Here is a 57,671-nt window from a genome sequence, read left to right on the forward strand (position 1 = left end):
CCACGTACGTCAGTTTCGGATCGCCGAGCACCGCCCGCAGGACGTCCATGTCGCGGGCCGCCTCCACCGTGGAGACGTGCCGCAGCAGGCGCGGGGCGTGGGCGCCGCAGCCCTCGGCGAAGCTGCGGTAGGCGGCGGTGAGCGCGTCGATCTCCGCCGGGTCGTCGGGGGTGACGTCGGTCTGGGTGTACGTGTCCATGGCCCGGTCGTCGAGGCACTGCACGGGTTCGCTGCGGGCCACGCCGCGCGGGTCCAGGGCCACCAGGTCGTAGCGGGCGCGGATCTCGGCCGGGTAGCCGATGCCGGCGAAGTGCTGGAGGAAGTCGATGCCGGAGCCGCCCGGCCCGCCCGGGTTCACCAGCAGCGAGCCCAGCCGCTCGCCCGGCCCGGTGGCTCGTGTGCGGGCCACGGCCAGCCGGATCTCGCCCGCGCCGGGATCGGCGTAGTCGAGCGGTGCCTTCATGGTGGCGCACTGGAAGCCCGGGGCTCCGCAGTCGCGCCAGGTCAGCTTCTGCGTGTAGTACGGCAGCAGGGCCGGGGGTGTGGACCGGGGCAGCGCCGCGAGCACCGCCTGGGTGGCGGGTACCGCACGGTGACGGGACTGTGCGGCGGAGCAGGCCGCGAGAAGCAGAGCGCCTGCGGCGAGGAGCGCACCGGCGGTGCGGACCGCCTTGAGGGAGGCGGTACGACGCCCGGAACCGCCCGCGGGCGGGCGGCCGCCTGCCGGGGCGTCCCCGGGGATGTCGGATCGGGTGCGGGCGGGGCTGCTCGGACGGAGGACGCGCCTGAAGTACATCCCGAGAGCGTAACTCTCCGGAGTCGCCCGCGTACGTTTCGTCGTCTTCTTGCCTCGGACGAGTGACGGAGAGTTTCCGGATCGGACGGGACGAGGGGCGGGCGTCTCAGCCGGCTCTCAGGGCCATGGTCATCGCCTCCACCGCCAGCAGCGGGGCCACGTTGCGGTCGAGGGCGTCGCGGCAGGCGGCGATCGCCTCGATCCGGCGCAGCGTGGACTCGGGCGTGCCGGCGCGTGCGACCCGGTGCAGGGCGTCCTCCACGTCCGCGTTGGCGATCGCCGCCCGGGAGCCGAGCTGCAGGGCGAGGACGTCGCGGTAGAAGCCGGTGAGGTCGGTCAGGGCGAGGTCGAGGCTGTCGCGCTGGGTGCGGGTGCGCCGGCGCTTCTGTTTGTCCTCCAGCTCCTTCATCACGCCCGCGGTGCCCCGCGGCAGCCGGCCGCCCTGGGCCGCGCCCAGCGCCGCCTTCAGCTCCTCGGTCTCCTTGGCGTCCGTCTCCTCGGCGAGCGCCTTGGCGTCGGCCGCCGCGGCGTCGACCAGTTCCTGCGCCGCCTTCAGGCAGCCGCCGATGTCGTCCAGGCGCAGCGGCAGCCGCAGCACGGCGGCGCGGCGCTCGCGCGCGGCCGGGTCGGTGGCCAGCCGGCGGGCCCGGTCGACGTGGCCCTGGGTGGCGGCCGCGGCGGCCGCGGCCACCTCGGGGTCGACGCCCTCGCGGCGGACCAGCATGTCGGCGACGGCGGCGACCGACGGGGTGCGCAGGTTCACCTGGCGGCAGCGGGAGCGGATCGTGGGCAGGACGTCCTCGATGGACGGCGCGCACAGCAACCAGACCGTGCGGGGCGCGGGTTCCTCGACGGCCTTCAGGACGGCGTTGGCGGACTTCTCGTTGAGCCGCTCGGCGTCCTCGACGAGGATCACCTGCCAGCGGCCGCCCGCCGGGGAGGTGAACGACTTGCGGACGGTGTCCCGCATGTCCTCGGCGAGGATCTGCGTGCCGACCGCGGTGACCGTGGAGACGTCGGCATGGGTGCCGACGAGCGTGGTGTGGCAGCCCTCGCAGAAACCGCAGCCGGGGCCGGCCGACGCCCGGTCCGGGCTGACGCACTGCAGGGCGGCGGCGAAGGCCCGCGCTGCCTGGGTGACGCCCGCTCCGGGCGGACCGGTGAACAGCCAGGCGTGCGTCATCCTGGACGCCGCCGGGGGCGGGGTGTTCCCGGCCGCGGCCGTGACCAGGGCGTCGGCGTCCCGGGCAGCGGCGTCCAGCTGCTCGCTGACCTTCTCCTGCCCGACGAGGTCGTCCCACACGGTCATGGGTCACGCCGCCCTTTCGTCCTGGTACGCGGTGCGGGACCCATTGTGCCGGGGACCACTGACACCGCGGCCGGGCGCCGGCCCGACCGCGGCGCCGGGACCAGAACGGTCACCTGTGTCAGCCCCGCACCGTCCGCTGCGCACGGGGGTCCCGTCCGCTGCACACGGACGTCCCGCCCAACGGCGACGGTCCTCGCGCCTCCCCCAGATCGCGGGAGTCGCGAGGACCGTCGAACGCCGAGCTTCCGCCCGCTACGCGCGCGGGTCCCGCCCGCCGGCGCCGTACGCGCCGTGCTCGCGGCCGTCGCCGGACTCGCGCGGGCCGAGCAGTTCGTCCGTCAGCGACGGCAGGTCGTCCAGCGGGGTCTCCTCGGCCCACTCGGGACGCGGCCGGCGCCGGCCGCCGTGGGCGCCGCGCACCCAGGTGTCCGGGGCGACCTGCGGCAGCTCACGGGTGCGGTCCTCGGAACCGTCGGGACGGGCGGGGGCCGGACGCTCGTCGCGGAAGTAGCCCGGCGGGAGGCGGTCAGCGAGGTCCGCGCCCCGGGAGCTTGCCCGGTCCTTCACGCCGTCCGGCTCCTGGCCGCGCACCGGCGGCAGGACCGCGGTCTCGTCGGCCGGACCGGCGGCGGGCATCTGCGGCAGCACCGCCGTCTCGTCCGCCGCGCCCGGCGGGTCGGCGGGCGCGGGGGGCTGTGGCAGCTCCACGGTGACCTCGGAGGCCGACTCGTCGTCGGCCCGGGACGAAGAGTCCTCCGGGTCCTCCGCCTGCTGCGGCCGGTCCTCGCCGAGCCCCTGCAGCACGGTCGTCCGGTCGCCGGAGCCGGTCGGTGCGTCCTCGGGGGCGACCACCGGCGTCGGCACGGTCGCCTCGGTGTCCTGCGGCAGCTCGGCGGCGGCCGGAGGCGTGGCGCGCGGGCCGGCCTGCGCGGCGGCAGCGGCCTGCTCGGCCTCCCGCCGGGCCTCCTCGGCCCGCAGCAGCGCCTCCTCGGCCTTGCGCTGCTTCTCCCGGCGGCGCGCCTCGGCCTCGGCCCGCTGCCGGGCCTCCTCCTCCGCCTGCCGGCGCAGTCGCTCCTCCTCGGCCTTGCGCCGGGCCTCGGCCTCGGCCCTGGCCTTCTCCTCGGCCAGCAGCCGGGCGCGCTCCGCCTCGGCGCGGCGACGGGCCTCCTCCGCCCGCTGCCGGGCCTCCTCGGCCTGCCGCTCTGCCTCGCGCCGCTGCGCCTCCTCCAGCTCGCGCCGCTTGCGTTCCTCCTCCTCGGCACGCATCCGGGCGAGCTGCTCCTGGCGCTCCCGCTCCAGGCGCTCCTCCTCGGCCTTCCTGCGGGCCTCTTCCTCCGCCTTGCGGCGGGCCTCCTCCTCGGCCTTGCGGCGCGCCTCCTCCTGGGCCTTCTTCTCGGCCTCGGACAGCGGCAGCATCCGGTCGAGCCGGTGCCGGACGACCGTGGTCACCGCCTCGGGCTCCTGCCCGGCGTCCACCACCAGGTACCGCGCGGGGTCGGCGGCGGCCAACGCGAGGAAGCCGGCCCGCACCCGGGCGTGGAACTCGGCCGGCTCCGACTCCAGACGGTCGGGCGCCTCGGTGAACCGCTCGCGGGCGGTCGCGGGGTCGACGTCCAGCAGCACCGTCAGGTGCGGCACCAGTCCGCCCGTGGCCCAGCGGGAGATCCGCGCGATCTCGGTCGCGGACAGGTCGCGGCCGGCGCCCTGGTAGGCGACGGAGGAGTCGATGTACCGGTCGCTGATCACCACGGCGCCGCGCTCCAGGGCGGGCCGGACCACGGTGTCGACGTGCTCGGCGCGGTCGGCGGCGTACAGCAGGGCCTCGGTGCGGTGCGACAGGCCCTGCGAGGCGACGTCCAGCAGGATCGAGCGGAGCCGCTTGCCGACGGCGGTGGCGCCCGGCTCGCGGGTCAGGACGACCTCGTGGCCCTTGGACCGGATCCAGTCGGCCAGCGCCTCGGCCTGGGTGGACTTGCCGGCGCCGTCACCGCCCTCCACGGCGATGAAGAACCCGGTGGGCGAGGGCGCGGTCACCGGCTCGTCGCCGCCGCGCAGCGCGTCGACGAGGTCCTGCCGCAGCGGGACGCCGGAGCGGTCGTCGACCTTGGCGAGCACCAGCGCGGCCACCGGCAGCAGCAGCGCGCCGACCAGCATCAGCGTGAAGGCGGCGCCGCCGTGGGCGAAGACGAAGCGGCCGTCGGCCAGGCGGTGCGGGCCGATCCCGGCCGCGACCAGCGGGGCGAGCACGGCGCCGAGCGCGACGAGGACACGGACCACCGCGTGCAGGTGCTCGGTCAGACGCGGGCGGCGGAACTCCTCGGTCTCCTGGTCGAGCAGGGTGTGCCCGGTGTTGGCGGCGATGCCCGCGCCGGCGCCGGCCAGGGCCAGCAGCAGCAGCACGGTGGTGACGTCGGGGACCAGGCCGGCGGCGAGCAGGGCCACGCCGGTGACGGCGATGGCCAGGGCCAGCAGCCGGCGCCGGGACAGCGACGGCAGCGCCTTGGGCGCGGTGCGGATGCCGACGCCGACCCCGCCGGTCAGGGCGAGCACCGCCAGGCCGTACAGCACCGGGCCGCCGCCCAGGTCGCGGGTGTGCAGCGCGCTCACCGCGACCGCGGCCGCGACGGCCCCGGCGACGGCGGCGCAGGCGAGCACGAGCAGCGGGACGGCCCCGGTGCGGCCCTTGTCGGCGCCGGCGGCGGTCCTCGGGCGGCGCAGTCCCTCCAGCGGCGACCGCGGGCGGGGGGTCCGCGTGCCGGGCAGGTCCAGGGTCGTCAGCACGGACAGGGAGGCGGCGAACAGACCGGCCGCGACATAGGCGGCGAGGGCGGCCTGGTGCTGGTCGAACCAGTCGACGGCGGTGCCCAGCAGGTTGTTGAACAGGGAGGCCGCGATCAGCACGGCCGCGGCCAGCGGGACGGCCAGGAAGGTCGTGCGCAGCGACAGCCGGCGCAGGGCGTCCTGGTGGTCCGGCAGCGGGCGGACGCTGGCGCCCTCCGGCGGCGGGGCCGGCAGCAGCGCGGGGGCCGCGCTCTGACGGCACAGCGTCCACAGCCGCTCGGCGAGGCCGACGACGAAGACGGTGACCAGCAGGACGGTGGGCGCGTTCGCCGGGGTCCAGTCGATCCACAGCGGCGCCATGATCAGCAGCAGGCTCCGTACGCCGTCGGCGCCGACCATGGTCCAGCGGCGGTCGAGCGGTCCCTGCGGGGCGAGGAGTTTGGTGAGCGGGCCCAGCAGCACCGCTCCGGCCAGCAGCGTCGCGAGCACGCGCACCGCGAGGACGACCGCGACCGCACAGGCGGCACCCCGGTAGCCACCGCCGAAGGTGTGCTGGGCGGCGGTGGCCTGCAGAACGAGAACGACCAGGACCAGCAGCGCGAGGACGTCCGCGGCGCCGCCCACCAGATGGACGCCCCACAGTCGTCGCAGCTCGGGACGGCGGAGCAGCGCGCGCACGGCGCGCTCACGGGAGTCCGCTACCAGGGCGTCATCGGGGTCAGGGATGGGGGCCGTAGGCTGCTCGGCTCGCGTCATGCGTTCAGCCTATCGGGACGCGAGGACAGCTCGTGTCAACCGTCCGAACATGCGAACGCCCCGACACCCGATGCGGTGCCGGGGCGCAGCGACCCAGGCGATTCACCCTGGGTGCGGGGCTCAGTCCTCCGCGCGGGCGGCCGCCGCCGTCTTCTTCGCGGTGGTCTTCTTCGCGGTGGTCTTCTTCGCGGTGGTCTTCTTCGCCGTGGTCGTCTTCTTGGCCGCCGTCTTCTTGGCGGTCGTGGACGCGGTCTTCTTCGCCGTCGTCTTCTTCGCGGCGGCCTTCTTCGCGGTCTTCTTCGCCGGGCCCTTGGCGCGCTTCTCCGCGAGCAGCTCGAAGGCGCGCTCCGGGGTGATCGCCTCGACGCTGTCGCCGGAGCGCAGCGTCGCGTTGGTCTCGCCGTCGGTGACGTACGGACCGAAGCGCCCGTCCTTGACCACGACCGGCTTGCCGCTGACCGGGTCCTCGCCCAGCTCCTTCAGCGGCGGCTTGGCCGCGGCCCGGCCACGCTGCTTGGGCTGGGCGTAGATCGCCTGCGCCTCTTCCAGCGTGATCGTGAAGATCTGGTCCTCGGACTGCAGCGAGCGCGAGTCCGTCCCCTTCTTCAGGTACGGGCCGTAGCGGCCGTTCTGCGCGGTGATCTCCTGCCCGTCGGTGTCGGTGCCGACGACACGCGGCAGCGACATCAGCTTCAGGGCGTCGTCGAGGGTCACCGTGTCCAGGGACATCGACTTGAACAGCGAGGCCGTGCGCGGCTTGACCGCGTTCTTGCCGGTCTTCGGGGTGCCCTCGGGGAGCACCTCGGTGACGTACGGGCCGAAGCGGCCCTTCTTGGCGACGATCGTGTGGCCGGTGGCGGGGTCGGTGCCCAGCTCGCGGGCGCCGCTGGGCTCGGCCAGCAGCTTCTCCGCCAGCTCGACGGTCAGCTCGTCCGGGGCCAGGTCGGCGGGGATGTCGGCGCGCTGGTGCTCCTCGGAGTCCTTCTCGCCGCGCTCGATGTACGGCCCGAAGCGGCCGACGCGCAGCACGATGCCGTTGCCCACCGGGAACGACGACACCTCGCGGGCGTCGATCGCGCCCAGGTCGGTCACCAGCTCCTTCAGACCGCCCAGGTGGTCGCCGTCGCCGTTGCCGGCCTCGGCGGCGCCGCCGGTGGCCGCGCCCTCGCCGAAGTAGAAGCGCTTCAGCCACGGCACGGCCTCGGCCTCGCCGGCCGCGATGCGGTCGAGGTCGTCCTCCATCCGTGCGGTGAAGTCGTAGTCGACGAGCCGCCCGAAGTGCTTCTCCAGCAGGTTCACCACGGCGAAGGACAGGAAGGACGGCACCAGGGCCGTGCCCTTCTTGAACACATAGCCGCGGTCGAGGATCGTGCCGATGATCGACGCGTACGTCGACGGGCGGCCGATCTCGCGCTCCTCCAGCTCCTTGACCAGCGTGGCCTCGGTGTAGCGGGCCGGGGGCTTGGTCGCGTGGCCCTCGGGCGTGATCTCCTCGGCACCGAGCCGGTCGCCCTCGGCGACCTGCGGCAGCCGGCGCTCGCGGTCGTCCAGCTCGGCGTTCGGGTCGTCGGCGCCCTCCACATAGGCCTTCAGGAAGCCGTGGAAGGTGATCGTTTTACCGGAGGCGGTGAACTCCACGTCCCGGCCGTCGGCGGTGGTGCCGCCGATCTTCACGGTGACGCTGTTGCCGGTCGCGTCCTTCATCTGGGAGGCGACGGTCCGCTTCCAGATCAGCTCGTACAGCTTGAACTGGTCGCCGGTCAGGCCGGTCTCGGCGGGCGTGCGGAAGCGGTCGCCCGAGGGACGGATCGCCTCGTGCGCCTCCTGGGCGTTCTTGACCTTGGCGGCGTAGGTCCGGGGCTGCGGCGGCAGGTAGTCGGCGCCGTACAGCTGGGTGACCTGGGCGCGGGCGGCGGCGATCGCCGTGTCGCTCAGCGTCGTGGAGTCCGTCCGCATGTACGTGATGTAGCCGTTCTCGTACAGCTTCTGCGCGATCTGCATGGTCGCCTTCGCGCCGAAGCCGAGCTTGCGGCTGGCCTCCTGCTGCAGCGTCGTCGTACGGAACGGCGCGTACGGCGAGCGGCGGTAGGGCTTGGACTCCACGGAGCGGACGGTGAAGTCGGTGTGTTCCAGGGCCTCGGCGAGCGCCCGCGCGTTCGCCTCGTCCAGGTGCAGGGTGTTGTCGCTCTTGAGCCGGCCCTGGGCGTCGAAGTCGCGGCCCTGCGCCACCCGCCGGCCGTCGACCGACTGCAGGCGGGCGACCAGCGAGGACGGGTCGCTCGCGTCGCCGGTCCGGCCGGTGCCGAAGGTGCCCGTCAGGTCCCAGTACTCGGCGGAGCGGAAGGCCATGCGCTCCCGCTCCCGCTCGACGACCAGGCGGGTCGCCACGGACTGGACCCGGCCGGCCGACAGCCGCGGCATGACCTTCTTCCACAGCACCGGCGAGACCTCGTAGCCGAAGAGCCGGTCGAGAATGCGGCGGGTCTCCTGGGCGTCGACCAGCTTCTGGTCGAGCTGACGCGGGTTGGCGACGGCCGCGCGGATCGCGTCCCGGGTGATCTCGTGGAACACCATCCGCTTGACCGGGATCTTGGGCTTGAGCACCTCCTGCAGGTGCCAAGCGATGGCCTCGCCCTCGCGGTCCTCGTCGGTGGCGAGGAACAGCTCGTCGGACTCCTTCAGCAGGTCCTTGAGCTTCTTGACCTGGGCCTTCTTGTCGGCGTTGATCACATAGATCGGCTGGAAGTCGTGTTCGACGTCCACACCGAGGCGGCGGACCTCGCCGGTGTACTTCTCGGGAACCTCCGCGGCGCCGTTGGGAAGGTCACGGATGTGCCCGACGCTCGCTTCGACGACGTAGCCGGGGCCGAGGTAGCCCTTGATCGTCTTCGCCTTGGCAGGCGACTCGACGATGACGAGTCGGCGGCCGCCCTGTGCGGTCTCGCTGGTCGGGGACAACTTCGCTCTTCTCTCCGGTCGACGCTGATTCCGCTGGGATCCTCCCCCCAGGCCGTGGCTCCGGGGTCGGGTTCGTGCTGACGCTGCGGAGTGTGACGGTACATCCCGCCCCCGTGTCAAACGGGAAAAGCCCGCAACGGCCACTCGAACGGTAACCCGACTACAACCCTTCCTGCCGCCCGGACCGTGCACCCGGCACGTGCCACGGATACCGAGGGTCACCTTCCGGTCACTCCAGGTTGTCGGAGGCGAGGGATCCGGCCGCCGGGCCGGACGCCCGGTTCCGCGGGCCGGAAACACCGCCACGGTCTGCGCGGCGACGGCCGCCCAGGGGAGCCGGAGCGCCGTCGCCGCACCCGGCCGCCGGTGCCGGGCCGGGTCGCCGTCCGCGTCGGCGGAACCGCCGTGAGCAGCGGGGACGACGGTCTCGCGGGACCGCCGGGCCGCTCCCGGTACGCGCCCCGTACGGCGCCGGACGATCCGGCACCGATACGCGGCACCTCCGGGCGACGGGTGAGCCGACACCGCGGGAACACCACGGTGGCGCCTGTTCATTCCCGTCACCCACGGTGAAGCACGGCCGACGTAGACGGAGCACGTCGGATGACGGAATCGGCGGTGGCCGCGAGGACGATCCGGCCCCGCCGAAGGCGACGCCCCGCCGGGCGGGGCCGGCGCACCGAAGGCCGCCGGTGCCTGCCGCCACAGGGCTCAGCGGTGCCGGCCGGGCCGCGGTCGGAGCACACCCGGCCGGCACAGCGCGGGTGCCTCAGGGTGCGTCATGGGTGCCTCATGGGTGCGTCACGGGCGCGTCACGGGTGCCTCACCGTGCGGGGTCCGCCGGCTCCAGGAAGCCCTGCTCGACCAGCAGCCGGATCCGGTCGGGCGTACGCTCCCGCAGCTGTTCGGGGTCCTCGCCCATCAGCTCGGCGATGGCGTCCAGGATGCGGCCGGCGCTCAGCGAACCGTCGCACGCCCCGACGAACCCGGCACCGACGGTGTCCACCGCGGTGGCGCGGCGCATCCCGCGGTTCTGGCGCAGCACGACGTGCTCGGGGTCCTCCGCGCCGGGGAGCCCGACCTGTTCCTGCACGACCTGCGGGGCGAGCCGGAAGTGCGCCGCCAGCAGGGCCTCGTCGTCCAGGCCGCGCAGCTGGTCCAGGCGGTCGAAGTGGGCCCGGACGGTGTCGCCGAGCGGCTGCTCCACGGGGTGCGGCCACTCCTCCACGACGACCGAGGGCGTGGCGGACCCGGTCCTGCGCAGGGTGATCCAGCCGAAACCGACGGCCTTCACCTTGCGCGCCTCGAACTCCTCCAGCCAGGCGTCGTACCGCGCCTGGTACCGGGCCGGATCGCCGCGGTGGTCGCCGGCGTCCCGCAGCCACAGCTCGGCGTACTGGGTGACGTCCTGCACCTCGCGCTGCACGATCCACGCGTCGCAGCCGCGGGGCACCCACGACCTGAGCCGGTCCTGCCAGTCCTCGCCCTCGACGTGTTCCCAGTTGGCGAGGAACTGCGCGTACCCGCCCTCGTTCAGACGGTCACCCGTCTCCTGCACGAGCGTGCGGCACAGATCGTCCCCCGCCATGCCGCCGTCCCGGTAGGTCAGCCGGGCGCCCGGGGAGATCACGAACGGCGGGTTGGAGACGATCAGGTCGAACGTCTCGCCGTCCCGTACCGGTTCGTACAGCGAGCCCTGGCGCAGGTCGGCGGCCGGGGCGCCGGACAGGGCGAGCGTGAGCGCGGTGATGTGCAGCGCCCTCGGGTTGACGTCGGTGGCGGTCACCCGGGTGGCGTGCCGGCCGGCGTGCAGGGCCTGGATGCCGGAGCCGGTGCCGAGGTCGAGCGCGGTGCGGACCGGCGTACGGACCGTGATGCCGGCCAGCGTGGTGGACGCCCCGCCGACGCCGAGCACCACATCCTGTGCACGGCTGGCGATGCCTCCCGCACCGCCGACCGCGCAGCCCAGGTCGGAGACGACGAACCAGTCCTCTCCGTCCGGGCCGCCGTACGGGCGGACGTCCACCGTCGCGGCGAGCTGGTCCTCGCCGGCCGGCACCAGCCAGCCGGCCTGCAGGCAGTCCTCGACGGGCAGCACCCCGGCCGCGGCCGCCCGCGGCACCGGCTGCTGCAGCAGGAACAGCCGGACGAGCAGCTCCAGCGGTGTGTCCCCGCGGGTGGCGCGCAGCGCGGGCACGGTCTCGCTGCGGGCGAGCGCCGCGTACGCGGGCGCGCCGAGCAGGTCGAGCAGCCCGTCGGCGGTGAAGGAGGCGCCGAGCAGGGCCTGACGCAGCCGGGCGGCCACGTCGGGGCGGTCGGCCGCGGGGAGAACGGACGGTACGGACGCAGAGGAGTCACTCACGACCCCATTGTGTCGGCTCCCGCCGGCGTCGCACGCGAGCACGGTCCGCGCACGGTCGGTGCCGGCGGCGCGCTCACCGGCGAACGGGCCGACGGCGGTCAGCGGGCCGCCGGCGAGAAGGGAGCACGGTCAGCCGGCCGCCGGCGAGAAGGGAGCGCGCTCAGCCGGCCGCCGGCGAGAAGGGAGCACGGTCAGCCGGCCGCCCGCGAGGAGGGAGCGCGCTCAGTCGGCCGCCGGCGAGGAGGGAGCGGCGGACGCCGAGGCGGAGGCGGCGGCGGACCGGCAGCTGGGCTGCCGGGCCATGGCCCGGCCGACCTCGCCCTCCTCGAGGGCCTTCAGGGCGTCGTTGCCGGTCTTGCTCAGCTTCTTCAGCTCGGCGGCGATGCCGTTCAGGCCGTCGGCGAACTTCGCCTGGTCCTTGGTGTCGAGCTTGTCCACCTGCTGCTTGAGCGAGGCGTAGGACGTCCCCAGCGTGTCGAGTTCCTTGACCGCGTCCTGCTGCTTCTTCTGCCCCTCGTCCACCTTCGGCGCGCCCGCCTTGCTGACGGCGGCGCTGATGGCCGCATAGGCGTCGGCCATGTCCTGGAAGGCCTGGGAGTCGGTCTTCTGCACCTCGTCCGGAGAGCTGTTGTCGCTCGTCACCTTCTGGATCGCGGCGTTGGCGGCCGCGATCTTCTGCGTCTGCGGTCGCACGCCCTCGCAGACCTGCTTGACCCAGGCGTCCAGCGCCTCGTTCTTGTCGTCGGCGCCGGCGTCGGTGCACCCCGTCAGTGCCAGAACCAGTACCGCACCGCCGGACAGTGCGGCCGCGAGCTTCTTGTTCACCGGTTTGGTCCCTTCCATGGCTCTCGGCCCCGGAACATACACGGCCGGAAGACGACAACCCGGCGCGATCGCCCCGTGCATCCCGTCTTGCAGCCATTTGCACCAAGCGAGAGAAGGCTCACGGAACCGCCGCCCTCGGGTGTGCGCACGGCGGACGGGCCCGCGGACGGCGAACGACCAACGGTCGGGAGGACGGCGGGGGGACGGCGGGAGGACGGCGGGAGGACGGCGAACGGGCGGGTGGCGCGTCATGCGCACCGCCCGCCCGTTCGCCGGACTGTCGCACCGGGGCACGGCCGGCAGGACCTGCCGGCCGGACGGCTACGACACCACCGCCGGGTCGGCCGACTCCGACACCCGTTCGGCCCCGCCTTCCGCGCCCACGGAGACACCGCGCCGCTTGGACAGCCAGACCGTGCCGACGATGACGGCCAGCGCCACGATCGCGATGAGGATCCGCACGCCGAGGCTCTTGTCCTGGCCGTAGCTGAACTTGACGACCGCGGGCGCGATGAGCAGGGACACCAGGTTCATCACCTTCAGCAGCGGGTTGATGGCCGGGCCCGCGGTGTCCTTGAACGGGTCGCCCACGGTGTCGCCGATGACCGTGGCGGCGTGGGCCTCGCTGCCCTTGCCGCCGTGGTGACCGTCCTCGACGAGCTTCTTGGCGTTGTCCCAGGCGCCGCCGGAGTTGGCGAGGAACACCGCCATCAGGGTGCCCGCGCCGATCGCGCCCGCCAGGTAGGCGCCGAGCGCGCCGACACCGAGGGTGAACCCGATGAAGATCGGCGCCATCACGGCCAGCAGTCCCGGCGTGGCCAGTTCGCGCAGGGCGTCCTTGGTGCAGATGTCGACGACCTTGCCGTACTCCGGCTTCTGGCTGTAGTCCATGATCCCGGGCTTCTCCCGGAACTGCCGCCGCACCTCGAACACCACCGAGCCGGCCGACCGCGACACGGCGTTGATGGCCAGTCCGGAGAACAGGAAGACCACCGCTGCGCCCGCGACCAGGCCGACGAGGTTGCTGGGCTGCGAGATGTCCAGGGACAGGCTCAGCGGCGCGCCCGGCCCGGTGAGCGTCTCCCCGACCTCCCGGACGCTGGTGGTGATCACGTCGCGGTAGGAGCCGAACAGCGCCGAGGCCGCCAGGACCGCGGTGGCGATCGCGATGCCCTTGGTGATGGCCTTGGTGGTGTTGCCGACCGCGTCCAGGTTGGTCAGCACCTGCGCACCCGCCCCCTGGACGTCGCCGGACATCTCCGCGATGCCCTGGGCGTTGTCGGAGACCGGGCCGAAGGTGTCCATGGCGACGATCACCCCGACCGTGGTGAGCAGGCCGGTGCCGGCCAGGGCCACCGCGAACAGCGCCAGCATGATCGAGGTGCCGCCGAGCAGGAACGCCCCGTAGACGCCGAGCCCGATGAGCAGGGCGGTGTAGACGGCCGACTCCAGGCCGACGGAGATGCCGGCGAGAACGACCGTGGCCGGGCCGGTCAGCGAGGTCTTGCCGATGTCCCGCACCGGGCGCCGGTTGGTCTCGGTGAAGTAGCCGGTGAGCTGCTGGATCACCGCGGCGAGCAGGATGCCGATGGCCACCGAGACCAGGGCGAGGATGCGCGGGTCGCCGTCCTTGCCGCGGATCGCGGCGTCGGTGACGCCGGCGAGGTCGGCGTACGACGAGGGCAGGTAGGTGTAGACGGCCGCGGCGACCAGGGCGAGCGAGATCACCGCGGAGATGAAGAATCCGCGGTTGATCGCGGTCATGCCGCTGCGGTCGGCGCGGCGCGGGGCCACCACGAAGATGCCGATCATCGCGGTGAGCACGCCGATCGCGGGGACCAGCAGCGGGAAGGCGAGACCGTCGTTGCCGAACGCCGCCCGGCCGAGGATGAGCGCGGCGACGAGCGTGACGGCGTACGACTCGAACAGGTCGGCCGCCATGCCCGCGCAGTCGCCGACGTTGTCGCCCACGTTGTCGGCGATGGTCGCGGCATTGCGCGGATCGTCCTCCGGAATGCCCTGCTCGACCTTGCCGACCAGGTCGGCGCCGACGTCGGCGGCCTTGGTGAAGATGCCGCCGCCCACACGCATGAACATCGCGATCAGCGCGGCGCCGAGGCCGAAGCCCTCCAGCACCTTCGGCGCGTCGGCCGCGTACACCAGCACCACACAGGAGGCGCCCAGCAGGCCGAGCCCCACCGTGAACATGCCGACGACGCCGCCCGTACGGAAAGCGATCTTCATGGCTTTGTGCGAGACCGTGGTGAGATCCTTTTCCGGCTCACCCGCCGCCGGAGTCGCCTCCCGGGCGGCCGCGGCGACCCGCACATTGCTGCGCACGGCGAGCCACATGCCGATATAACCGGTGGCCGCCGAGAACGCCGCACCGATCAGGAAGAACACCGACCGTCCGATGCGCTGATTCCAGTCGTCCGCGGGAAGCAGCATGAGCAGGAAGAACACCACGACGGCGAATACGCCGACGGTGCGCAGCTGCCGGCCGAGATAGGCCTTCGCACCTTCCTGAACCGCTTCCGCGATCCGTTTCATGCTCTCGGTGCCCTCGCCCGCCGCGAGCACCTGGCGTACCAGGACACCCGCGACGACGAGCGCCAGCACTGCGACGGCCGCGATCACAGCCACGATGATCCGATTGTCGTGGGTCAGCACCGCGGCTGCGAAAGGCGTGAAGTGGCCCAACTGAAGAGGGGGAGTGGAAAGCCCCGCCATTCGTCCTCCTTGACGCTTGGGCTGAGCTCAAGATGTGGACGGATTGTAGGGAGCGAAACAGGAAGCAGACAGTGTGCGGTAAAGGAAATCGGCCGCCACACGCTTCTCAGCAAATGATCGACGAGCCGGTACGGAACCCGAAAGAAGTAATGGGTCAAATCCATTGACCCCTGAGCATCATCCGTTAATTGATCGTGAGTGTATTCACGACATCGGGCAGGACGACGGTCAGACCGTCACCGCAATGGCGTATGCCGCGACCGCGCCGCACGGCCGTCCGTGTGACCTGCGCATTCGGCCGTCTGCGTGATCGGTGACGGGTGGGTGCGTGAAGCACGCCGAGTTGCGGGCGCCGAGTACGCCGTGTGCGGGCGCTGATCGGCGGTGGGGCGGCCCGGCGGCGCGGTGCGGTCGGGCTGTGCGGCCGGAGCCGGGCGTGGGGCGCGGTGAGATGGGGTCGGTCCCGGGGCGTGGGGGCGCGGTGAGACAGGGGTCGGTCCCCGGGCGTGGGGCGCGCTGAGATGGAGTCGGTTGACGGGGACGTGCGGTCGCCCGTCCGTGTGCGGGCGGCCGGCACTACAGCCCGCGGACACAGATCGAGGGCCCCGCCGCGACCGACGGGGCCCTCGGACAGCTCTGCGACGACCGGACCGGCGGCTCAGGGCAGAATCGTGGGAGACGGGTTGGTGGGCCAGGTCATCCTGATCGAACCGCCGTTCTCCCCTGCCGTGACCTCCACGTCGTCGACGAGCCCGCTGATGACCGCGAGGCCCATCTCGTCCTCCTCGGCATCGGCCTCGTCCACCACGCCCGGGGCGCCCACGGCGTGCAGCGGCTGGTGCCGTGCCTCGTCGCCGACCTGGATGGAGAACTGTTTCTCCTCTTCGGTGAGCACCACGGTCACCGGCGCCGAGATACCGCCGCTCTGGTGCAGCCCGACCGCGCGGGAGCAGGCCTCGCCGACCGCGAGCCTGACTTCGTCGAGGACCGCCTCGTCCACCCCTGCCCGGCGCGCCACCGCTGCCGCCACCAGACGGGCGGTGCGGACGTGCTCAGGCAGCGCGCTGAAGCGGAGTTCGACGGTGGCCATGCATCCCCCTAGAGCTACGGGCGTGCTGTCGGGGGGCCGGGCCGCCGCGGCACCCGGTCCCCCGCCGGTAACGTCTGTCTTCCCGGGCGCCTGCCCGGCTTCGGCGGTCAGTCGGTGGCCGCCACGGCCTCGTCGACCGAGGAGTGGATCGGGAAGACCTTGGTCAGACCGGTGATGCGGAAGATCTTGAGGATCCGCTCCTGGTTGCAGACCAGGCGCAGCGAGCCCTCGTGGGCACGCACTCGCTTCAGGCCGCCCACGAGCACGCCGAGCCCGGTGGAGTCGAGGAAGTCCACGCCCTCCATGTCGACGACGAGGTGGAAATTCCCGTCGTTCACCAGCTCGACCAGCTGCTCGCGCAGCTTGGGCGCGGTATACACGTCGATTTCGCCACCGACCTCGACGACCGTGCGATCGCCGACGGTACGGGTCGACAGGGACAGGTCCACGGATCCTCCAGCACCTTGCTATCGAGCGGTCGCCCCTCGGGGCACCTCGGCTTGAGGCCCCCAGGACGGTTCGCCAGCCGCGATGGCATTCAATCACTTACCGGCAGGCGTGCACGACGCCTTGGCTCCATTGTCCGTCACGCCGGTGACACACTCGGTGCCAATGGCCAACAATCACCGATCCGATCGACCCGCGACGGACCCCGCCCCCCGTCTCCCGCCCGGCGTGCTCCTGGACCGGCTCGCGTCCGGACCGAACCGGGCTGCGCGCATCACTCATACGGAGCACCTGCCCCCGCGGGAGGGTCGTCATGCCGTCTGGCCCGATCGGATTCGCCCCGAGGTCGTCGCGGCCGTGCGCGCCGTCGGCATCGAGCGCCCGTGGGCCCACCAGGCACGCGTGGCCGAACTCGCGCTCGACGGCGAGTCGGTGGTGGTCGCCACGGGCACGGCGTCCGGCAAGTCGCTGGCGTATCTGGTGCCCGTCCTGTCCGCGCTTCTCGACGGCGCCGGGCCGGCGGCCGACGGAACCGGGCGGCCGGGACCGCCACGGGGCGGCGGGTCGCAGACCGGCGGCCGCGGCGCCACCGCCCTGTATCTGGCGCCCACCAAGGCGCTGGCAGCGGACCAGTTCCGCACGGTGCGGGAGCTGGTGCGCCCGCTGGGCACCGCCGTGCGCCCGGCGGTGTACGACGGCGACACGCCGTTCGAGGAACGGGAGTGGATCCGCCAGTACGGCACCTATGTGCTGACCAACCCCGACATGCTGCACCGCGGGATCCTGCCCTCCCATCCGCGCTGGGCCTCCTTTCTCCGGTCGCTGAGGTACGTCGTCGTCGACGAGTGCCACACCTACCGGGGCGTCTTCGGCTCCCATGTCGCCCAGGTCCTGCGCCGCCTGCGCCGGCTCTGTGCCCGCTACGGCTCCTCGCCGGCCTTCCTGCTGGCCTCGGCGACCGCGGCCGAGCCCGCGGTGGCGGCCACGCGCCTCACCGGCCTGCCGGTGGTCGAGGTGGCCGACGACGCCTCCCCCCGCGGTGAACTGGTGTTTGCACTATGGGAGCCGCCCCTGACCGAGCTGCAGGGCGAGAAGGGCGCCCCGGTCCGCCGCACCGCCACCGCCGAGACCGCCGACCTGCTCACCGACCTCACCCTGCAGGGCGTGCGCTCGGTCGCCTTCGTCCGCTCCCGGCGCGGCGCCGAGCTGATCTCGGTCATCGCCCAGGAACGGCTCAAGGAGATCGACCGGCCGCTGTCCCGGCGCATCGCGGCCTACCGGGGCGGCTACCTTCCCGAGGAACGCCGCGCCCTGGAACGCGCCCTGCACTCCGGCGAGCTGCTCGGCCTGTCGGCCACCACCGCCCTGGAACTCGGGATGGACGTCTCCGGTCTGGACGCGGTCCTCATCGCCGGCTATCCGGGCACCCGCGCCTCCCTGTGGCAGCAGGCCGGGCGGGCCGGCCGGGCAGGGCAGGGCGCGCTGGCGGTGCTGGTCGCCCGCGACGACCCGCTGGACACCTTCCTGGTCCACCATCCCGAGGCCCTGTTCGACCAGCCGGTGGAGTCCACCGTGCTGGACCCGGACAACCCGTACGTCCTCGCCCCGCACCTGTGCGCGGCCGCCGCCGAGCTGCCGCTCACCGAGGAGGACCTCGGCCTGTTCGGGCCCGCCGCGGCCGAACTGCTGCCGCAGCTGGAGGCGGCGCAACTGCTGCGCCGCCGCACGAAGGCCTGGCACTGGACGCGCCGGGAACGCGCCGCGGACCTCACCGACATCCGCGGCGAGGGCGGACGGCCGGTACAGATCGTCGAGGCGGGCACCGGGCGACTGCTCGGCACGGTCGACGAGGCCGCCGCGCACACGAGCGTGCACGAGGGCGCCGTCCATCTGCACCAGGGGCGTACCTATCTGGTGCGGTCCCTGGACCTGGACGACTCGGTCGCCCTGGTCGAGGAGGCGAACCCGCCCTACACGACGGTGGCCCGGGACACCACGGCCGTCTCCGTGCTGGAGACCGACGTCGCGATCCCCTGGGGCGACGGCCGTCTGTGCTTCGGCTCCGTCGAGGTCACCAACCAGGTGGTCTCCTTCCTGCGCCGCCGGGTCCTCACGGGCGAGGTGCTGGGCGAGACCAAGCTCGATCTGCCTCCGCGCACGCTGCGCACCCGGGCGGTGTGGTGGACGGTCACCGAGGACCAGCTGGACGAGGCCCGGATCGGCCCGGAGATCCTCGGCGGCGCCCTGCACGCCGCCGAGCACGCGTCGATCGGCATGCTCCCCTTGTTCGCCACCTGCGACCGCTGGGACATCGGCGGCGTCTCCGTCCCGTTGCATCCCGACACCCTTCTGCCCACGGTGTTCGTCTACGACGGCCATCCCGGCGGCGCGGGCTTCGCCGAGCGCGCCTTCCGCACCGCCCGCGCCTGGCTCACCGCGACGCGCGAGGCCATCGCCTCCTGCGAGTGCGACGCCGGTTGCCCGTCGTGCATCCAGTCCCCCAAGTGCGGCAACGGCAACGACCCGCTGCACAAGAGGGGCGCCGTGCGGCTGCTGACGGTGCTGCTGAAGGGCGCCCCGCCGGACGAACCGGAGACGGAGGACCGCCCGGCCTGAGGGCTGTGGCGGGGCGGCCCGTGCTCCCGCCGGGGCGGTATCCGTCGTCCCTGCGCGCCGACTGGGAGGCGAGGGCCGTGCCCTCTTCGCCACCTGTCGGGCCTTCCCCTACCTGGGGGCCTCCCCTACCTGGGGGGCCTCCCCTACCTGGGGGCGGGGTGCCTCTCAGCCGGGCCCAGCGCCCGCAGCAGAGGTGTGACCGGCGGCAGGGGCAGCGGGACCGGCGTCCACGGCGGCGGTGTCCGGGACGGCAGTGTCCACGGCAGCGGGGTCCGGAGGAGCGGGCGGTCCCGCCCGGGCCCTCGCCTGTGCGGACAGCGGCCCCTGCGCCCACGCCGCCGTGACGTCGGAGACGGTGCCCTCCAGCGTGCAGCGCACCAGCCGGGCACCCTGGGCGCGGGCGACCCGGTCGGCGTGGGCGCAGGCCTCCGCGCGGCCCTCCGCCCAGTGGCCCGCCGCGGCCAGGGCCGCCAGGTCGGCGGCGCCGGCGGCACGGTGCCGGACGACCACGGCCTGTCCCAGGGCGAGGCCCGCGCCGAAGACCGCGCAGAGCACGGCGATCGCCCCCACGCTCCACACGGTGGCGGATCCCCGGTCGCTCCGGACCGCGGTGCTGCCGCGGGCACCGTCACCCGAGCGCCGCCCCGCGTCCGCGCGGAGCCGGCCGCTCACGGGTCCGCTCCTTCCGTCGTCCTGGCTCCTTCCGTCGTCCTGGCTGCGTCCGTCATCCTGGCTGCGTCCGTCATCCTGGCTGCGTCCGTCATCCTGGCTGCGTCCGTCGTCCCGGCTTCTTCTGTAGCGCCAACTCCTTCAGTGGCCCCAGCTCCTTCCGCAGTCCCGGCGTCTGCCTTCGCCCCGGCTGCTTCCGTCGTCGCCGCCCCGACGGCCTCCTCGGCCTCGGCCACGGCCTCCTCCCTCAGGTCGAAGGGCAGCGGGCCCAGGCCGGGCGGATCGGCCGTCACGACCACGTGGACGTGCCGGCCGGTCCGGCTCACCGCGACCTTCGCTCCCGGTGGCGCCACCTCGCGGGCCGCCTGGACGACAGCACCGTCCGGGTCCTGGCGGGCGGCGGCACGGGCCCCCGCCCGTGCCGCGTCCACGCACTGGATCCGGGCGACCACCACGAGCAGCCCCCACACCAGCGTGGCCACCACGAGCACCAGCACGGGCAGGGTCATGGCCGCCTCCGCGGTCACGAACCCGGCGTCGCCCCCGCGCCCGCGGCGCCGCTCACGTCCGTGCACTGAGCGCTCGCTTCACGATGTTCTGCAGTTCGGTCTTGACCTGCCCGCTCGTCACCACCTCGTACAGCAGCACGGCGAACGCCACCGCCGCGATGATGCCCATCGCGTACTCGGACGTGACCATCCCCGTGTCCCGGCGCAGTCGGCCCGCCAGGCGGTGCACCCGGTCCGTCAGGTCGCGCACCCGGCCCTCGAGGCCGTGCATCCGTGCCCGCATCCGTCGCCATCGGTCCATCTGAACCCCCGTGAGGTCTCGTTTTCCGGTTTCTCCGGTTCTTCTCCGGTCCGGTCTTCTCCGGTCCGGTCTTCTCCGGCCTCTTCGGCCTTCCGTCTCTTGAGTCGGTTCGTCGCTCCACCGAGGCACCCCGCGCCCCGGTGTGCTCACGTGTCCACTTGTTCACGCGGCTCGTTCACGCGGCGCGTTCACGCAGTCGTCACCAGGCACCACCTCCCCTCAGCACCCCGCCCGCCAGGCCGATCACCACGGGCAGTACGCCGACCGCGACGAAGGCAGGCAGGAAGCACAGGCCGACCGGTGCGGTGACCAGGACCGCGGCCCGGCGGGCGCGAGCCGTCGCGGCGCGGGACCGTTCGGCCCGTACGTCGGCCGCGATCCGGGCGGCCGGGCCGGCGGCGGGAAGCCCCGAGGCGTCGGCCCGTTCCAGCAGCCGGGCCAGGGCCGCGGCTCCCGGCAGTGCGGCGAGCCGACGCCAGGCGTCGTCCGGCGCGCCGCCCAGCCGTACCTGGGCCGCCCCGTGGGTGAGCGCCTCCCCGACGGGTCCGCCCACGGCTTCCCCGACCGCCTGGGCGGCGGTCACCGGTCCCGCGCCGGCGGCGATGCAGGCCGCCAAAAGGTCGGCGGCGAGCGGGAGCCGGCGAGCCGCCTCGGCGGCGTCGGGCTCCGTCTCGGGGCGACTGCCCGTCCGCTGCTGCCACCACCGCAGTCCGGCCGCTCCGGCCAGCCCGGCGACGATCCCGGCGATCCCGCCGACCAGCGCCCATCCGGCGCAGGCCACCGCCGCCACCGGCACCCAGGTCCGCAGGGCGGACGGGGCCGTCCGGCGCGGGGTGGGATGTCCGCCCGGCACCGCCCCGGGCAGCAACCGGGCCGTCCGCCGTCGGGTGTGGCGCCTGCGGCGCACCGCCTGGATCCGCCACACCGTCGGTCCCAGGAGCGCGACGGCCACCGCCCCCAGGGCGTGTGCGGTGTCCGGGCTCATGACGTCTCCGCCCGTCGCACGATCCCCAGGGCCCACCACAGCCCGAGGGCCTCCAGGGCCCCGCCGGCCACCAGGCAGGCGAGGCCGGCTCCGGTGTGCAGCAGCGCGTGCAGCGGATCGGCGCCCATGACCGTGCCCAGCAGCAGGCCCAGTGCGGGCAGGCAGGCGAGCATCACGGTCGTGACCCGGGCTCCGGACACCTGGGCTCGCAGGTCGGCGCGCTGGTCGCGTTCCGCGCGCAGCGCCGACTCCAGCCGGTCGAGCCCGGCGGCCAGTCCGGCGCCCTGGTCCAGGGCCACCCGCCAACAGGCGGCGAGTCCGTTCAGGCCCTCCGCGCCGGGTTGCCGGGCCGCCTCGGCGAGCGCGCCGGGCACGTCCCCGCCGAACCGTGCCGCCGCGAGCACGGCGGCCTGGGCGACGCCGAGGCCCCCGGAGTCCCGTGCGGCGCTCAGCAGTGCCTCGCCCGGCTGCCGCCCGGCCCGTACCTCCCCGGCGAGCGTCCCGCACAGCGCGATCACCGCGTCCGCCCGCCGTTCACGTGCCCTGTCCGCGGCCCGGGCGCGCCGGCCGCGGCGCAGGAGGGGCACTGCGGCGGCACCGACGAGGACCGGCAGCGGCGAGGCGCCGAGCACCGACAGCAGCACTCCCAAGGCCGGCGCCCACCACTCGGGGCCGTATCGCCGACGGAGCCGGGCCGACAGGCCGCGGGCCCGTTCCCACGGCGGCGGCCCGGTACCCGCCGCACCGCCGGTGAGCAGCGACCGTGCCCGCCGCCGGTCCGACGGACGCCCGGCCGGCAGCCACCACGGGGACGCCCCCGCGCACACCGCTCCCAGCGCTCCCGCGACCACCGCCGGTCCGCCCCACCAGCTCACCCGCACACCAGCTCCCTCCTGTGCTCGCATCCGCACACCGACTCGCTTCCGTGCTCGCATCCGCGCACCGGCTCCCTCCCGTGCTCGCCGCGGGCCGATGCGCCGACCGCACCGTCGGCACCCCTCGCCGCGTCCGTACCGTCCGTCTCGTCCGCCCGTCGCCCGCCCCGGGCGCCGAGCAGTTCCCGCAGCCGCTGCCATCCCCGCTGTGGCACGAACGCCTCCGGTGCCCACCGCAGCGCCGGTACCGTCCGGACCAGGCCGGACGCGTCCCGTTCCAGCACCCGCACCTCGTCGATCCGGCGTCGCCCCGTGCGGTCCCGCACCAGGTGCAGCACGACCGACAGGGCGGCCGCGAGCTGGCTGTGCAGGGCGGCCCGGTCCAGCCCCGCCGCCGTGCCCAGCGCCTCCAGCCGGGCGGGCACGTCCGCCGCCGCGTTGGCGTGGACCGTGCCGCACCCGCCTTCGTGACCGGTGTTGAGAGCGGCCAGGAGGTGGACCACCTCGGGGCCGCGCACCTCGCCCACGACGAGCCGGTCCGGCCGCATCCGCAGCGCCTGGCGCACCAGGTCCTCGAGGGTGACCAGACCGGCGCCCTCCTGGTTGGCGGGCCGGGTTTCGAGGCGGACGACGTGCGGATGGTCGGGCCGCAGCTCCGCGGAGTCCTCGGCGAGCACGATGCGCTCGCCCGGTCCGACCAGGCCCAGCAGCGCGCTGAGCAGGGTGGTCTTGCCGCTGCCGGTACCCCCGCTGACGAGGAAGGACAGCCGTGCGTCGATCAGTGCCCGCAGCACCCGGTCCCCGCCGGGCGGAACCGTGCCCGCCGCCACCAGCTCGCCGAGGGTGAACGCCCGCGGCCGGACCACCCGCAGCGACAGGACGGCGCAGTCCACGGCGATGGGGGGCAGCACCGCGTGCAGCCGGGTGCCGTCCGGCAACCGGGCGTCCACCCAGGGGCGGGCGTCGTCCAGCCGGCGCCCGGCCACGGCGGCCAGGCGCTGGGCGAGGCGCCGGACGGCCACCGCGTCGGGGAAGGCGACGGTGGTCAGCTCCAGTCCGCCGCCGCGGTCGACCCAGACCCGGTCGGGGGCCGAGACGAGCACGTCCGTGACGCCGGGGTCGGCCAGCAGCGGCTCCAGCGGGCCGCTGCCGACCAGTTCGGACCGCAGCCGCTCGGCGGCCGCGAGCACCTCCGCGTCGCCGAGCACCTGACCCTGCTCCCGCAGTGCCTGCGCCACCCGTGCGGGTGTGGGTTCGGCCCCGTTCTCGGCGAGCCACCGCCGCACACCGTCCAGCAGGGCGACGGACACCCCGGGCACAGGCGCCGCGCGGCCGGTGCCGTATCCGGCCGGTGGGTGCCGCGGGACCTGCCCCGCCCTCATGACGCACCCGCCTCGACGAGCATCCGCTGCCAGAACTCGGTGCAGAACCGGGCCAGCGGTCCACGCGCGGCCGCCCCCGGCGGTGTGCTGCTGCCGCCGGGCCGCTGCAGCCCGGCCTCCAGCGGCACCTCGCCGACCAGCGGCAGTCCGAGCAGCCGCGCCACCTCCTGCTCGTCCAGGCCGGGCGCGTACGGTCCGCGCACCGCCACCCGCAGATCGCGCAGGACCAGGCCGACGGCGGAGGCCACCCGTGCGGCGGCCGCCACGGCGCGCAGCTCGGCGGGCACCACCAGCAGTCCCACGTCGAGCTGGGCGAGGACCTCGGCGGCCGGTTCGTCGACCCGGCGGGGCAGGTCGACCACCACGGCGCCGCCGCGCCGCCGGGCCGCGGCCAGCACCGCCCGGACGGCCTGCGGCGGGACGGCCACGCAGTCGCCGCGGTCCCAGCTGAGCACCCGCAGGGAGTGCAGGCGCGGCAGCGACTCCTCCAGGGCGCCGCCGCCGACCCGCCCCCGGGAGGCCGCGAACGCGGGCCAGCGCAGGCCCTCGGCCGTCTCCCCGCCGAGCAGGACGTCGAGTCCGCCGCCCAGCGGATCGGCGTCCACGAGCAGGGTGCGCCGGCCCTCCCGGGCGGAGGTGACGGCGAGCGCGCAGGCCAGTGTGGACGCGCCGGCACCGCCCCGGCCGCCGATGACGCCGACGGTGACGGCGGGCCTGCCGACCGATTCGGCGACGTCGGCGATGCGGTCGACGAGCCACTGCTCACCGTCCGGCAGGACCAGCACATGGTCGGCGCCGATCTCCACGGCGCGCCGCCAGACGCCCGGATCGTCCTGGTCCCGGCCGACCAGGACCACACCCCGCCGACGTGTCGCCCCGCGCACTCGCACCGCGGCGTCGTCGCCGACCAGGACCAGCGGCGCGGCCTCCCAGGCGCCTGCGCGCTCCGGCGGCCCGTGGTGGACCTCGGGTGTGGCGCCCGCGGCCGCGCACAGGCGCAGCAGGTCGTCGAGGAGCTGGGCGTCCTCGGTGACGATCAGCGGTCTGCCCTGCTGCCCCGGAGTGCCGGGCGGTGGATCGTGTGCGACGGTGTCCCTCACGGGCCGCTCCCCCTTCGCTGCGTCTCGCGCGCCCCCTCGGGCACCGCGATTCCCGAACCTGTGAAGAACCGGCGACCGGCCTTCATAAGGGCCGGTCGATACGAACCGGCCTTACGCGCCCCGGCAAACAGAACCGGCCATCAACGAGGCGTCGAGCGGGACGCGCAGGAATGACGATGCGGCGATCCGGAAAATGTTGTGGATCTTGATCGAAATCTGTGGACAACTCGGCGCCTGTGAATACCGCGGTCACCCAAACCGGTGAGTACCGAGTCTGTTCGTCACGTCTTTCGCAGCGCAGCACTTCCACTACGCTGCGTCACGAATCATGAGGGAGTGACCGGCGTCCGACACCGAGGGCCCCGACCGTCCACCGAGGGCCGGTGTCACCGGAAAACCCGCCCGGACATGCGACGACCCCCGCCGGGGGGGAGAGCGGGGGTCGTCTCCACGGCCGACTCGGGGGGGAGGAGTCGGGCCGGGTTAGCACGGTCGCGAACGATCCGTGACTTCCATGGTGTACCCGAGAGGCCTCTCAGGCAAACCCACGCGCCCACCTTACGCCGAATGGGCTGCCCCTATGCTCCAGGATGTGGAAAACCACTCTCTGCCGCGCACAGCGGCCTTCTTTGATCTGGACAAGACGGTCATTGCGAAGTCCAGCACGCTCGCCTTCAGCAAGTCCTTCTACCAAGGCGGGCTGATCAACCGCAGGGCCGTGTTGCGCACCGCGTACGCCCAGTTCGTCTTCATCGCCGGCGGCGCGGACCACGACCAGATGGAACGCATGCGCGCCTACCTGTCGTCCCTGTGCCGCGGGTGGAACGTGCAGCAGGTCAAGGAGATCGTCGCCGAGACGCTGCACGACCTGATCGACCCGATCATCTACGACGAGGCCGCGTCCCTCATCGAGGAGCATCACACCGCCGGGCGGGACGTCGTCATCGTGTCGACATCGGGCGCGGAGGTGGTCGAGCCGATCGGTGAACTGCTGGGCGCGGACCGGGTGGTGGCCACCCGGATGGCGGTCGGCGAGGACGGCTGCTTCACCGGCGAGGTGGAGTACTACGCGTACGGCCCGACGAAGGCGGAGGCGATCCGGGAGCTGGCCGCGTCCGAGGGGTACGACCTGCGGCGGTGCTACGCGTACAGCGACTCGGTGACCGATCTGCCGATGCTGGAGACGGTGGGTCACCCGCATGCGGTGAACCCCGACCGTGCGCTGCGCCGGGAGGCTCTCGCCCGCGGCTGGCCGGTTCTCGACTTCCACCGCCCCGTGCGGCTCAAGCAGCGGCTGCCGGGACTGTCCGCGCCCCCGCGCCCGGCCCTGGTCGCGGCGGCGGCGGTGGGAGCGGCCGCGGCGACCGCGGGGCTGGTGTGGCTCGCGAGCCGCCGCCGGAGCACGGCCGCCTGACCGCCACGGCACGGACGGGCCCGGACGGCCACCGGGCCCCTGGCGACCCCTCCTTGCACAAGCTCGCCCGTTTTGCCAACTTGACCCGACAAGTAAAGATATGCGGCAAAGGGTTCCGCTTGTCCTTCGCATGCAGTACAAAGGAGTTAACGGCCCGCGAGACCGAAGGACGTCCGAGAGGACGACCTTTGACGCATGGCCCCACGGACCGACGCATGAACACCGAGCACCCACGCGACGTCGACCCGTCGATTACGGGCCAGCCGCACCGGGTCACGGGCAAAGATCCCGACCTGATGGGCGACACATCGAGGACGCTTGGTAACTCGGTGGTCATGCCAGCGGCGGTACGAGTCCTCGTACCGCCGCAACCCTGTGTACGCTCCGTGCGCGCTCTACGAGCAATCAGCGCGTCCTCGGTCGCCGATCAGGCCGCTCCGCGCTGCAGCGCCTCGCACACCGCCGTCGACTCGCGCGCACCGAGCTGCACCGCCTGGGCGCAGTGCCCGATCCATGCGGCCATGCCCTCCGCGGTTCCCGAGACGTACCCGTCCAGGGCCGCCCGGTAGGCGTCGGTCCCCAGCTCGGCGTACCCCACCTCGGCCGGGCAGATGGACTTCGGGTCCAGGCCGCTGCCGACCAGCACGATGCGCTCCGCCGCGCGGGCGACCAGGCCGTTGTGGGAGACGAACGGGCGCAGCGCCAGCAGTTCGCCGTGCACCACCGCGGCGACGACCAGGGCCGGCGCGGTGGTACCGGCGATGAGCAGGTCCGCCAGGCCCTCCAGCCGCCCGGAGACCTCGTCGGCCCCGGGCAGCGGCAGGTCGATCAGCGGCTCGTCGACCTCCTCGCCCTCCTGCCTGGGCCGGCCGACGGCGTCGTCGTGCGTCCCGGCGGCCGCCACCAGGTGCAGCCGGGCCAGGACCCGCAACGGCGACTGCCGCCAGACGGACAGCAGTTGCCCCGCCTCGGCCGTCAGGCGCAGCGCCGCGCCGAGCACGCGCGCCTCGTCGTCGCCGCTGAAGTCGGTGCGCCGCCGCACCTCCTCCAGGGCCCAGTCGGCCCCGGACAGCGCCGCGGAGGCGCGGGCGCCGCGCAACGCCGCCTCCGAGGTGATCGCATTGCTCCGGCGCCGCATGATCCGGTGGCCGTAGACCCGGTCCACGGCCTTGCGTACGGACTCCACGGACTCGGCCACACTGGGCAGACCGCCCAGGGCCGCAAGGGGATCCTGCCGGTTCACGCCCGTGCGGGAACTCGGGGGAGGCTCGGCGGTCGCGCCTGTCGTACTCATGAGTACGACCCTACGCATCAGCCCGGCACACCCCACGATGGAGTGGTCTTCTTCACTCCGATCACCACGCGGAGCGATCATCTCGCTACGCTTCGTGAACATGAAAATTGCTTTCGTCGGGAAGGGCGGCAGCGGCAAGACCACGCTGTCCTCCCTGTTCATCCGCCACCTCGCGACGACCGGCGCGCCCGTCGTCGCGATCGACGCCGACATCAACCAGCACCTGGGCGTCGCCCTGGGCCTGGACGAGGCCGAGGCGGCCGCACTGCCCGCGATGGGCGACCGGCTGCCGCTGATCAAGGACTACCTGCGCGGCAGCAACCCGCGCATCACCTCAGCCGAGACGATGATCAAGACGACGCCTCCCGGCGAGGGCTCCCGGTTGCTGCGCGTACGCGAGAACAACCCGATCTACGACGCCTGCGCGCGCGAGGTGCAGCTCGACGACGGCGCCGTCCGCCTCATGGTCACCGGCCCCTTCACGGACGCCGACCTTGGAGTCGCCTGCTACCACTCCAAGACCGGAGCGGTGGAGCTGTATCTGAACCATCTCGTGGACGGCCGCGACGAGTACGTCGTGGTGGACATGACGGCCGGGTCGGACTCCTTCGCCTCCGGGATGTTCACCCGGTTCGACATGACGTTCCTGGTCGCCGAGCCCACCCGGAAGGGCGTCTCGGTCTACCGCCAGTACAAGGAGTACGCCCGGGACTTCGGGGTCGCTCTGCGGGTCGTCGGCAACAAGGTGCAGGGCCAGGACGACCTGGACTTCCTGCGCGCCGAGGTCGGGGACGACCTGCTCGTGACCGTCGGCCACTCGGACTGGGTCCGGGCCATGGAGAAGGGCCGGCCGCCCCGCTTCGCGTTGCTGGAGGACACCAACCGCCGCGCCCTGCGGACCCTGCAGGACGCCGCCGACGCCACCTACGAGCAGCGGGACTGGCAGCGCTACACCCAGCAGATGGTGCACTTCCACCTCAAGAACGCCGCCTCCTGGGGAAACGAGCGCACAGGAGCCGACCTGGCGGCGCAGGTCGACCCCGGCTTCGTGCTGGGCGAGGGCGTCGCCGCCCCGGCCTGAGCGGCGCGGCACCCTCGGCGGACGCGAGGGCCTCCCGGCAGGGCGCGACGGCTGCCGCACCCGGTCCCGGGAGGCCCTCACCCGTATGCAGGCACCGGTGCACGTGTCACCGGCGACACGCCGACCTGTTGTCACCGGCGCCACACCGACCTGTCCGAACGGCGCAGACCTGTCCGAACGGCGCATCTAACGCGCGGGCGCCCCGGGTACGCCCTTGGGCGCCGGGGCCGGACGGGCCGACAGGAAGGACGCCCAGCCCTCCCGGGGCGCCTCGCCGACCTCCAAGGTGCGCAGCCGGGCGAGGATCTGCGGATCCTGGGCGTCCAGCCAGTCCACCAGCTGATGGAAGGAGACGCAGCGCACCTCGGGCTTGGTGCACACCTCTTTCATGACGTCCTCCACGGCCCGCATGTAGGTGCCGCCGTTCCAGGACTCGAAGTGGTTGCCGATGATCAACGGTGCACGGTTGCCGTCGTAGGCGCGGTAGAAGCCGCGGAGCAGGCCGTCGCGCATCTGGTTGCCCCAGTGCTCGTACCGGGCCGGGTCGCCCTGGGTCTGCGTGCCGGACTGATTGACCATGAAGTTGTAGTCCATGGCCAGCTGCTCGAAGGTGTGCCCGGGGAACGGCACCAGCTGCATGGACAGGTCCCACAGGCCGTGCCGCTTCTCCGGCCAGACCTGGTCGTTCACACCGCTGCTGTCGTAGCGGAAGCCCAGCTCGGCCGCCGCCTTCATAAAGTTCTCCCGGCCTTCCAGGCAGGGCGTGCGGGCGCCGATGAGTTCCCTGCCGTAGTCGAAGGGCAGCGGCGGCAGGTCCTTCAGTCCGCTGGTGGTCCTCCAGGTCTGCACGAACTGCTTGGCCTGCTCGATCTCGCTCTTCCACTCGTCCACGGACCACTGGCCCACGCCGCCGTCGGGACCGCAGAAATGACCGTTGAAGTGGGTGCCGATCTCGTGGCCCTCCAGCCATGCCAGGCGCAGCTGCCGGACGGTGTCCGCGATGCCCCGGGTGTCGTTGAAGCCGATGTCCGAACTGCCGGGCGCGTGCTGCGGCGGACGGTACAGGTCGCGCTTGTCCTCGGGCAGCAGATACACCCCGCTGAGGAAGAACGTCATCGAGGCGTTGTTCTCCTTGGCCACCTCGCGGAAGTGCGAGAACAGCCGCTGGCCGTCCTCACCCGCTCCGTCCCAGGAGAAGACGACGAACTGGGGCGGTTTCTCACCGGACTTCAGCCGCGCCGGCCGGGGCTGGTGCGGCTGCGCTCCGGTGTAGGCGGTGGACCCGTCGCCGATGAGGCGCACGACGGTGCCGGGAGGCCGGGCGGGACGGTGTTCGGGGCGTGGTGCACCGGCCGCACCGTGTCCGGGAGTGCCGGTGCCGCTCGCGCAGCCGGCGAGCGAGGAGGCGCAGGCCGCGGCGGCCACGACGCTCGCGGCGATCCTCTGGGTGGCGGCCATGTTCCTTCGGGCGGCCATGTTCGGCACACCTACTTCCTTCTCTCGTCCGACGCCGAGGCGGCGTGTGCTGATCCGGTGCCGGCCGGGCCGGCAGTGCGCCGCCAAGGTCGCACGGGTTCGAGAAGGAATTAATACGACAAGCCGATAAAACTCTTACTTCACTCACAGCGGTGAGCTTCTCCGCCATTTGCCCGGAAAGAACTGACACCATCTTTACGTTGAATTACCTTTACTTTACTTGTCCTTGGGCTGCGCAAGTGAAAGGAGACCCGACCGTGTCCGCCTGCCTTCCCGCCCACGCCGACGATCCCTCACGACACCAGCGCTCCCACCCCCCGCACAGCCCGCCCTCTCGGCCGCACCGCTCCGACCCCGCGGGCACCGTCCTCACCGCCTCGGCCGCCTCCGCTGCCTCCTCCGGCTGCCACCGCCAACCCTGGACCGCCGGGGTCAATCACCCGTCACAGGGCGCACCGCACACACTCCCGCCACCGGCCCCCACCACGGCCCCCGGGCGATCCCCGGACCCCACCCCGTCCCCGGACACCGGGCCATCCCACGACACCGGGCCATCCCACGACTCCGGGCCATCGCCGTCCCAGGACCCCGCCCGGACCCCCGCTCCGAGCACCACCGACGACCGTCCGCATGCCACGAGCCGCAACGGCGCCCGGCCCTCGCCCGCACACCCGACCGACCGGTTGAACACGCCCCCGGAGCCGGCCGGCACACCGTCACCGGCCGCCAGGGCAGCGGCCGCAGACGACCCGACGCCGGACCTGAAGACGCCGACCGTGCCGAAGGGGGACCTGTCACGGGCCGCCGGCCCACCGTTCGAGGGTCCCAACCCGCCGTCCGAAGCCCTCGGCCCACCCTTCGGCTCCAGCTCTGCACGCCCTTCGGTCCGTGACCAACTGACGCGCGGCATCAGCGCGTTCCAGCGTTACACCGCACCCCTGGTCCGGCACGAGCTGGCACGGCTGGCCCGGGAGGGGCAGCAGCCCTCCCAGCTCTTCCTCACCTGTGCCGACTCCCGGCTGGTCACCTCGATGATCACGTCGAGTGGTCCCGGCGACCTCTTCGTCGTCCGGAACGTGGGCAACCTCGTGCCCGTGCCCGGTGAGGAACCCGGCGACGACTCGGTGGCGGCCGGCATCGAGTACGCGGTGGACGTGCTCCAAGTGCGCTCCATCACGGTGTGCGGCCACTCGGGGTGCGGGGCCATGCAGGCCCTGCTCGACTCCCGCCGCTCCGGTGGGGCACCGCAGGGTGCGGCGACGTCGCTCGGCCGATGGCTGCGCCACGGTCTGCCGAGCCTGCGGCGCCTGGCCGACGACAGCCACGGCACACCCGCCCTGGGCGACCGCCCTCCCGCCGACACGCTGGAGCGGCTCTGCCTGCTCAATGTCCTCCAGCAGCTGGATCACCTGCGTGCCCACGACGCGGTGGCCCGCGCCCTGCGAGAAGGCCGGCTGGAGCTGCACGGCATGTACTTCCATGTGGCCGAGGCCCAGGCCTATCTGCTCGCCGGGAGAGACGGAGCGGACAGAGACGGAGCGGCTGTGTTCACCCGGGTGGGTGCATCGGAGGAGCTGCCCAGCCCGGCGTGAGACCCGCACCCGTCAGGGTCGACCGTGACGCACCGCGCCGGTCCACCCGGCGCGGACCACGGTCCGCACCGACCACACTGTCCGTAACCTCCGCGCTCTCCTCACCACCCCAGCCGGACAACCACCCGAGGCCGCCGGCACCACCCCAGCCGGACAGCCACCCGAGGCCGCCGACACCGCCCGAGGCCGTCACTGCCGTCCAAGGCTTTCGGTGCCGCCGATGCCGTCCGTGCCGTTCCGAGCGCGGGACCGTACGCCCCGGACGACGGGACAGCCGGGGCGTCCCGCAGCGCAACGACTCCGGCGCCCGCCCACGTCAGAACAGGGATACGACTGCGCAGGCTCTCCACAACAGGTCTAAACCATGTGCACCGACGACCCTTGTCATCGGCCCCCGCGTCTGATGAGCTGTGGCCTGGGACACAACGGACACCCTGAGAAAGGGAGATGTCGTGAGCAACGAAAGCCTGGCCAACCTCTTGAAGGAGGAACGACGTTTCGCGCCGCCGGCTGACCTGGCCGCGAACGCCAATGTCACGGCGGAGGCGTACGAACAGGCCAAGGCTGACAGGCTCGGCTTCTGGGCTGAGCAGGCCCGCCGGCTGACCTGGGTCAAGGAGCCGACCGAGACCCTCGACTGGTCGAACCCGCCATTCGCCAAGTGGTTCAAGGACGGCACGCTCAACGTGGCGTACAACTGCGTCGACCGGCATGTGGAGGCCGGGCACGGCGATCGCGTCGCGATCCACTTCGAGGGCGAGCCCGGCGACAGCCGGGCCATCACGTATGCCCAGCTCAAGGACGAGGTCTCCAAGGCCGCCAACGCCCTGCTCGAACTCGGCGTGCGCTCGGGCGACCGGGTCGCGATCTACATGCCGATGATCCCCGAGACGGCGATCGCGATGCTGGCCTGCGCCCGCATCGGCGCCGCGCACTCGGTCGTCTTCGGCGGCTTCTCCGCGGACGCGCTCGCCACCCGCATCAAGGACGCCGACGCCAAGGTCGTCATCACGGCCGACGGCGGCTACCGGCGCGGCAAGCCGTCCGCGCTCAAGCCCGCCGTCGACGAGGCCCTCACCCGTGTGTCGGACGTCCGCCACGTCCTGGTGGTCCGCCGCACCGGCCAGGAGGTCGCCTGGGACGACAGCCGCGATGTGTGGTGGCACGAGGTCGTCGGCCGGCAGTCGGCGGAGCACACCCCGGAGGCGTTCGAGGCCGAGCACCCGCTGTTCATCCTCTACACCTCGGGCACCACCGGGAAGCCCAAGGGCATCCTGCACACCTCCGGCGGCTACCTGACCCAGGCCGCGTACACCCACTGGGCCGTGTTCGATCTCAAGCCCGAGACGGACGTCTACTGGTGCACCGCCGACGTCGGCTGGGTCACCGGCCACTCGTACATCGTGTACGGGCCGCTGGCCAACGGTGCCACCCAGGTGATGTACGAGGGCACTCCCGACACCCCGCACCAGGGCCGTTTCTGGGAGATCGTGCAGAAGTACAAGGTCAGCATCCTGTACACGGCGCCGACCGCGATCCGCACGTTCATGAAGTGGGGCGACGACATCCCCGCGAAGTACGACCTGTCCTCCCTGCGGGTCCTCGGCTCGGTCGGCGAGCCGATCAACCCGGAGGCGTGGATCTGGTACCGCAAGCACATCGGCGCCGACAGCACCCCGGTCGTGGACACCTGGTGGCAGACGGAGACCGGCGCCATCATGATCTCCCCGTTGCCCGGCGTCACCGAGGCCAAGCCGGGCTCCGCCCAGCGGCCGCTGCCGGGCGTGTCCGCCACCGTCGTGGACGACGAGGGCAACGAGGTGCCCAACGGCGGCGGTGGCTACCTGGTCCTCACCGAGCCGTGGCCGTCGATGCTGCGCACCATCTGGGGCGACGACCAGCGCTTCATCGACACCTACTGGTCGCGTTTCGAGGGCCGCTACTTCGCCGGTGACGGCGCCAAGAAGGACGACGACGGCGACATCTGGCTGCTCGGCCGCGTCGACGACGTGATGCTGGTGTCCGGGCACAACATCTCCACCACGGAGGTGGAGTCCGCGCTGGTGTCCCACCCTGCCGTCGCCGAGGCCGCCGTGGTCGGCGCGTCCGACGAGACCACCGGGCAGGCGATCGTCGCGTTCGTGATCCTGCGGGGCACGGCCGCCGAGACCGAGTCCCTCATCGGCGAGCTGCGCAACCACGTCGGCTCGACGCTCGGCCCGATCGCCAAGCCGAAGCGGATCCTGCCGGTGGCGGAGCTGCCCAAGACCCGCTCCGGGAAGATCATGCGGCGTCTGCTGCGCGACGTCGCGGAGAACCGGGAGCTGGGAGACGTCACGACACTGACCGACTCCACGGTCATGGAACTCATCCAGGCCAAGCTCCCCGCGGCACCGAGCGAGGACTGAGCCCCCCGACCGACAAGCCGTACACGTCACCCGCGGGCACCCGGCACGTGCCGGGTGCCCGCCGCTTGGGTAGATTGGCCCACGGGGCCTCGAAGCTGTTTTCGACAAGCGCCGCGCCCCGCTCCGACGTCCACCGGGCGTCACCCGACAACTTCACACGACCCTCAGGTGCGCCGGGAAGTCTGGTCGGCATGAACCCACCCCTGCCGCCACCTGGAGGTTGCTGTGACCGCGCCCCGCCCCACCGACCGCACCGAGCCCAAGAGCCTCAGCCGCCCGTCCCTGCCGGAGCGCACCTTCATCCTGGACGCGCTGCGCACCGAGACCGTCGGCGGCGTCCTGCTGCTGGTCGCCGCGATCGCCGCGCTGCTGTGGGCGAACGTGCCCGGCCTGCACAGCAGCTACGAGACCGTCTCCCACTTCTCCCTCGGCCCCGCCACGCTCGGCCTGCACCTCTCCGTCGCCCACTGGGCCGCGGACGGCCTGCTCGCGATCTTCTTCTTCGTCGCCGGCATCGAGCTGAAACGGGAGCTGGTCGCCGGAGACCTGCGCAACCCACGGGCCGCGGTCCTCCCGGTCGTCGCCGCGCTGTGCGGCATGGCGGCACCAGCCGTCGTCTACAGCCTGACCAACCTCACCGGCGGCGGCTCGCTCGCGGGCTGGGCGGTGCCCACCGCCACCGACATCGCCTTCGCCCTCGCGGTGCTCGCGGTCATCGGCACCTCGCTGCCCAGTGCGCTGCGCGCGTTCCTGCTGACCCTCGCCGTCGTCGACGACCTGTTCGCCATCCTGATCATCGCGCTGTTCTTCACCGACGACCTGAACCTGGCCGCGCTGGGCGGAGCGGCGGCGGGCCTGGCCGTCTTCTGGCTGCTGCTGCGCCAGGGTGTGCGCGGCTGGTACGTGTACGTGCCGCTGGGCGTGGTGATCTGGGGCCTGATGTACAACAGCGGCGTGCACGCCACCATCGCCGGCGTGGCGATGGGCCTGATGCTGCGCTGCACCCGCCGCGAAGGGGAGGAACACTCCCCGGGCGAGCGCATCGAACACCTCGTCCGGCCGCTCTCCGCGGGCCTGGCGGTGCCGCTGTTCGCCCTGTTCAGCGCAGGCGTATCGGTCTCCGGCGGGGCGCTGGCGGATGTGTTCGGCCAGCCCGAGACGCTCGGCGTGGTGCTCGGCCTGGTCGTCGGCAAGACGGTCGGCGTCTTCGGCGGGACCTGGCTGACCGCCCGTTTCACCCGGGCCTCGCTCAGCGACGACCTGGCCTGGGCCGACGTGTTCGCCCTGGCCACGCTCGCCGGCATCGGCTTCACCGTCTCCCTGCTGATCGGCGAACTGGCCTTCGAGGGCGACGCGGTCCTCACCGACGAGGTCAAGGCCTCCGTCCTGTGCGGCTCCCTCATCGCCGCGGCGATCGCGGCGGTGCTGCTGCGGATACGCAACGCCCGGTACCGGAAGCTGTGCGAGTCCGAGGAGCGCGACGAGGACCTCGACGGCATACCGGACGTCTACGAGGACGACGACCCCGCCTACCACCTGCGTATGGCGGACATCTACGAACGCAGGGCGGCCGAGCACCGCCGCATCGCCGCCGAGAAGGCGGCCGCACGTGCCCGGCAGGGGACCGAAGTGTCGGGCGGGGCGAGCGAGCACGAGGACGGTCCGGCATGATCTGACGGGACGGTACAAAAGACAGGTCCGTTCCAGTCAGGCAGGAAAGGGAGAGTCGCGATGAGCGCACCCGACGGCAGCCCGGTCGGCGCCGAACGCAGCATCGGAGAGCTGTTCGCCTCGGCGACGGCGGAGATGTCGGCGCTGGTGCACGACGAGATCGCGCTGGCGAAGGTCCAGCTGAAGCAGGACGTCAAACGCGGCGTGGTCAGCGGAGGAGCGCTCTCGCTGGCCGGCGTGGTCGCGCTGTTCTCGCTGCCGATGCTCGACTTCGCCCTGGCGTACGGCGTGAACACCTGGACCGGGTGGAACCTCGCACTCTGCTTCCTGGTGGCCTTCGGGGCGAACGTCCTGGTCGCGGTCCTCCTCGGCCTGATCGGCGCCGTCTTCATGAGGAAGGCCAGGAAGGGCAAGGGCCCCCAGAAGGTGGCCGCCTCGATGAAGCAGACGGCCGGTGTGCTGCAGAAGGCCAAGCCGCACCCGCGGCCCGAGACCCCCGCTCTGGAGGACCGCGCCCCGCAGGCCATCGAGGCTGTGGCACGCTCGTCCTCATGACGGACCCCGCCACCCCTTCGCCGTACTCGACCTCGGTCGTCCGGATCGACATCCCCGGCGAGAGGAAGGTGACCCACCGGGACGTCGCGGCCAACGGCGCCCGGTTCCACATCGCCGAGCTGGGCGACGGACCGCTGGTGCTGTTGCTGCACGGGTTCCCGCAGTTCTGGTGGACCTGGCGGCACCAGCTGCCGGCCCTGGCCGACGCGGGTTTCCGCGCCGTGGCGATGGACCTGCGGGGCGTGGGCGGCAGCGACCGCACCCCGCGCGGCTACGACCCCGCCAACCTGGCCCTCGACGTCACCGGTGTGATCCGTTCCCTGGGCGAGCCGGACGCCGCGCTGGTCGGCCACGACCTGGGCGGCTACCTGGCGTGGACGGCCGCGGCGATGCGCCCGAAGCTGGTCAGGCGCCTGGCCGTGGTCTCCATGCCGCATCCGCGGCGGTGGCGCGCGGCGATGCTGGGCGACGTCAAGCAGACGGCGGCCAGTTCACACATCTGGGGCTTCCAGCGGCCGTGGATCCCGGAACGGCAGCTCGTCGCCGACGACGGCGCCCTGGTGGGCCGGCTGCTGCGCGACTGGTCGGGGCCATGCCTACCGGACGACGAGGCGGTGGAGACCTACCGGCGTGCGCTGTGCGTGCCGTCGACGGCGCACTGCGCGATCGAGCCCTACCGCTGGCTGGTGCGCTCCCTGGCCCGCCCCGACGGGATCCAGTTCTACCGGCGGATGAAGCGCCCGGTGCGGGTGCCCACACTGCATCTGCACGGCTCCCTCGACCCGGTGCTGCGCACCCGCAGCGCGGCCGGGTCCGGCGAGTACGTGGAGGCGCCCTACCGCTGGCGGCTCTTCGACGGCCTGGGTCATTTCCCGCACGAGGAGGACCCCCTGACCTTCTCCACCGAACTGATCAACTGGCTGAAGGACCCCGAACCGGACCGGTGACCCGCCGCGCACGGACAGCCACGCCGCCGCCTGACCGGGCGGCGGCTGTGAGGGCTCGTCCCACGGCCGCCCGTGTCGAGTCGCGCAGGCCCGCCCGGGTCGGCGGCTGGGGTGCCGGCTGAGCGGGCCGGGCACCCCGTGACGCTGCGTCGCGGGGAATGCCTCGTGATCCGCACCAGCCGGGGCCAGGACTTCGCCGTCGGCGTCGACGCCGCAGCACGCGGAGCCGCCCTCCTGAACTCCGTGATCGGCCGGCGTCCGACCTGATGAGCCGGTTCCGGTACGCCACTCGGCCTCCGCGCTGTTCGCCCCTGCGAGGGGCGCGGGGAGGAAGGTCCCGCACGAGTCGAGCAGTGCCACCAGCCACCGGTCCGTCACGGCCGTCCGGCGACCGGTATCCGGATCTGAACGTCTGTTCTGCGAACGGCCATGTGCCGGGTGCATAGGCCCATTGGGGCGCCCGCGGGCGCTTATCGACCTTGAGGCGGGGGCAGAGGTGTCGGTATGGGCTGGACGCACGACTACAACGACGTAGCACGCACCCGCCGTTCGGCGAGCGGTCCGGGCTCCCGCCACCGGGAGACCCCGCAACTGGGCGGCAGCGACCCCCGCGTGGGCATTCCGCACATTCTGCGCCGCCGGGCCCGCTGGGTCTCGGTCCGGCTGCGCCACCCGCGCGGCTGACCGCAACGGCCCCGCGGACCCCCCGAACACCCCGGGCACTCGGTTCCGTTCCGCCGGTCCCCGGGCACCCGGTGGACCCGCACACGGCACGTCACCCGACCGCGGCCCGGACGGCCGCCGCCCTCACAGCGCGCAGGTGTCGCTGTCGACCTCCTGGGTAGCGGTGCGGCCCTTGTCGATGTCCTGCCGGATCTCGTCCGTGGTGAGCGCGTACCCGGTGTCCGGGTCGTCCAGGGACTTGGCGAACACCACGCCGTACACCTTGCCGTCGGGGGTCAGCAGCGGACCGCCGGAGTTGCCCTGGCGGACGGTCGCGTAGAGCGAGTAGACGTCCCGGCGGACGGTGGAGCGGTGGTAGATGTCGGGGCCGCTGGCCGTGATGCGCCCGCGCACCCGTGCGGCCCGCACGTCGTAGGAGCCGTTCTCGGGGAAGCCGGCGACGATCGCGCTGTCCCCGCTGTGCGCGTCGTCGTCGGTGAACTGCAGAGCGGGCGCGTGCAGGCCGGGCACGTCCAGGACGGCGATGTCCCGGCGCCAGTCGTACAGCACGACCTTCGCGTCGTACCGGCGGCCCTCGCCGCCTATCTGCACGGTCGGTTCGTCGACCCCGCCGACGACGTGCGCGTTGGTCATGACCCGCCGGTCGCCGAAGACGAAGCCGGTGCCCTCCAGCACCTTGCCGCAGCCCTGCGCGGTGCCGGTCACCTTGACCACGGACCGCTGGGCGCGTGCGGCGACGGCGCTGTTGCGCAGCGCCGGGTCCGGGGGCCGCACATCGGTGATGGGCTCGTCCGCGAACGGGCTGAACACCTGCGGGAAGCCGTTCTGCGCGAGCACCGAGGTGAAGTCGGCGAACCAGGTGTCCGCCTGGTCCGGCAGCGCGTCGGAGACCTCGAGCAGCACCTTGGAGGTGCGGACCTGCTTGCCCAGGGTCGGTATCGTCGTGCCGCCGAGCGCCGAGCCGATCAGCCAGGCGACCAGCAGCATCGCGACGACGTTGACGAGGGCGCCGCCGGTCGCGTCCAGGGCGCGGGCCGGGGACCAGGTGATGTGGACGCGCAGCTTGTTGCCCAGGTGGGTGGTCAGCGCCTGCCCCACCGAGGCGCACACGATGACGACGATCACGGCGACGACGGCGGCGGTGGTGCTGACCGGCGAGTTGTCCGTCAGCACGTCCCACAGGACCGGAAGCGCGTAGACGGCGGCCAGGCCGCCGCCGAGGAAGCCGATCACCGACAGGATGCCGACGACGAAGCCCTGGCGGTACCCGACGACCGCGAACCACACCGCGGCGATCAGCAGCAGGATGTCCAGCACGTTCACCGCGTCGAGCCTCGCCTCATCGTCTTCACGTCCCTCCCAGGCCGGCCGGGGCCCCACCACCGTGCGCCGGCGGGCGGGACGCGGCGTCCTCGGGACACCGGCCGGTACGACCACGCCACCCTGTCACGCCCGCCAGTCGAGCGGGACCTGCCTGTCGCGGTCCCACGGCTCTTCCCAGCCCGCGTAATGGAGCAGGCGGTCGATGATGCCGGCGGTGAACCCCCACACGAGGGTGGACGCGACCAGGAACGCGGGGCCGCGGTGGCCCCGCGGGTGGACGGCGGTCGCACGGTTGTCCGGGTGGGTGAGATCCGCCACGGGCACCGTGAACACGCGGGCGGTCTCCGCCGGGTCGACCACGCCCACCGGGCTGGGTGTGTGCCACCAGCCGAGCACCGGGGTGACGACGAACCCGCTGACCGGGATGTACAGCCGGGGCAGCACCCCGAACAGCTGCACCCCGGCCGGGTCGAGCCCGGTCTCCTCCTCCGCCTCGCGCAGCGCCGCCCGCAGCGGGCCCTCGCCCTGCGGATCGCCGTCCTCCGGGTCGAGCGCGCCACCGGGGAACGACGGCTGCCCGGCGTGCGAGCGCAGGGAACCGGCCCGCTCCATCAGCAGCAGCTCGGGCCCGCGCTCGCCCTCTCCGAAGAGCACCAGCACGGCGGACTGGCGGCCTTCGCCGTTCTCCGGCGGCAGGAAGCGGCTCAGCTGCCGTGGCTTCACGGTACCGGCGAGCCGCACCACCGGCTGGAGCCACTCCGGCAGCCCCTGCGTGTCGAGCCGCACCGAGCCCGGCCGCGCCGTGCCGACGACACCGTCCGCCGCACCGCCGGCACCGCCCGGTGCACCGGTCGCGCAGCCCGTCGCCCGAGCCGCCGTACCGGTCGGCTTCTCGCCCGCGCACCCCACGGTTCCCGCGCCCGTCTCGCCCGCCCGCGTCATCGCCACCCCTGTCCCCGTACTCCTGCCCTGTCCAACGCGCCGCGCCGCCGAGATCGTTCCGTCATGCGGCGCCCAGGGGCGGGGCCGGCTTGCCGCCCGCGTCCAGGTAGGCCTGCGGGGGCTTGAGCCGCTGCCCGGGCAGACCGGCTTTCTCGTACTTGAGCAGCTTCTTCGCCTTCTCCGGGTCGGTCTCCCCCTCGCCGTAGGACGGGCACAGCGGGGCGATCGGGCAGGCGCCGCAGGCCGGCTTGCGGGCGTGACAGATCCGGCGCCCGTGCCAGATGACGTGGTGGGACAGATCCGTCCAGTCCTTCTTGGGGAACAGCGCCCCGACGGCCGCCTCGATCTTGTCCGGGTCGGTCTCGTCGGTCCACTTCCAGCGCCGCACCAGCCGCTGGAAGTGCGTGTCCACGGTGATCCCGGGCCTGCCGAAGGCGTTGCCGAGGACGACGAAGGCGGTCTTGCGCCCCACGCCGGGCAACGTGACCAGGTCCTCCAGGCGTCCGGGGACCTCCCCGCCGAAGTTCTCCACCAGCGCCTTCGACAGGCCGATGACCGACCTGGTCTTGGCCCGGAAGAAACCGCACGGGCGGAGGATCTCCTCGACCCGCTGCGGGTCGGCGGCCGCCAGGTCCTCCGGGGTCGGGTAGGCGGCGAACAGCGCGGGTGTCGTCTGGTTGACCCGCAGGTCGGTGGTCTGCGCGGACAGGACGGTGGCGATCAGCAGCTGGAACGGGTTCTCGAAGTCCAGCTCGGGGTGGGCGTAGGGGTAGACCTCCGCCAGCTCCCGGTTGATACGACGGGCCCGGCGGACCAGCGCCGTGCGGGACTCGCCCGACGGCGTCGTCGTCGCGACGGTCTTCGGCGGGGAGGCCGTGCGCACCCGCGCGGTGGCCTGGGCGACAGCGGCCTCCGCCTTCCGGGCGGGTCCGGCCGCCTTGCGCACCGCACCGCCCGCCGCCTTCGTGCCGGCGGCGGAGCCGGCCGCCCCGGTCGTCTTCGCGGCCGTCGCCGGGGTCTTCTTCGCCGCCGCCTTCTTCGCTGCGGTCTTCCCGGCCGCCGGCTTGTCCGTGGCCGTCCGCTTCGCCGCCGGCTTCTCGGCCGAGCCGCCCTTCTCGGCGGCCCTCGTCCGGGCCCGCGGCGTGCCGGGCCGGGCCTCGGCGGCTGCGGCGGTCTCGGTCGTCTCCTCGGTCCGTCCGCTGCCGCGACCATGTTCGCCCACAGCGGAATCCTGCCGTGCACCCACCCGTCCAGCCCCCTCGGCCTGTGTTCTCACCGGCGATTTGGACACTCGGCCAGCCTAAGGCCCGGCGCCGGCATCCGCTGCGGCCGCGGAGTTTCGGGCACCGTTTGTGCCCCCTGCCGCGTACGTCCGGACACCAGTGCGGCATCCTTGTGACAGATCACACTGTTTGGACCGTCCGGCAAAATGGGGAACACGGTCCCCTGGCACACGGGGATCAAGATCCTCTGAGCAGGTCGACAAGGAGAGAACTCGTGGACGACGTTCTGCGGCGCAATCCGCTCTTCGCGGCGCTCGACGACGAGCAGGCCGCGGAACTCCGCGCCTCCATGACGGAGGTGACCCTGGCCCGTGGCGACTCGCTGTTCCACGAGGGTGACCCGGGCGACCGTCTGTACGTGGTCACCGAGGGCAAGGTCAAGCTGCACCGCACCTCCCCCGACGGCCGCGAGAACATGCTGGCCGTCGTGGGCCCCGGCGAGCTGATCGGCGAGCTGTCCCTGTTCGACCCCGGCCCCCGCACCGCCACGGCGACCGCGCTGACCGAGGTCAAGATGCTGGCCCTCGCCCACGGCGACCTCCAGCCCTGGCTGAACGCGCGGCCCGAGGTGGCCGGTGCCCTGCTGCGTGCCGTCGCCCGGCGTCTGCGCAAGACCAACGACCAGATGTCCGACCTGGTCTTCTCCGACGTGCCGGGCCGTGTGGCCCGCGCCCTGCTGGACCTGTCCCGTCGTTTCGGCGTGCAGTCCGAGGAGGGCATCCACGTCGTGCACGACCTGACGCAGGAGGAGCTGGCCCAGCTGGTCGGCGCGTCCCGCGAGACCGTGAACAAGGCCCTGGCGGACTTCGCCCAGCGCGGCTGGCTGCGGCTGGAGGCCCGCGCGGTCATCCTGCTGGACGTGGAGCGGCTGGCCAAGCGGTCGCGCTGACGCAACGCCTCGCGTCCGCACTCCGATGATGCGGACGCATCACGTCCGTGTCCCGTATCCGATCCGGACGCGTCGCGTCTGCGTCCGGATCCGGTTCCCACACATCGCTGCCCCGCCCGCGCGCCGCTCCCGCGCCCGGCTCACGGCTCACGGCTCACGGCTCACGGCTCACGGCTCACGGCTCACGGCTCACGGCTGCACGATCCCGTGTTCCGCCAGATAGTCCAGCTGGGCGCGCACCGACAGCTCGGCCGCCGGCCACAGGGACCGGTCGACGTCCGCGTAGACGTGGGCGACCACCTCGGCCGGGGTGCGGTACCCCCTCTCCACGGCCGTCTCGACCTGGGCGAGCCGGTGGGCCCGGTGGGCGAGGTAGTACTCGACGGCGCCCTGGGCGTCCTCGAGGACGGGCCCGTGGCCCGGAAGGATGGTGTGCACCCCGTCGTCGACCGTGAGCGACCGCAGCCGCTGCAGCGAGTCCAGGTAGTCGCCGAGCCGTCCGTCCGGGTGCGCCACGACCGTCGCCCCCCGGCCCAGGACGGTGTCGCCGGTCAGCACGGCCCGGTCGGCGGGCAGGTGGAAGCTCAGCGAGTCCGCGGTGTGGCCCGGTGTGGGCACCACGCGCAGCTCCAGGCCGCCGACGGTGATCACGTCACCGGCACCCAGACCCTCGTCGCCCAGCCGCAGCGCCGGGTCGAGGGCGCGCACCCGGGTCCGGGTCAGCTCGGCGAAACGTGCGGCACCCTCCGCGTGGTCGGCGTGGCCGTGCGTCAGCAGGGTCAGCGCGATCCGCTTGCCGGCCTTCTCCGCCGTGTCGACGACGGTGCGCAGGTGCCCTTCGTCCAGCGGGCCCGGATCGATCACGACCGCCAGGTCGGAGTCGGGTTCGGAGACGATCCAGGTGTTGGTGCCGTCCAGCGTCATGGCGGACGGGTTGGGCGCGAGGACGTTGACGGCCCGCTCGGTGGCGGGGCCGGAGACGACGCCGCCGCGGGGCTGGCCGGGGAGCGATGCTGCGTCCGTCATGCGGAGTCCTTCCTGGGCGTCGTGCGTACGGGGACGGCGGGGATGCTCACGCGGAGGCCGGGGGACGTCCCGTGCGCTCGTGGTCGATGCGCCGGGTGAACTCGTCGTGGCCCGGCCAGGACAGGACGACCTCGCCGTCCACCAGGCGGGCACGGGCCAGTACGGGGGTCAGGTCGCGCTCGGGCGCCGCCGCGAGCGCCTCGGCGGCGGTGCGGCAGGCGGTGAGCGAGCGCAGGGTGGCGATGGTGGGCGGCATCATCAGCAGCTCGCCCGCGTCGTATCCGGCCGCCGCCTCGGCGGGGCGGATCCACACCGTGCGGTCGGCCTCGCCGGAGGCGTTGCGGGCGCGCTGGCCCTCGGGCAGGGCGGCCACGAAGAACCAGGTGTCGTAGCGGCGGGCCTCGAACTCGGGGGTGATCCACCGCGCCCACGCGCCCAGCAGGTCCGAGCGCAGCACCAGGCCACGTCGGTCGAGGAACGCGGAGAAGGACAGCTCACGTGCGACCAGGGCGGCGCGATCGGCCTCCCAGTCCGGGCCGGTGGTGTCGCCGACGACCACGTCGTCGTCGGGCCCGGCGAGCAGGACCCCGGTCTCCTCGAACGTCTCGCGCACGGCCGCGCACACGATCGCCTGCGCGGACGCCTCGTCCACCCCGAGCCGGTCGGCCCACCAGATGCGCGAGGGGCCCGCCCAGCGGACCAGGCGGTCGTCGTCGCGCGGGTCCACGCCGCCACCCGGATACGCGTACGCGCCTCCGGCGAAGGCCATGGAGGCGCGTCTGCGCAGCATATGGACGACGGGACCGGCGTCGGTGTCCCGCAGCAGCATGACGGTGGCCGCGCGCCGGGGCGTGACCGGCGTGAGCCGGCCGTCCGCGAGCGCGCGGATGCGGTCCGGCCAGTCCGGAGGGAACCACTGACCATTCGCCATGGCCGGAGGCTATCGGTTGACGCGCGAATGTTCGACAGGTCCCCCTCGGGTGCGGGCGCCGGACCGGTGACCCGCACGGAGCGGAACGGGCGTTACTGCGCCAGCTCCACCTGGATCTCCACCTCCACCGGCGCGTCCAGTGGCAGCACCGCCACACCGACCGCGCTGCGGGCGTGCACGCCCTTGTCGCCCAGTACCTCGCTCAGCAGCTCGCTCGCGCCGTTGACGACGCCCGGCTGGCCGGTGAAGTCCGCGGCCGAGGCCACATAGCCGACGACCTTCACCACCCGCGCGATGCGGTCCAGGTCGCCGGCGACGGACTTGACGGCGGCGAGCGCGTTGAGGGCGCAGGCACGGGCCAGGTCCTTGGCCTCCTCCGGGGTGACCTCCAGGCCCACCTTGCCGGTGACCGGCAGCTTGCCGTCCACCATCGGCAGCTGGCCGGCCGTGAACACGTACGGCCCGGACTGCACGGCGGGCTGGTAGGCGGCGATCGGCGGCACGACCTCCGGCAGCGTCAGGCCGAGCTCGGCCAGCCTGGCCTCGACCGCGCTCACGCCTGCTTCTCCCGCTTCAGGTAGGCCACCAGCTGCTCGGGGTTGGGGCCGGGCACGACCTGGACGAGCTCCCAGCCGTCCTCGCCCCAGGTGTCCAGGATCTGCTTCGTGGCGTGGACGAGCAGCGGCACGGTTGCGTATTCCCACTTGGTCATGGGCCGACTGTATCCGCTGCGGCCGGCCCTCATCCGCCCGCGGTCGCACCCGGCACGCGGCCCGTCGCACCCCGGCCCGCGGACGCCTGCCCCACCCGGCGGTCCGACGGGGCAGGGCGGCCGCGGTCCGTCGCCGCACCACGCCGTGGGTTGTCCACAGCCTCCCGCGTGACCGCGGCACCGACTGGTTACGCTCGAAGACGTGAGCAGGCTCCAGGTCGTCAGCGGCAAGGGCGGGACCGGCAAGACGACGGTCGCCGCCGCCCTCGCGCTGGCCCTGGCCACGGAGGGGAAGCGGACGCTCCTCGTCGAGGTCGAGGGCCGCCAGGGCATCGCACAGCTCTTCGAAACGGAGGCGCTGCCGTACGAGGAACGGAAGATCGCGGTCGCCCCCGGCGGCGGGGAGGTGTACGCGCTCGCCATCGACCCCGAACTCGCCCTGCTGGACTACCTGCAGATGTTCTACAAGCTGGGCAGCGCGGGACGCGCCCTGAAGCGGATCGGGGCCATCGACTTCGCCACCACCATCGCCCCCGGCCTCAGGGACGTCCTGCTGACCGGCAAGGCGTGCGAGGCGGTGCGCCGCAAGGACCGCTCGGGCCGGTTCGTCTACGACCACGTCGTCATGGACGCCCCGCCGACCGGCCGCATCGCCCGCTTCCTCAACGTCAACGACGAGGTCGCCGGCCTGGCCAAGATCGGCCCGATACACAATCAGGCCCAGTCGGTGATGCGGGTGCTCAAATCGCCCGAGACGGCGGTGCACCTGGTGACCCTGCTGGAGGAGATGCCCGTGCAGGAGACCGCGGACGGCATCGCCGAACTGCGCGCGGCACGCCTGCCGGTGGGCCGGGTCATCGTGAACATGGTGCGCCCGCAGGTGCTCGACGCCGCCGACCTGGAGGTGCTGCGCACCGCGCCGCGCACGGCGCTCGCCCGGTCGCTGTCCACGGCCGGCCTCGACGGCGCGCGGCGCGGCGGCTCGGCCGAGCAGCTGGTGGAGCCGCTGCTGGCACAGGCCGAGGAGTACGCCGAGCGGTACGCGCTGGAGCAGGAGCAGCGCGCGGTCCTGGGCGAGCTGGGCCTGCCGCTGCACGAGCTGCCGCTGCTCGCGGAGGGCATGGACGTGGCGGGCCTGTACGAGTTGGCGCGCGAGCTGCGCAAGCAGGGATTGCAGGGAGGGTCATGAGCCCGCATGCGGCGCGTGCCGCGGAGACCGGCCGGTCCTCCGCCCACGCCCAGGACGGCACCCGTCGGCTGGCACCCGCGCCTGTGCTCGACGTCGATCCGCTGCTCGACGACCCGGACACCCGGATCATCGTGTGCTGCGGTTCGGGCGGTGTCGGCAAGACCACGACGGCGGCGGCCCTGGGGCTGCGCGCCGCCGAGCGCGGCCGGAAGGTCGTCGTCCTGACCATCGACCCCGCCCGCCGCCTGGCGCAGTCCATGGGCATCGACTCCCTGGACAACGTGCCTCGCCGGGTCAAGGGCACCGAGGGCGACGGCGAGCTGCACGCCATGATGCTCGACATGAAGCGCACCTTCGACGAGGTCGTCGAGGCGCACGCGGATCCCGAGCGGGCGGCCGCGATCCTGGCCAACCCCTTCTACCAGTCGCTCTCGGCGGGCTTCGCGGGCACGCAGGAGTACATGGCGATGGAGAAGCTGGGCCAGCTGCGCGCCCGCGACGAGTGGGACCTCATCGTCGTCGACACCCCTCCCTCCCGCTCGGCGTTGGACTTCCTGGACGCCCCCAAGCGGCTCGGCTCCTTCCTGGACGGCCGGCTCATCCGCCTGCTGACGGCACCGGCCAAGCTCGGCGGGCGCGCGGGGATGAAGTTCCTGAACGTCGGCATGTCGATGATGACGGGCACGCTCGGCAAGCTGCTCGGCGGTCAGCTGCTGAAGGACGTGCAGACGTTCGTCGCCGCGATGGACACCACCTTCGGCGGCTTCCGCACCCGCGCGGACGCCACCTACAAGCTGCTGCAGGCGCCGGGCACGGCGTTCTTGGTGGTGGCGGCCCCGGAGCGGGACGCGCTGCGCGAGGCCGCGTACTTCGTCGAACGGCTGGCCGCGGAACGGATGCCGTTGGCCGGTCTGGTGCTCAACCGGGTCCACGGCAGCGGTGCCGACCAGCTGTCGGCCGAGCGGGCGCTCGCGGCTGCGGAAAATCTTGAAGAGTCCCGCATTGTGGATCAGGGCGACGGGAAAGCTGGACTTCGTAACTCCCCTACACAGCAAGGACGTTCAGACTCTCCCGCGCACTCCTCCGTCGCCCCGGAGCCGGAGTCGACCGCCCGCACGCCGTCCCCGGACGCGGTCGACCAGGTCACCGCGGGCCTGCTGAGGCTGCATGCCGAGCGCATGCAGCTGCTCGCGCGCGAGCAGCGCACCCGGGACCGGTTCACCGCCCGGCACCCGGAGGTGGCGGTGGCCGAGGTGCCCGCTCTGCCCGGGGACGTGCACGACCTCACGGGACTGCGGGACATCGGCAACCGGCTCGCGGACAACCGCCGCGAGCTGCCCGACACCGACGGCTGACCGACGGCAGCGCCCGGAAGGCCCCGGGCCGCCCGGGCCGCCCGGACAGGCCCGCGAGGGCCGAGGCCGGCCGGACAAGGGCTGCGCGCGCCCGCGCAGTCACCCGCGCGGCGCCCACGCAGCCCGGACGTACCGGGACCACCGGACAACAGCGAACGCCTCCCCGGCAAAGGGAAGACACCGCACCCGGCACACAGCGGGCGCCGCACCCGGCGGGCCGGCGGCACGGACAGCTCCCGTACCGCTCGCTCGCCCCGTACGACACGGCCTCCGGCCACCCGGACGGACCAACGTGGTCCTGCCGAAGCCAAGGACACCCGTTGGAACCAACCAAGGGCACCCGTCGGACCGACGCGACGGCAGTCCGTCAGCCGGCACGCCCCCGGCATCGCACCCGGCACGACACGACCGACCGGCCGCGCCGCAAACACGGCCGAAAAGGGCTCGTCGGAACCGCAGTCCCGGCCGGGGCGGCTCAGCTCACCGCCGCGTACTTCCGGTCCTCGTCGTAGGAGCCGGCTCCCCGCTCGTACTCCATGCGGGCGGTCTCCAGCAGCCGGCGCCACGAGGTCACGGTGGGCCGCCGGCGCAGCAGTGCGCGGCGCTCCCGTTCGGTCATCCCACCCCACACGCCGAATTCGACGCGATTGTCGAGCGCATCGGCGAGGCACTCGGTGCGTACCGGGCATCCGGTGCACACCGCCTTGGCCCTGTTCTGCGCTGCTCCCTGTACGAACAGTTCATCCGGATCGGTAGTGCGGCAGGCCGCCTGCGCACTCCAGTCGGTTACCCAGCCCATACCGGCGCCGTCCTCTCCCGAATCGAGGCTCCCCCACGGCGACGGCGGCATATTCACCGCCGCCAGTTGAGGACGTTACGGAAGGCTGGGCAGAGCGCAACACCCCCAGCGGGCCCAATCTTGCATGGCCCGAACGGACTATGAGTGAGCCGCAGATCACCCAGGGGAGTGACCTGGCGACATGTGCGACATTCCCGATGAAACGGGATTTTTCCGTGCACCACAACGGACACGGGGGGACGTATCCAGCACATTCGAGCACCCTTCGTACACGCCCGCCGGGCCGCTTCCGCCGGACCTCTCACCGCCCCGGAGGAGAGCGTCACGCCCCGCGAACCGCGTGACGATCACCGCACGAATTGAGACATCGCCGTACCGCTGTGACAGTTGAGAGCAGCTTAGGCCAACGCATATACGCCTGTCCGGTGAATGAGAACGTAGGCTGCCCTCATGCCAAACAAGCGCTCGGGCGGTGGTCTGTCGCCAACGCAGCAGGCCGCCAAGTTCCTCGGTGTCAGTGTGCTCGCGGGAGTGGTGCTGGCCGGCATCGCACTGCCCGCGGCCGGCGCACTGGGCCTGGCGGCCAAGGGATCCGTCGAGGGGTTCGACGAGATCCCGGCCGATCTCAAGCGCCCGCCGCTCAGCCAGCGCACCACGATCCTGGACAGCCAGGGACGCCAGATCGCGCAGGTCTACTCGCGCGACCGCACGGTGGTGCCGCTGAAGGACATCTCGCCCTACATGCAGAAGGCGATCGTCGCCATCGAGGACTCGCGCTTCTACCAGCACGGCGCGATCGACCTCAAGGGCGTGCTGCGCGCGCTGAACAAGAACGCCCAGGAGGGCGGCGTCGCCCAGGGCGCCTCCACGCTCACCCAGCAGTACGTCAAGAACGTCTTCGTGGAGGAGGCCGGCGACGACCCGACCAAGGTCGCCCAGGCCACCCAGCAGACCCTCGGCCGCAAGATCAAGGAACTGAAGTACGCCATCCAGGTCGAGCAGGAGCTGGGCAAGAAGAAGATCCTCGAGAACTATCTGAACATCACCTTCTTCGGCCAGCAGGCCTACGGCATCGAGGCCGCCTCCCAGCGCTACTTCTCCCAGCACGCCAAGGACCTGACCCTGCCCCAGGCGGCCCTGCTGGCCGGGCTCGTGCAGTCCCCGAGCCGCTACGACCCGGTCAACGACCCGGCCGAGGCCACCAGGCGCCGCAACGTCGTGCTGCAGCGCATGGCCGAGGTCGGCGACATCTCGCAAGAGGAGGCCGACAAGGCGAAGAAGGAGCCGCTGGGCCTGAAGGTCACCCCGCCGCGCAACGGCTGCATCACGGCCGTCGACGGCGCCGCCTTCTTCTGCAAGTACGTCGAGCAGGTCTTCCTCAACGACCCCGTCTTCGGCAAGACCCGCGCCGACCGCGCCAAGATCTGGAACCAGGGCGGCCTGACCATCCGCACCACCCTGGATCCGCAGGCCCAGGCCGCGGTGCAGGCGTCGCTCAAGAAGCACGTCTACCAGTCGGACTCGGTCGCGGCCGCCGCCGTGCTGGTCGAGCCCGGCACCGGGAAGATCGTCGCCATGGGCCAGTCCAAGCCGTACGGCTACGGCAAGGACCAGACCGAGATCAACTATGCGGTCGGCAGCGACCGGGGCGGCTCGAACTTCGGTTTCCCGACCGGTTCGACGTTCAAGCCGTTCGTGGCGGCCGCGGCGATCGAGGGCGGCAAGCCCCCGACGCAGGAGTACTCCTCGCCGTACAAGATGCCGTACCCGAGCCCGGTGCAGGCGTGCGACGGCAAGCAGTGGACCAACACCGACCACAACGAGGTGGAGAACGAGAGCACCTCGGAGCACGGCCCGTACGCCTTGAAGGAGGCCATGGCGAAGTCGGTCAACACCTACTTCGTCCAGATGATCTCCGACATCGGTCTGTGCCCGGTGGTGAAGATGACCGACAAGCTGCACGTGGTGCAGGGCAACGGGCAGAAGCTCCCGCAGCAGCCCTCCATCGCGCTCGGCGCGATCGGCATCTCGCCTCTGACCATGGCCTCGGCGTACGCCGCCTTCGCCTCCCGCGGCGTGTACTGCACCCCGGTCGCCATCGAGTCGATCACCCAGAGCACCGGCGACCAGGAGAAGTCGCTGCCCGTGCCGAAGACCACCTGCACACGGGCCATGTCCCAGAAGACCGCGGACACCGTGACCACCCTCCTGCAGGGCGTGATCGACTCCGGTACCGGCAAGCAGGCGGGCCTGTCCGACCGCGACAACGCCGGCAAGACCGGTACGACGGACGAGCGGAAGAACGCCTGGTTCGTCGGGTACACCCCGAACATGGCGGGCGCCGTCTGGGTGGGCAGCGCCAGCCAGCAGGTGAAGATGACCAACATCCGCATCGGCGGTGTCCTGCACGGCCTGGTCTACGGCGCCGACGTGCCCGGCCCGATCTGGCGCGACGCGATGACCGGCGCCCTGCGCGGCAAGGCCGCCCCGTCCTTCCACCTCGTCGACATCCCGGACGGTGGTGACAAGGGAAAAGGCCGGGATCGGGGGAACGACGACACACACCCGGGCAACCAGGGCACGGGCGGAAACACCGGTGACGGCGGCGGTCTCTTCGGTGGCCTGTTCGGCGGCGGCCGGGGCGGCGGCACCGGCGGTGCGGGCAACGGCGGCGCCTTCCCGACCCCGACGTTCTCCTTGCCGCCGGGCTTCTTCCAGGGCCAGGACGGCGGGTTCCGCGGCCAGCGCGGCCACGGCGACGGCTGAGCCGGGCAGTCGGGGTCGGCAGGACGTCACGCGGCCTCGGTCCGCGTCCCGAGCCTGCGCATGACGTCCCCGGGTCCCGGTACGACTCGGTACGCCGAAGCATCGATACGACGAAGGGGCGCCACCCAGGGGGCGCCCCTTTCGTCTGCCGAAGCCGTCCGCCGCGGACGCGGGACGACTCAGCCGGCGAGCAGCTTCTTCACCACGGCGGCCACCTGGCCGCCCTCGGCCCGGCCCGCGACCTTCGGGCTCACGATCTTCATCACGGCGCCCATGGCACGCGGCCCCTCGGCGCCGGCCGCCTTGGCCTCCTCGATCGCCTGGACGACGATCGCCTGCAGCTCGTCGTCGGTGAGCGGCTGCGGCAGGTACGCGGTGAGCACCTCGCCCTCGGCCTTCTCCCGCTCGGCGGACTCCGTACGGCCGCCCTGCGCGAAGGCCTCCGCCGCCTCGCGGCGCTTCTTGGCCTCGTAGCTGATCACCTTCAGGACCTCGGCGTCGGTGAGTTCCCGCTTCTCCTTGCCGGCGACCTCCTCCTTGGTGATCGCGGCGAGCGTCAGCCGGAGCGTGGACGAGCGCAGCTCGTCCCGTTCCTTGATCGCGGCGTTGAGGTCGTCCTGCAGCTTCGACTTGAGCGTGGCCATGGCTCGATTGTGTCAGGTGTCCCACCTCCACCGCGCGCTCCTTTCCCCGGCGCCGCGCCACCGGTCCCCCACCACCGCTCCCCCGCCTCAATTTCCGTCTCCCGGCGCGCTGCTGAGATGCTGAGCGCATGCGCCTGCGATACGGAGTTCCCCTGGGCATCACGGCGGTCGCGGCCGCCGGGCTTCTCTACTCCGCGGGTTTCGAAGCCCGCTTCTTCCGCCTGCGGCGAGTGACGGTCCCGGTCCTGCCCTCGGGGATGCGCCCGCTGCGCATCCTGCAGGTCTCCGACATCCACATGGTCAGCGGCCAGCGCAAGAAGCAGCGCTGGCTGCGCTCGCTGGCCGGTCTGCGCCCCGACTTCGTGATCAACACGGGCGACAACCTCTCCGACCCGGAGGGCGTGCCGGAGGTCCTGGACGCGCTGGGCCCGCTGATGGAGTTCCCGGGCGCTTACGTCTTCGGCTCCAACGACTACTACGGCCCCCGGCTGCGCAACCCCGCCCGCTACCTCGTGGAGAAGGCCACCGGCCGCCACGGCCTGAACGGCAACCCGCCCGCGGTCGGCGCGATCCACAACCCGTGGGAGGACCTGCGGGACGGCTTCGACGCGGCGGGCTGGCTGAACCTGACCAACACCCGCGGCACCCTGAAGATCGAGGGCGTCTCGGTGGAGCTGACCGGCCTGGACGACCCCCACATCAAGCGGGACCGCTACGCCCAGGTGGCCGGCGGCCCCTCCGGCACGGCCGACTTCTCCATGGGTGTGGTGCACGCCCCCTACCTGCGCGTCCTGGACGCCTTCACGGCCGACGGCTACCCCCTGATCCTGGCCGGTCACACGCACGGCGGCCAGCTGTGCATCCCGTTCTACGGCGCCCTGGTCACCAACTGCGACCTGGACACCGACCGGGTCAAGGGCCTGTCCACCCACACCGCCGAGGGCCGCACCTCCTACCTGCACGTCTCGGCCGGCTGCGGCACCAACCGCTACACCCCGGTCCGCTTCGCCTGCCCTCCGGAGGCGACGCTGCTGACCCTGGTGGGGCGCGAGTAGGGGACCGTCGGGCGACGAGGACGCAGACAAGGACGTTGACGTGAGCGGGCCCCGGCCCGGCCCCGGAACGCGACCCCGGGGCCGGGCCGGGGCCCCGCCTTTCCGGACAAGGGGCCGTCGGACCCTGCAGCAGGTCACGGCCGGTCATGATCCGTCACACGGAAGAAAGCGATCACTCGTTCCCCTCGTAGCTCCGTCTCACCCGTCTCACCCATCTCAACCGTCTCACCCGCATCACCCGGGCAGCCCACCCGAATCGCCCGTTCTGTCCCGCATTCCTACCGTGAGGGCATGACCGCCGAGACCTCGCCGATACCCCCCGCAGCCGAGACCTCGCCGACCCCCGCCGCGCCCCCTGCGGCACCCGTCACGCATGCTGCGGCGCCTGCCGCACCTACGGCACCCGTCACGCCTCCCAAGGCGCCCGCCGTGCCCCCTGCGGCACCCGTCACGCCTCCCAAGGCGCCCGCCGCGCCCCCGCCGGAACCTGCCGCTCCTCCTCCGCCACCTCCGTCGGCGACGCCCTCGTTCCCCCGGGAGATTCCCGATCTCCCGGCGGTCCCGCCCACCCCGTTCCTGCTGCCCTCCTACGTCCCGGCGACCGCCGTGCTCCCGCCGGTGCGCCGCCCCTGGACAGGGGCGTACCGCGCGCTGATCGCCGCGGCAGCGGCCGGTGCGGTCGCGGTCGAGCTGCTCACCGGCCGCCCGCTCCGCGTCCTGAGCCACGCCGAGATCCAGACCGCGATCGCCCTCGCGGTGGTGCTGACGATCTCCGCGCGCCGGGCATGGACGGCCGCCCGCCCGCTCCCCGCCACCCTCACCGGCGCCGTCGTGCTCTACGTCACGACGACGGCCCTGATCCACCACCTGCTCCTGACCCCGCCCCCACCCACGTACTCGATCACGGGCACCCCCGGCGCCCACCCCCTGCTCCAGTCCGTGGCCGGCCACCTCCTCCACACCCTGCTCCCCCTCGCCGCCCTCCTGGACTGGCTCCTGCTGACCACCCCCGCCCGCCTTCACCCCCGCCAGACGGCCGGCTGGATGCTCTACCCCCTGGCCTACCTGGTCTTCTGCCTCACCCGCGGCGCCCTGCTGTCCCCGACCGCGCAGGACCGCTACCTCTACCCCTTCCTCGACGCCGCCCGGCACACTTACAAGCACGTCCTGGGCAACGCCCTCCTGATCGGCCTGGCCTGCTACGCCCTGGCCCTGTTCCTGGTGGGCGTCGATCACGTCCGCCCGGACCTGTTCCGCCGTCGCGGCAGAACCGGATTTCGTCTCCGGCGTCCGGTGGGCTAAAGTAAACGTCGTCGCCGCGACAGGCAGCGACACCGGGGTGTAGCGCAGCTTGGCAGCGCGCTTCGTTCGGGACGAAGAGGTCGTGGGTTCAAATCCCGCCACCCCGACAGAGAAGTACCAGGTCAGGGGCCTGATCCACTGAGTGGATCAGGCCCCTGACTCGTTCCCAGAGATCGTTTGGGAGAAATCTGGGAGAAGATCTTGGTCGGCGTCTCCCAGATGAGCCGGCGGCTGCCGCGATGAGATGCACGAGAGCCCACGTCTCGCTGCTACGCCTTCGCAAAATCAGCGGGATGCGGGGTCCGGTGAGCCAGACACAGCGGACCGCCGGCCAGCGGCCTTCTGCGGCACCACAGGCAACAGGTAGCTCTCCGGCCACGGGCTGATCAGCCGCTCTCGGCCTCACTGAGCGGGGGGAGGCACGATCTCGGATGGTCAGCGGACAGCCTGCTGAGACGGGATGCAGACCGACAGCCGGGAGCAACTGGTCCCTGTTGGCCACGTCGTTGGTCGGGCCGATTGCCGCATTTCGCGCTCCTGAGGAGGGATATCGTTGGCGAGTCGCCCGCACACGGGGTATCACGCCCACGCGTGGGTGACCAGCTGCAACAAACACGGCCTTCGGGTCGCCACCCTTTGACGAGCAAGGACACCCCCGACTGATGGCAGTGACCCAGCAGGAGATCGAGAACCGGTTGTGGGACGCCGCCGAGACCGGTGGCCGGTTGTGGGTCGGCTACAAGCGTGTCGGGGCGCCCTGAGCGATCCCGCGCTGCGGACGTCACAACGTCTGTTCTTCCACGTGCAGATCACTTGACGGAGAGCAACGCCCGAACCTCCTCGGCGCACCCCCACGACAGCGTGACGCCGGCGCCTCCGTGCCCGTAGTTGTGCACGACCACGGTGCCGTCCTCCCGCGTCTCTTCCTCCACCCGGACCGTGGCGCGGGTCGGTCGAGCGCCGACCCGGTGCTCCAGGACACGGGCCTCGGCGAGGCGGGGCTCGACCTCGGCACAGCGGGCGAGGATACCGGCCGCCCCCTTGTCGTCGGGGGCCAGATCGCCTTCGCCGTCGATCGCTGTGCCCCCCAGGACCACGGTGTCGCCGTGGGGGTAGAAACACAGGAGGTCCGGAGAGAGGCCGGTGTCCTCGGAGAAGAACTCGGTCAGCCCTGGGTTCGTGACGACGACGTGCTGACCGCGGATGGGCCGAAGGTCACGGTCCGGAACCAGGTCGCGCGCCCCGAGGCCCGCGCAGTTGACGATCGCCGAAGCCGGACCGGCGTCCGAGAGCGAAGTCAGCCGTCGCTGCTCGACCACACCGCCGGCATCGCGGAGTCGGCGCAGGAGGTAGTCGAGGTAGGTGGGCATGTCGATCAGTGGCACGGTGAACCGGTAGCCCGCCGTGAACCCGGCCGGTAGTTCAGCCCGCTCGCACGGCCGGAAACCCGGCAAAGTGGTGGCCCAGTCTGGCGCGGCTTCGGCCGTGCGGGATGCCTCGATGCCACTGGTGAGCCGGACGCCCGTCGCCGGGTCCTGGGCCAGCTCCCGGAAGATCTCCAGGGACCGTTGTCCCCACTGGTCGACCTTGTCCTTCGGTTCGACCAGGTAAGGCCCCCACATCGCCCCGGCCGCCAGCGACGTGACCCCCGGCACCTGCTCGGCGATCACGTGCACCGAAGCCCCGGCCTCGGCGAGAACGACGGCCGTGGTGAGTCCAGCCACCCCAGCCCCGACAACGACAACGCGCTCCCCTGCGGTCATGAGGTCGACCCTAAGCACCGGGTGACGTCGATAGGGCATGTTGCGCGAGTCCATGATTGCCCTGTCCCAAAACACCTCTCGTGCCATCGCATTCACCTCCCGTTCCGCCGTCCGAAGCGAATCAGAAACTCGTTCTCCTCCGGGAAGGTGTCGTCCTCGCTGAAGTCCGCGAGACGCTCCTTGACCGCGATTTCAAATTCCGGCAGCCGGTCGCCGAAGAGGTGGGGTGCCGCAAAGGAGGTGGAGTAGAGGTAGCCGAGGATGCTCTCAGCGGTCCAGGTTCGGTGCACGGGAATCCGCGCCTCCACGACCCGGCCGAAGGGCGACTCCTCCAGGATCTCGCTGTACGGGCGGCTGTGGTGTTGAAAGGTGCCGGAACCGGCACGCCGTTCCTCGCCGAGAAACGTCTTGATGACATCCCGCACTGCCTCCTTCCAGGGGCTGGTCGCGGTCCAGAAGCTGCTGTCCCCGAGGATGGCCACGACACCGTCGGGGGCAACCTGGTCGTCCAGGCGAGCCAAGACAGCGGTCTGGTCGAGCCAGTGGAACGCGCGGCAGATCGTGACCAGGTCGGCCTTCCAGCCAGCGGGCGGCACGAAGTCCTCGGCGGCGCTCTCGACGAGCGACAGGCGCGTCCCTTCGGGCAGCTTCGGGCGCAGCGCCGACTCGGCCGCAGCCAGCATGCCGGCGTCGTTGTCGATGGCGATGATGTCGTCGAAGCGGCCGAGCAGCGCCTCAGCCACCAGTCCGGTCCCGGTGCCGATGTCCAGCAGGCGACGCTGGCCGCGGGACCGGTGCGGGGCAGCCTGGTCCAGGGCCCCTGCGACGTCTTCCGGGATGCCGGGGCGGAACTGACGGTAGTAGCTGGCGGTCCCAGCGAACAGGCTCATGTGATCTCCTCCCGTGAGCTACTGGATGTGACCGAACGTAGTGGTTGGTTTCTCGTGTTTGGCTACCTCGCGCTGCTCCGCTGCTACGGTCGCCTGTATGACGCTCTCGGTCTCCGCGAGTCAGACTGTTGACCTACGCGCGCAGCCAGTTGACGAGGTTCTGGATCGCGTGGCCCGGTCTCTGCAGGTGCGTTTTCTACCGGAAACGGTGGTGCGCAAGCGTCGGTCCGTAGGAGCACGGACCGACCGCGAGACCTGGGTCCGCATCGAGCGACGCTTGCTCGACAAGATCACCGATCAAGGGTGGAACGGCGCGGAGTGCGCCGCCCGCTTGGACGGCGTCGCCCAGCCGGCCTGGCGGGGGTGCCTGGTCTGGCGAGGCACGAACGAACAGGTGATGTGGCGGGCCGACGAAACTGACCTTTTGCCCGCCGCTCCAGTCGGAAACGCCATTCTGAGTGAGGCCCCGGAACTCTCGGACGAGTGGTGGGACGGGTTGAACGCCTCTCTGGACGCGCTGGCAGCGCACCAGACAAGGCGGATCGCCACACCCGACACCGAGACCATCACCCAGACGTCGGTCACCGAGGCCATTCGGGCTGTCTTTCCCGGCGATTTCGATACGACCGTCCAGCGTTGGGTGCCTGCCCACGCCGACCTGAACTGGGCCAACGTCACGGCGCCGGTGTTCAGCCTCTTCGACTGGGAGGACTGGGGGAACGCCCCACAGGGACTGGACTCGGCCTCGCTGTGGGCGAGCTCGCTTGCCGTCCCGTCTCTGGCCGATCGTGTACGGCAGGAGCGTCGGCGGGACTTCGAGAGCCGGGACGGCAGGCTGATGACACTGTTCGTCTGCTCGAAGATCCTTGGGCCGTACGCGCACCCTGAGGATCCTCGGTTGGAGCCTGCACAGCGCACGGCCGAGCAGGTCATCGAGGAGCTTCAAGCAGAGTGATCACGAGAGCGGTCGCGGAGGAGCTTCCGGTACTCCTGGACGGTCCGCTCCTCCACCTGGCCTGCCAGAGCTCCGACGAGTTCCCCCAAGTGGGTCGGCTCGTCGGTGCCCACGGCGATGGAGCCGACCCGCGGGAGATGGTAGGCGACTCTGAATGCTGCCTGGACGCGGGAGAGCCGACGGTCGTCCCGGAGGAAAAGGCGCGGGTCCAACCTGTCCCACACCGAGGCACTG

Annotated in this window: 45 protein-coding genes, 1 tRNA gene and 1 pseudogene (2 of these 47 cut by a window edge); 17 read left to right on the forward strand and 30 right to left on the reverse strand. The window is 72.5% G+C overall.

From position 1 onward, the window contains the following. From OG899_RS11915 to bldG, 9 genes are all read right to left on the reverse strand, one after another. Window positions 1-796, reverse strand: the 5' end (the start) of a protein-coding gene (locus OG899_RS11915; protein ID WP_125498026.1) for an alpha/beta hydrolase. Its footprint begins 884 nt before the window's first position; only the first 796 of its 1,680 coding nucleotides appear in the window; the start codon lies at window positions 794-796; the stop codon falls past the left edge of the window. 106 nt (window positions 797-902) lie between these two features. Then, window positions 903-2,105 carry a DNA polymerase III subunit delta' gene (locus OG899_RS11920; RefSeq protein WP_168132078.1) on the reverse strand — a complete coding sequence of 401 codons (1,203 nt, stop codon included), beginning with the start codon at window positions 2,103-2,105 and terminating at the stop codon, window positions 903-905. 252 nt (window positions 2,106-2,357) lie between these two features. Beyond that, the gene (gene tmk / locus OG899_RS11925; RefSeq protein WP_125498024.1) at window positions 2,358-5,642 is read right to left on the reverse strand and encodes a dTMP kinase; all 3,285 of its coding nucleotides are present in this window, start codon (window positions 5,640-5,642) and stop codon (window positions 2,358-2,360) included. A 120-nt stretch (window positions 5,643-5,762) separates the two neighbouring features. Beyond that, a complete protein-coding gene (gene topA, locus OG899_RS11930; RefSeq protein WP_168132079.1) occupies window positions 5,763-8,600 on the reverse strand; it encodes a type I DNA topoisomerase in 2,838 nt (945 codons plus the stop codon). Window positions 8,601-9,423: 823 nt separating this feature from the next. Continuing rightward, on the reverse strand, window positions 9,424-10,962 hold the full coding sequence (locus tag OG899_RS11935) for a class I SAM-dependent methyltransferase (RefSeq protein ID WP_168132080.1): 1,539 nt from the start codon (window positions 10,960-10,962) through the stop codon (window positions 9,424-9,426). Window positions 10,963-11,184: 222 nt separating this feature from the next. Then, a complete protein-coding gene (locus OG899_RS11940) occupies window positions 11,185-11,805 on the reverse strand; it encodes an oligoendopeptidase F family protein (RefSeq protein ID WP_168132081.1) in 621 nt (206 codons plus the stop codon). A 303-nt stretch (window positions 11,806-12,108) separates the two neighbouring features. Then, window positions 12,109-14,517, reverse strand: coding sequence for a sodium-translocating pyrophosphatase (locus tag OG899_RS11945; protein ID WP_168132082.1), 2,409 nt, complete (start codon window positions 14,515-14,517; stop codon window positions 12,109-12,111). Window positions 14,518-15,175: 658 nt separating this feature from the next. Further along, window positions 15,176-15,607, reverse strand: a complete 432-nt coding sequence (locus OG899_RS11950; RefSeq protein WP_125498019.1) for an ATP-binding protein — start codon at window positions 15,605-15,607, stop codon at window positions 15,176-15,178. 107 nt (window positions 15,608-15,714) lie between these two features. Then, window positions 15,715-16,056, reverse strand: coding sequence for an anti-sigma factor antagonist BldG (bldG, locus tag OG899_RS11955; RefSeq protein WP_125498018.1), 342 nt, complete (start codon window positions 16,054-16,056; stop codon window positions 15,715-15,717). Window positions 16,057-16,138: 82 nt separating this feature from the next. On the opposite strand from bldG, the gene OG899_RS11960 reads away from it, so the two are divergent. Next, on the forward strand, window positions 16,139-18,670 hold the full coding sequence (locus OG899_RS11960; protein WP_168132083.1) for a DEAD/DEAH box helicase: 2,532 nt from the start codon (window positions 16,139-16,141) through the stop codon (window positions 18,668-18,670). Window positions 18,671-18,835: 165 nt separating this feature from the next. Here the strand turns inward: OG899_RS11960 and OG899_RS11965 are convergent, their stop codons facing one another. The 7 genes from OG899_RS11965 to ssd all read right to left on the reverse strand — a co-directional run bounded on the left by OG899_RS11965 (window position 18,836) and on the right by ssd (window position 24,491). Next, window positions 18,836-19,249: an Rv3654c family TadE-like protein gene (locus OG899_RS11965; protein WP_229813935.1), complete on the reverse strand. Its 414-nt coding sequence runs from the start codon at window positions 19,247-19,249 to the stop codon at window positions 18,836-18,838. A gap of 89 nt (window positions 19,250-19,338) precedes the next feature. Continuing rightward, the gene (locus OG899_RS11970) at window positions 19,339-19,914 is read right to left on the reverse strand and encodes a TadE family type IV pilus minor pilin (protein WP_373296686.1); all 576 of its coding nucleotides are present in this window, start codon (window positions 19,912-19,914) and stop codon (window positions 19,339-19,341) included. Beyond that, entirely contained in the window at window positions 19,901-20,149 is a 249-nt protein-coding gene (locus tag OG899_RS11975; RefSeq protein WP_229813919.1) for a DUF4244 domain-containing protein, read from the reverse strand. Before OG899_RS11975 ends, OG899_RS11970 begins: the two co-directional genes overlap by 14 nt. 199 nt (window positions 20,150-20,348) lie before the next feature. After that, on the reverse strand, window positions 20,349-21,134 hold the full coding sequence (locus OG899_RS11980; RefSeq protein ID WP_125498014.1) for a type II secretion system F family protein: 786 nt from the start codon (window positions 21,132-21,134) through the stop codon (window positions 20,349-20,351). Continuing rightward, the gene (locus OG899_RS11985) at window positions 21,131-22,039 is read right to left on the reverse strand and encodes a type II secretion system F family protein (protein ID WP_125498013.1); all 909 of its coding nucleotides are present in this window, start codon (window positions 22,037-22,039) and stop codon (window positions 21,131-21,133) included. Before OG899_RS11985 ends, OG899_RS11980 begins: the two co-directional genes overlap by 4 nt. After that, window positions 22,006-23,391 carry a TadA family conjugal transfer-associated ATPase gene (locus tag OG899_RS11990; protein WP_229814459.1) on the reverse strand — a complete coding sequence of 462 codons (1,386 nt, stop codon included), beginning with the start codon at window positions 23,389-23,391 and terminating at the stop codon, window positions 22,006-22,008. The genes OG899_RS11985 and OG899_RS11990 overlap by 34 nt, the downstream gene beginning before the upstream one ends. After that, window positions 23,388-24,491, reverse strand: a complete 1,104-nt coding sequence (gene ssd / locus OG899_RS11995) for a septum site-determining protein Ssd (protein ID WP_125498012.1) — start codon at window positions 24,489-24,491, stop codon at window positions 23,388-23,390. Before ssd ends, OG899_RS11990 begins: the two co-directional genes overlap by 4 nt. 580 nt (window positions 24,492-25,071) lie before the next feature. On the opposite strand from ssd, the gene OG899_RS12000 reads away from it, so the two are divergent. After that, on the forward strand, window positions 25,072-25,905 hold the full coding sequence (locus OG899_RS12000; protein WP_168132084.1) for an HAD family phosphatase: 834 nt from the start codon (window positions 25,072-25,074) through the stop codon (window positions 25,903-25,905). 427 nt (window positions 25,906-26,332) lie between these two features. Here OG899_RS12000 and OG899_RS12005 read toward each other — a convergent pair whose 3' ends face one another. Beyond that, window positions 26,333-27,199, reverse strand: a complete 867-nt coding sequence (locus tag OG899_RS12005) for a Fic family protein (RefSeq protein WP_229814460.1) — start codon at window positions 27,197-27,199, stop codon at window positions 26,333-26,335. A gap of 100 nt (window positions 27,200-27,299) precedes the next feature. On the opposite strand from OG899_RS12005, the gene OG899_RS12010 reads away from it, so the two are divergent. Beyond that, window positions 27,300-28,280, forward strand: a complete 981-nt coding sequence (locus OG899_RS12010) for an ATP-binding protein (protein ID WP_125498009.1) — start codon at window positions 27,300-27,302, stop codon at window positions 28,278-28,280. Between the two features lie 186 nt (window positions 28,281-28,466). On the opposite strand, the gene OG899_RS12015 is transcribed toward OG899_RS12010, so the two are convergent. Continuing rightward, on the reverse strand, window positions 28,467-29,738 hold the full coding sequence (locus OG899_RS12015) for a hypothetical protein (protein WP_168132094.1): 1,272 nt from the start codon (window positions 29,736-29,738) through the stop codon (window positions 28,467-28,469). A gap of 914 nt (window positions 29,739-30,652) precedes the next feature. Between OG899_RS12015 and OG899_RS12020 the strand changes: the two are divergent. The 6 genes and pseudogenes from OG899_RS12020 to OG899_RS12045 all read left to right on the forward strand — a co-directional run. After that, window positions 30,653-31,348, forward strand: a pseudogene (locus OG899_RS12020) (carbonic anhydrase); the annotation flags it as partial. A gap of 452 nt (window positions 31,349-31,800) precedes the next feature. After that, entirely contained in the window at window positions 31,801-33,756 is a 1,956-nt protein-coding gene (gene acs / locus OG899_RS12025) for an acetate--CoA ligase (RefSeq protein WP_168132085.1), read from the forward strand. 225 nt (window positions 33,757-33,981) lie between these two features. Beyond that, a complete protein-coding gene (nhaA, locus tag OG899_RS12030; protein WP_125498006.1) occupies window positions 33,982-35,427 on the forward strand; it encodes a Na+/H+ antiporter NhaA in 1,446 nt (481 codons plus the stop codon). A gap of 60 nt (window positions 35,428-35,487) precedes the next feature. Then, window positions 35,488-35,982: a phage holin family protein gene (locus OG899_RS12035; RefSeq protein ID WP_125498005.1), complete on the forward strand. Its 495-nt coding sequence runs from the start codon at window positions 35,488-35,490 to the stop codon at window positions 35,980-35,982. Further along, a complete protein-coding gene (locus OG899_RS12040) occupies window positions 35,979-36,929 on the forward strand; it encodes an alpha/beta fold hydrolase (protein WP_406311022.1) in 951 nt (316 codons plus the stop codon). The genes OG899_RS12035 and OG899_RS12040 overlap by 4 nt, the downstream gene beginning before the upstream one ends. Before the next feature lie 504 nt (window positions 36,930-37,433). Beyond that, the gene (locus OG899_RS12045) at window positions 37,434-37,613 is read left to right on the forward strand and encodes a hypothetical protein (protein ID WP_125498003.1); all 180 of its coding nucleotides are present in this window, start codon (window positions 37,434-37,436) and stop codon (window positions 37,611-37,613) included. Between the two features lie 123 nt (window positions 37,614-37,736). Here OG899_RS12045 and OG899_RS12050 read toward each other — a convergent pair whose 3' ends face one another. The 3 genes from OG899_RS12050 to nth form a co-directional block, all read right to left on the reverse strand. Further along, the gene (locus OG899_RS12050) at window positions 37,737-38,936 is read right to left on the reverse strand and encodes a MarP family serine protease (protein WP_168132086.1); all 1,200 of its coding nucleotides are present in this window, start codon (window positions 38,934-38,936) and stop codon (window positions 37,737-37,739) included. A 123-nt stretch (window positions 38,937-39,059) separates the two neighbouring features. Next, entirely contained in the window at window positions 39,060-39,878 is an 819-nt protein-coding gene (locus OG899_RS12055) for a CoA pyrophosphatase (RefSeq protein WP_240955834.1), read from the reverse strand. A 61-nt stretch (window positions 39,879-39,939) separates the two neighbouring features. Then, on the reverse strand, window positions 39,940-41,100 hold the full coding sequence (gene nth, locus OG899_RS12060) for an endonuclease III (protein ID WP_125498001.1): 1,161 nt from the start codon (window positions 41,098-41,100) through the stop codon (window positions 39,940-39,942). A gap of 275 nt (window positions 41,101-41,375) precedes the next feature. On the opposite strand from nth, the gene OG899_RS12065 reads away from it, so the two are divergent. Then, window positions 41,376-42,050: a Crp/Fnr family transcriptional regulator gene (locus OG899_RS12065; protein ID WP_125498000.1), complete on the forward strand. Its 675-nt coding sequence runs from the start codon at window positions 41,376-41,378 to the stop codon at window positions 42,048-42,050. 189 nt (window positions 42,051-42,239) lie between these two features. Here OG899_RS12065 and OG899_RS12070 read toward each other — a convergent pair whose 3' ends face one another. From OG899_RS12070 to OG899_RS12085, 4 genes are all read right to left on the reverse strand, one after another. Continuing rightward, on the reverse strand, window positions 42,240-43,076 hold the full coding sequence (locus OG899_RS12070; protein WP_406311023.1) for an MBL fold metallo-hydrolase: 837 nt from the start codon (window positions 43,074-43,076) through the stop codon (window positions 42,240-42,242). A gap of 46 nt (window positions 43,077-43,122) precedes the next feature. Beyond that, complete coding sequence (locus OG899_RS12075) at window positions 43,123-44,007, reverse strand: NUDIX domain-containing protein (protein WP_189427847.1); 885 nt, start codon at window positions 44,005-44,007, stop codon at window positions 43,123-43,125. A 92-nt stretch (window positions 44,008-44,099) separates the two neighbouring features. After that, complete coding sequence (locus tag OG899_RS12080; protein ID WP_189427846.1) at window positions 44,100-44,564, reverse strand: RidA family protein; 465 nt, start codon at window positions 44,562-44,564, stop codon at window positions 44,100-44,102. Continuing rightward, window positions 44,561-44,719 (reverse strand): DUF4177 domain-containing protein, encoded by a 159-nt coding sequence (locus tag OG899_RS12085; RefSeq protein WP_009189813.1) that lies wholly within the window; start codon window positions 44,717-44,719, stop codon window positions 44,561-44,563. The genes OG899_RS12080 and OG899_RS12085 overlap by 4 nt, the downstream gene beginning before the upstream one ends. 202 nt (window positions 44,720-44,921) lie before the next feature. Here OG899_RS12085 and OG899_RS12090 point away from each other — a divergent pair, with 202 nt between their 5' ends. Both OG899_RS12090 and OG899_RS12095 read left to right on the forward strand, forming a co-directional pair. After that, a complete protein-coding gene (locus tag OG899_RS12090; protein ID WP_189427845.1) occupies window positions 44,922-45,908 on the forward strand; it encodes an ArsA-related P-loop ATPase in 987 nt (328 codons plus the stop codon). Next, on the forward strand, window positions 45,905-47,263 hold the full coding sequence (locus OG899_RS12095; protein WP_125497995.1) for an ArsA family ATPase: 1,359 nt from the start codon (window positions 45,905-45,907) through the stop codon (window positions 47,261-47,263). The genes OG899_RS12090 and OG899_RS12095 overlap by 4 nt, the downstream gene beginning before the upstream one ends. Before the next feature lie 475 nt (window positions 47,264-47,738). Here the strand turns inward: OG899_RS12095 and OG899_RS12100 are convergent, their stop codons facing one another. Then, the gene (locus tag OG899_RS12100; RefSeq protein ID WP_185867845.1) at window positions 47,739-48,062 is read right to left on the reverse strand and encodes a WhiB family transcriptional regulator; all 324 of its coding nucleotides are present in this window, start codon (window positions 48,060-48,062) and stop codon (window positions 47,739-47,741) included. Between the two features lie 450 nt (window positions 48,063-48,512). On the opposite strand from OG899_RS12100, the gene OG899_RS12105 reads away from it, so the two are divergent. Continuing rightward, window positions 48,513-50,828 (forward strand): transglycosylase domain-containing protein, encoded by a 2,316-nt coding sequence (locus OG899_RS12105; RefSeq protein WP_125497994.1) that lies wholly within the window; start codon window positions 48,513-48,515, stop codon window positions 50,826-50,828. Window positions 50,829-51,007: 179 nt separating this feature from the next. Here the strand turns inward: OG899_RS12105 and OG899_RS12110 are convergent, their stop codons facing one another. Further along, window positions 51,008-51,472 carry a GatB/YqeY domain-containing protein gene (locus OG899_RS12110; RefSeq protein ID WP_125497993.1) on the reverse strand — a complete coding sequence of 155 codons (465 nt, stop codon included), beginning with the start codon at window positions 51,470-51,472 and terminating at the stop codon, window positions 51,008-51,010. Between the two features lie 128 nt (window positions 51,473-51,600). On the opposite strand from OG899_RS12110, the gene OG899_RS12115 reads away from it, so the two are divergent. The 3 genes from OG899_RS12115 to OG899_RS12125 all read left to right on the forward strand — a co-directional run bounded on the left by OG899_RS12115 (window position 51,601) and on the right by OG899_RS12125 (window position 53,936). Next, entirely contained in the window at window positions 51,601-52,527 is a 927-nt protein-coding gene (locus OG899_RS12115) for a metallophosphoesterase (RefSeq protein ID WP_125497992.1), read from the forward strand. Between the two features lie 540 nt (window positions 52,528-53,067). After that, window positions 53,068-53,829 carry a Pr6Pr family membrane protein gene (locus OG899_RS12120; RefSeq protein WP_229813931.1) on the forward strand — a complete coding sequence of 254 codons (762 nt, stop codon included), beginning with the start codon at window positions 53,068-53,070 and terminating at the stop codon, window positions 53,827-53,829. 33 nt (window positions 53,830-53,862) lie between these two features. After that, a tRNA-Pro gene (locus OG899_RS12125) sits at window positions 53,863-53,936 on the forward strand. A 702-nt stretch (window positions 53,937-54,638) separates the two neighbouring features. Here OG899_RS12125 and OG899_RS12130 read toward each other — a convergent pair. After that, entirely contained in the window at window positions 54,639-55,592 is a 954-nt protein-coding gene (locus tag OG899_RS12130; protein WP_168131911.1) for an FAD-dependent oxidoreductase, read from the reverse strand. 92 nt (window positions 55,593-55,684) lie between these two features. Continuing rightward, window positions 55,685-56,482 (reverse strand): trans-aconitate 2-methyltransferase, encoded by a 798-nt coding sequence (locus OG899_RS12135; RefSeq protein ID WP_168131912.1) that lies wholly within the window; start codon window positions 56,480-56,482, stop codon window positions 55,685-55,687. Window positions 56,483-56,579: 97 nt separating this feature from the next. On the opposite strand from OG899_RS12135, the gene OG899_RS12140 reads away from it, so the two are divergent. Next, window positions 56,580-57,437, forward strand: coding sequence for a hypothetical protein (locus OG899_RS12140; protein WP_189427843.1), 858 nt, complete (start codon window positions 56,580-56,582; stop codon window positions 57,435-57,437). Here OG899_RS12140 and OG899_RS12145 read toward each other — a convergent pair. Then, window positions 57,425-57,671: the 3' portion of an aldo/keto reductase gene (locus OG899_RS12145; RefSeq protein ID WP_168131914.1), read on the reverse strand. The gene runs 611 nt beyond the window's last position; the window shows 247 of its 858 coding nt (coding positions 612-858); the start codon falls outside the window, past its right edge — the gene reads right to left on this strand; the stop codon is at window positions 57,425-57,427. The genes OG899_RS12140 and OG899_RS12145 overlap by 13 nt on opposite strands.

Origin of the sequence: Streptomyces thermoviolaceus (genome assembly GCF_045209695.1) — a bacterium.
In the GTDB taxonomy this organism is placed as follows: domain Bacteria; phylum Actinomycetota; class Actinomycetes; order Streptomycetales; family Streptomycetaceae; genus Streptomyces; species Streptomyces thermoviolaceus.

Bases quoted from the DNA above. Each gene is read 5' to 3' on its own strand.
- OG899_RS11920 (WP_168132078.1), bottom strand. From the start codon at position 2,105: ATGACCGTGTGGGACGACCTCGTCGGGCAGGAGAAGGTCAGCGAGCAG.
- tmk (WP_125498024.1), bottom strand. From the start codon at position 5,642: ATGACGCGAGCCGAGCAGCCTACGGCCCCCATCCCTGACCCCGATGAC.
- OG899_RS11940 (WP_168132081.1), bottom strand. From the start codon at position 11,805: ATGGAAGGGACCAAACCGGTGAACAAGAAGCTCGCGGCCGCACTGTCC.
- OG899_RS11945 (WP_168132082.1), bottom strand. From the start codon at position 14,517: ATGGCGGGGCTTTCCACTCCCCCTCTTCAGTTGGGCCACTTCACGCCT.
- OG899_RS11950 (WP_125498019.1), bottom strand. From the start codon at position 15,607: ATGGCCACCGTCGAACTCCGCTTCAGCGCGCTGCCTGAGCACGTCCGC.
- OG899_RS11960 (WP_168132083.1), top strand. From the start codon at position 16,139: ATGGCATTCAATCACTTACCGGCAGGCGTGCACGACGCCTTGGCTCCA.
- OG899_RS11975 (WP_229813919.1), bottom strand. From the start codon at position 20,149: ATGGACCGATGGCGACGGATGCGGGCACGGATGCACGGCCTCGAGGGC.
- OG899_RS11980 (WP_125498014.1), bottom strand. From the start codon at position 21,134: ATGAGCCCGGACACCGCACACGCCCTGGGGGCGGTGGCCGTCGCGCTC.
- OG899_RS11985 (WP_125498013.1), bottom strand. From the start codon at position 22,039: ATGCGAGCACAGGAGGGAGCTGGTGTGCGGGTGAGCTGGTGGGGCGGA.
- OG899_RS11990 (WP_229814459.1), bottom strand. From the start codon at position 23,391: ATGAGGGCGGGGCAGGTCCCGCGGCACCCACCGGCCGGATACGGCACC.
- OG899_RS12000 (WP_168132084.1), top strand. From the start codon at position 25,072: ATGCTCCAGGATGTGGAAAACCACTCTCTGCCGCGCACAGCGGCCTTC.
- OG899_RS12005 (WP_229814460.1), bottom strand. From the start codon at position 27,199: ATGAGTACGACAGGCGCGACCGCCGAGCCTCCCCCGAGTTCCCGCACG.
- OG899_RS12010 (WP_125498009.1), top strand. From the start codon at position 27,300: ATGAAAATTGCTTTCGTCGGGAAGGGCGGCAGCGGCAAGACCACGCTG.
- OG899_RS12015 (WP_168132094.1), bottom strand. From the start codon at position 29,738: ATGGCCGCCACCCAGAGGATCGCCGCGAGCGTCGTGGCCGCCGCGGCC.
- OG899_RS12035 (WP_125498005.1), top strand. From the start codon at position 35,488: ATGAGCGCACCCGACGGCAGCCCGGTCGGCGCCGAACGCAGCATCGGA.
- OG899_RS12040 (WP_406311022.1), top strand. From the start codon at position 35,979: ATGACGGACCCCGCCACCCCTTCGCCGTACTCGACCTCGGTCGTCCGG.
- OG899_RS12045 (WP_125498003.1), top strand. From the start codon at position 37,434: ATGGGCTGGACGCACGACTACAACGACGTAGCACGCACCCGCCGTTCG.
- OG899_RS12055 (WP_240955834.1), bottom strand. From the start codon at position 39,878: ATGACGCGGGCGGGCGAGACGGGCGCGGGAACCGTGGGGTGCGCGGGC.
- OG899_RS12070 (WP_406311023.1), bottom strand. From the start codon at position 43,076: ATGACGGACGCAGCATCGCTCCCCGGCCAGCCCCGCGGCGGCGTCGTC.
- OG899_RS12075 (WP_189427847.1), bottom strand. From the start codon at position 44,007: ATGGCGAATGGTCAGTGGTTCCCTCCGGACTGGCCGGACCGCATCCGC.
- OG899_RS12085 (WP_009189813.1), bottom strand. From the start codon at position 44,719: ATGACCAAGTGGGAATACGCAACCGTGCCGCTGCTCGTCCACGCCACG.
- OG899_RS12095 (WP_125497995.1), top strand. From the start codon at position 45,905: ATGAGCCCGCATGCGGCGCGTGCCGCGGAGACCGGCCGGTCCTCCGCC.
- OG899_RS12100 (WP_185867845.1), bottom strand. From the start codon at position 48,062: ATGGGCTGGGTAACCGACTGGAGTGCGCAGGCGGCCTGCCGCACTACC.
- OG899_RS12105 (WP_125497994.1), top strand. From the start codon at position 48,513: ATGCCAAACAAGCGCTCGGGCGGTGGTCTGTCGCCAACGCAGCAGGCC.
- OG899_RS12110 (WP_125497993.1), bottom strand. From the start codon at position 51,472: ATGGCCACGCTCAAGTCGAAGCTGCAGGACGACCTCAACGCCGCGATC.
- OG899_RS12115 (WP_125497992.1), top strand. From the start codon at position 51,601: ATGCGCCTGCGATACGGAGTTCCCCTGGGCATCACGGCGGTCGCGGCC.
- OG899_RS12130 (WP_168131911.1), bottom strand. From the start codon at position 55,592: ATGACCGCAGGGGAGCGCGTTGTCGTTGTCGGGGCTGGGGTGGCTGGA.
- OG899_RS12135 (WP_168131912.1), bottom strand. From the start codon at position 56,482: ATGAGCCTGTTCGCTGGGACCGCCAGCTACTACCGTCAGTTCCGCCCC.
- OG899_RS12140 (WP_189427843.1), top strand. From the start codon at position 56,580: ATGACGCTCTCGGTCTCCGCGAGTCAGACTGTTGACCTACGCGCGCAG.